At 40.9% G+C, this 57671-nt stretch carries 51 protein-coding genes (1 of these 51 running past the window's edge); 33 read left to right on the top strand and 18 right to left on the bottom strand.

What is annotated here, in order from left to right:
- Both FNH22_RS14950 and FNH22_RS14945 read right to left on the bottom strand, forming a co-directional pair.
- Positions 1–113, bottom strand: the beginning of a protein-coding gene (locus tag FNH22_RS14950) for an ABC-F family ATP-binding cassette domain-containing protein (protein WP_143399217.1). Its footprint begins 1504 nt before the window's first position; 113 of the gene's 1617 nt are visible here — the first part of the coding sequence; the start codon lies at positions 111–113; the stop codon falls past the left edge of the window.
- A gap of 114 nt (positions 114–227) precedes the next feature.
- Positions 228–701: an Lrp/AsnC family transcriptional regulator gene (locus FNH22_RS14945; protein WP_143399216.1), complete on the bottom strand. Its 474-nt coding sequence runs from the start codon at positions 699–701 to the stop codon at positions 228–230.
- Positions 702–866: 165 nt separating this feature from the next.
- Between FNH22_RS14945 and ahcY the strand changes: the two genes are divergently transcribed.
- The 15 genes from ahcY (at position 867) to FNH22_RS14870 (ending at position 17759) form a co-directional block, all read left to right on the top strand.
- On the top strand, positions 867–2168 hold the full coding sequence (gene ahcY, locus FNH22_RS14940; RefSeq protein WP_143399215.1) for an adenosylhomocysteinase: 1302 nt from the start codon (positions 867–869) through the stop codon (positions 2166–2168).
- A gap of 253 nt (positions 2169–2421) precedes the next feature.
- The gene (locus FNH22_RS14935; RefSeq protein ID WP_143399214.1) at positions 2422–3183 is read left to right on the top strand and encodes an NRDE family protein; all 762 of its coding nucleotides are present in this window, start codon (positions 2422–2424) and stop codon (positions 3181–3183) included.
- A 62-nt stretch (positions 3184–3245) separates the two neighbouring features.
- Positions 3246–3851: a TetR/AcrR family transcriptional regulator gene (locus FNH22_RS14930; RefSeq protein ID WP_143399213.1), complete on the top strand. Its 606-nt coding sequence runs from the start codon at positions 3246–3248 to the stop codon at positions 3849–3851.
- A gap of 109 nt (positions 3852–3960) precedes the next feature.
- Complete coding sequence (locus FNH22_RS14925) at positions 3961–4383, top strand: thioesterase family protein (protein WP_143399212.1); 423 nt, start codon at positions 3961–3963, stop codon at positions 4381–4383.
- Between the two features lie 15 nt (positions 4384–4398).
- A complete protein-coding gene (locus FNH22_RS14920) occupies positions 4399–5268 on the top strand; it encodes an alpha/beta fold hydrolase (RefSeq protein ID WP_185154239.1) in 870 nt (289 codons plus the stop codon).
- A 203-nt stretch (positions 5269–5471) separates the two neighbouring features.
- Positions 5472–5834 carry an IPT/TIG domain-containing protein gene (locus tag FNH22_RS14915; protein WP_143399210.1) on the top strand — a complete coding sequence of 121 codons (363 nt, stop codon included), beginning with the start codon at positions 5472–5474 and terminating at the stop codon, positions 5832–5834.
- Positions 5835–6043: 209 nt separating this feature from the next.
- Positions 6044–8329, top strand: a complete 2286-nt coding sequence (locus FNH22_RS14910; protein ID WP_143399209.1) for a BspA family leucine-rich repeat surface protein — start codon at positions 6044–6046, stop codon at positions 8327–8329.
- A gap of 254 nt (positions 8330–8583) precedes the next feature.
- Positions 8584–9306: an ABC transporter ATP-binding protein gene (locus tag FNH22_RS14905; protein ID WP_143399208.1), complete on the top strand. Its 723-nt coding sequence runs from the start codon at positions 8584–8586 to the stop codon at positions 9304–9306.
- Positions 9307–9313: 7 nt separating this feature from the next.
- Entirely contained in the window at positions 9314–9862 is a 549-nt protein-coding gene (locus tag FNH22_RS14900) for a cob(I)yrinic acid a,c-diamide adenosyltransferase (RefSeq protein WP_143399207.1), read from the top strand.
- Between the two features lie 71 nt (positions 9863–9933).
- Complete coding sequence (locus FNH22_RS14895) at positions 9934–10998, top strand: branched-chain amino acid aminotransferase (protein ID WP_143399309.1); 1065 nt, start codon at positions 9934–9936, stop codon at positions 10996–10998.
- Between the two features lie 114 nt (positions 10999–11112).
- Complete coding sequence (locus FNH22_RS14890) at positions 11113–11622, top strand: hypothetical protein (protein WP_143399206.1); 510 nt, start codon at positions 11113–11115, stop codon at positions 11620–11622.
- A 102-nt stretch (positions 11623–11724) separates the two neighbouring features.
- A complete protein-coding gene (locus tag FNH22_RS14885; RefSeq protein WP_143399205.1) occupies positions 11725–13737 on the top strand; it encodes an ATP-binding protein in 2013 nt (670 codons plus the stop codon).
- Positions 13738–13813: 76 nt separating this feature from the next.
- Positions 13814–14909 (top strand): peptide chain release factor 2 gene (prfB, locus tag FNH22_RS14880; RefSeq protein WP_143399204.1). Its coding sequence is split into 2 segments (ribosomal slippage): positions 13814–13873 and positions 13875–14909, totalling 1095 coding nucleotides; the frame shifts between segments, so codons are not numbered across the junction.
- Positions 14910–14956: 47 nt separating this feature from the next.
- Positions 14957–16180 carry an MFS transporter gene (locus FNH22_RS14875; protein ID WP_143399203.1) on the top strand — a complete coding sequence of 408 codons (1224 nt, stop codon included), beginning with the start codon at positions 14957–14959 and terminating at the stop codon, positions 16178–16180.
- A gap of 160 nt (positions 16181–16340) precedes the next feature.
- Entirely contained in the window at positions 16341–17759 is a 1419-nt protein-coding gene (locus FNH22_RS14870; protein WP_143399202.1) for a hypothetical protein, read from the top strand.
- Between the two features lie 109 nt (positions 17760–17868).
- Here FNH22_RS14870 and FNH22_RS14865 read toward each other — a convergent pair whose 3' ends face one another.
- Positions 17869–18561: a head GIN domain-containing protein gene (locus FNH22_RS14865; RefSeq protein ID WP_143399201.1), complete on the bottom strand. Its 693-nt coding sequence runs from the start codon at positions 18559–18561 to the stop codon at positions 17869–17871.
- A 162-nt stretch (positions 18562–18723) separates the two neighbouring features.
- Here FNH22_RS14865 and FNH22_RS14860 point away from each other — a divergent pair, with 162 nt between their 5' ends.
- The 6 genes from FNH22_RS14860 to FNH22_RS14835 all read left to right on the top strand — a co-directional run bounded on the left by FNH22_RS14860 (position 18724) and on the right by FNH22_RS14835 (position 29408).
- Entirely contained in the window at positions 18724–19332 is a 609-nt protein-coding gene (locus FNH22_RS14860) for a YigZ family protein (protein WP_143399200.1), read from the top strand.
- Between the two features lie 113 nt (positions 19333–19445).
- Positions 19446–20198, top strand: a complete 753-nt coding sequence (locus tag FNH22_RS14855) for a hypothetical protein (RefSeq protein ID WP_143399199.1) — start codon at positions 19446–19448, stop codon at positions 20196–20198.
- 315 nt (positions 20199–20513) lie between these two features.
- Positions 20514–22895, top strand: a complete 2382-nt coding sequence (locus tag FNH22_RS14850; protein ID WP_143399198.1) for a TonB-dependent receptor — start codon at positions 20514–20516, stop codon at positions 22893–22895.
- 4 nt (positions 22896–22899) lie between these two features.
- Positions 22900–24054 (top strand): DUF4249 domain-containing protein, encoded by a 1155-nt coding sequence (locus FNH22_RS14845; protein WP_143399197.1) that lies wholly within the window; start codon positions 22900–22902, stop codon positions 24052–24054.
- A gap of 36 nt (positions 24055–24090) precedes the next feature.
- Positions 24091–25275 carry a DUF4249 domain-containing protein gene (locus FNH22_RS14840; protein ID WP_143399196.1) on the top strand — a complete coding sequence of 395 codons (1185 nt, stop codon included), beginning with the start codon at positions 24091–24093 and terminating at the stop codon, positions 25273–25275.
- A gap of 449 nt (positions 25276–25724) precedes the next feature.
- Complete coding sequence (locus tag FNH22_RS14835) at positions 25725–29408, top strand: putative Ig domain-containing protein (protein WP_143399195.1); 3684 nt, start codon at positions 25725–25727, stop codon at positions 29406–29408.
- Between the two features lie 279 nt (positions 29409–29687).
- Here the strand turns inward: FNH22_RS14835 and FNH22_RS14830 are convergent, their stop codons facing one another.
- The 5 genes from FNH22_RS14830 to FNH22_RS14810 all read right to left on the bottom strand — a co-directional run bounded on the left by FNH22_RS14830 (position 29688) and on the right by FNH22_RS14810 (position 33257).
- The gene (locus FNH22_RS14830) at positions 29688–30452 is read right to left on the bottom strand and encodes an arylamine N-acetyltransferase (protein WP_143399194.1); all 765 of its coding nucleotides are present in this window, start codon (positions 30450–30452) and stop codon (positions 29688–29690) included.
- A gap of 119 nt (positions 30453–30571) precedes the next feature.
- Entirely contained in the window at positions 30572–31051 is a 480-nt protein-coding gene (locus tag FNH22_RS14825; RefSeq protein WP_143399193.1) for a ribonuclease HI, read from the bottom strand.
- 63 nt (positions 31052–31114) lie between these two features.
- A complete protein-coding gene (locus FNH22_RS14820; protein ID WP_143399192.1) occupies positions 31115–32350 on the bottom strand; it encodes a multidrug effflux MFS transporter in 1236 nt (411 codons plus the stop codon).
- Positions 32351–32362: 12 nt separating this feature from the next.
- Entirely contained in the window at positions 32363–32596 is a 234-nt protein-coding gene (locus tag FNH22_RS14815; RefSeq protein ID WP_143399191.1) for a hypothetical protein, read from the bottom strand.
- A 67-nt stretch (positions 32597–32663) separates the two neighbouring features.
- Complete coding sequence (locus tag FNH22_RS14810; protein ID WP_143399190.1) at positions 32664–33257, bottom strand: Crp/Fnr family transcriptional regulator; 594 nt, start codon at positions 33255–33257, stop codon at positions 32664–32666.
- A gap of 236 nt (positions 33258–33493) precedes the next feature.
- Here FNH22_RS14810 and FNH22_RS14805 point away from each other — a divergent pair, with 236 nt between their 5' ends.
- Genes FNH22_RS14805 through FNH22_RS14800 form a run of 3 tightly spaced genes read left to right on the top strand, consistent with a single transcriptional unit; the run spans position 33494 to position 34709 of the window.
- Positions 33494–34147, top strand: coding sequence for a pentapeptide repeat-containing protein (locus tag FNH22_RS14805; protein ID WP_143399189.1), 654 nt, complete (start codon positions 33494–33496; stop codon positions 34145–34147).
- Positions 34148–34179: 32 nt separating this feature from the next.
- Positions 34180–34344 (top strand): hypothetical protein, encoded by a 165-nt coding sequence (locus FNH22_RS32055; protein ID WP_185154238.1) that lies wholly within the window; start codon positions 34180–34182, stop codon positions 34342–34344.
- Positions 34341–34709: a hypothetical protein gene (locus FNH22_RS14800; RefSeq protein ID WP_143399188.1), complete on the top strand. Its 369-nt coding sequence runs from the start codon at positions 34341–34343 to the stop codon at positions 34707–34709. Before FNH22_RS32055 ends, FNH22_RS14800 begins: the two co-directional genes overlap by 4 nt.
- A gap of 358 nt (positions 34710–35067) precedes the next feature.
- Here FNH22_RS14800 and FNH22_RS14795 read toward each other — a convergent pair whose 3' ends face one another.
- A complete protein-coding gene (locus FNH22_RS14795; RefSeq protein ID WP_143399187.1) occupies positions 35068–35301 on the bottom strand; it encodes a type II toxin-antitoxin system HicA family toxin in 234 nt (77 codons plus the stop codon).
- Positions 35298–35522: a type II toxin-antitoxin system HicB family antitoxin gene (locus FNH22_RS14790; protein ID WP_143399186.1), complete on the bottom strand. Its 225-nt coding sequence runs from the start codon at positions 35520–35522 to the stop codon at positions 35298–35300. Before FNH22_RS14790 ends, FNH22_RS14795 begins: the two co-directional genes overlap by 4 nt.
- 366 nt (positions 35523–35888) lie before the next feature.
- Here FNH22_RS14790 and FNH22_RS14785 point away from each other — a divergent pair, with 366 nt between their 5' ends.
- The 6 genes from FNH22_RS14785 to FNH22_RS14760 all read left to right on the top strand — a co-directional run bounded on the left by FNH22_RS14785 (position 35889) and on the right by FNH22_RS14760 (position 42818).
- Positions 35889–36497: a hypothetical protein gene (locus FNH22_RS14785; protein ID WP_143399185.1), complete on the top strand. Its 609-nt coding sequence runs from the start codon at positions 35889–35891 to the stop codon at positions 36495–36497.
- Positions 36494–37639 carry a serine hydrolase gene (locus FNH22_RS14780; protein WP_143399184.1) on the top strand — a complete coding sequence of 382 codons (1146 nt, stop codon included), beginning with the start codon at positions 36494–36496 and terminating at the stop codon, positions 37637–37639. The genes FNH22_RS14785 and FNH22_RS14780 overlap by 4 nt, the downstream gene beginning before the upstream one ends.
- Positions 37640–37754: 115 nt before the next feature.
- On the top strand, positions 37755–38711 hold the full coding sequence (locus FNH22_RS14775; RefSeq protein WP_143399183.1) for a GlxA family transcriptional regulator: 957 nt from the start codon (positions 37755–37757) through the stop codon (positions 38709–38711).
- Between the two features lie 64 nt (positions 38712–38775).
- A complete protein-coding gene (locus FNH22_RS14770; protein ID WP_143399182.1) occupies positions 38776–39888 on the top strand; it encodes a DJ-1/PfpI family protein in 1113 nt (370 codons plus the stop codon).
- A 597-nt stretch (positions 39889–40485) separates the two neighbouring features.
- Positions 40486–41922: an MBOAT family protein gene (locus FNH22_RS14765; protein ID WP_143399181.1), complete on the top strand. Its 1437-nt coding sequence runs from the start codon at positions 40486–40488 to the stop codon at positions 41920–41922.
- 2 nt (positions 41923–41924) lie between these two features.
- On the top strand, positions 41925–42818 hold the full coding sequence (locus FNH22_RS14760; protein WP_143399180.1) for a hypothetical protein: 894 nt from the start codon (positions 41925–41927) through the stop codon (positions 42816–42818).
- Between the two features lie 270 nt (positions 42819–43088).
- On the opposite strand, the gene FNH22_RS14755 is transcribed toward FNH22_RS14760, so the two are convergent.
- Together FNH22_RS14755 and FNH22_RS14750 are read right to left on the bottom strand one after the other, a co-directional pair.
- The gene (locus tag FNH22_RS14755) at positions 43089–43772 is read right to left on the bottom strand and encodes a hypothetical protein (RefSeq protein ID WP_143399179.1); all 684 of its coding nucleotides are present in this window, start codon (positions 43770–43772) and stop codon (positions 43089–43091) included.
- Positions 43773–43823: 51 nt separating this feature from the next.
- On the bottom strand, positions 43824–44786 hold the full coding sequence (locus FNH22_RS14750) for an AraC family transcriptional regulator (RefSeq protein WP_143399178.1): 963 nt from the start codon (positions 44784–44786) through the stop codon (positions 43824–43826).
- Between the two features lie 539 nt (positions 44787–45325).
- On the opposite strand from FNH22_RS14750, the gene FNH22_RS14745 reads away from it, so the two are divergent.
- Positions 45326–47113: a BspA family leucine-rich repeat surface protein gene (locus FNH22_RS14745; protein ID WP_143399177.1), complete on the top strand. Its 1788-nt coding sequence runs from the start codon at positions 45326–45328 to the stop codon at positions 47111–47113.
- 163 nt (positions 47114–47276) lie between these two features.
- Here FNH22_RS14745 and thrC read toward each other — a convergent pair whose 3' ends face one another.
- The 6 genes from thrC to FNH22_RS14715 all read right to left on the bottom strand — a co-directional run bounded on the left by thrC (position 47277) and on the right by FNH22_RS14715 (position 56723).
- Complete coding sequence (thrC, locus tag FNH22_RS14740) at positions 47277–48560, bottom strand: threonine synthase (RefSeq protein ID WP_143399176.1); 1284 nt, start codon at positions 48558–48560, stop codon at positions 47277–47279.
- 49 nt (positions 48561–48609) lie between these two features.
- Positions 48610–49539, bottom strand: coding sequence for a homoserine kinase (locus FNH22_RS14735; protein WP_143399175.1), 930 nt, complete (start codon positions 49537–49539; stop codon positions 48610–48612).
- Positions 49532–51973 carry a bifunctional aspartate kinase/homoserine dehydrogenase I gene (thrA, locus tag FNH22_RS14730; RefSeq protein WP_143399174.1) on the bottom strand — a complete coding sequence of 814 codons (2442 nt, stop codon included), beginning with the start codon at positions 51971–51973 and terminating at the stop codon, positions 49532–49534. Before thrA ends, FNH22_RS14735 begins: the two co-directional genes overlap by 8 nt.
- Before the next feature lie 433 nt (positions 51974–52406).
- On the bottom strand, positions 52407–54803 hold the full coding sequence (locus tag FNH22_RS14725; protein WP_143399173.1) for a ribonucleoside-diphosphate reductase subunit alpha: 2397 nt from the start codon (positions 54801–54803) through the stop codon (positions 52407–52409).
- Positions 54804–54847: 44 nt separating this feature from the next.
- Entirely contained in the window at positions 54848–55834 is a 987-nt protein-coding gene (locus tag FNH22_RS14720) for a ribonucleotide-diphosphate reductase subunit beta (protein ID WP_143399172.1), read from the bottom strand.
- Between the two features lie 385 nt (positions 55835–56219).
- Complete coding sequence (locus tag FNH22_RS14715) at positions 56220–56723, bottom strand: hypothetical protein (RefSeq protein ID WP_143399171.1); 504 nt, start codon at positions 56721–56723, stop codon at positions 56220–56222.
- Positions 56724–56940: 217 nt separating this feature from the next.
- Between FNH22_RS14715 and rplU the strand changes: the two genes are divergently transcribed.
- Together rplU and rpmA are read left to right on the top strand one after the other, a co-directional pair.
- Positions 56941–57252: a 50S ribosomal protein L21 gene (gene rplU / locus FNH22_RS14710; RefSeq protein ID WP_143399170.1), complete on the top strand. Its 312-nt coding sequence runs from the start codon at positions 56941–56943 to the stop codon at positions 57250–57252.
- Between the two features lie 9 nt (positions 57253–57261).
- Entirely contained in the window at positions 57262–57519 is a 258-nt protein-coding gene (rpmA, locus tag FNH22_RS14705) for a 50S ribosomal protein L27 (RefSeq protein ID WP_143399169.1), read from the top strand.
- Positions 57520–57671: the final 152 nt, after the last annotated feature.

The following is a 57671-nucleotide window of genomic DNA, read 5'->3' as shown; positions in this document are numbered from 1 at the left end:
GCCCCATTAGCACCAATAACACCGTAGCAATTGCCTTCAGTGAATTTTATATTGACCTGGTCAAAAAGAACCCTTTTGCCGTATTGTAAAGAAACGTTATTCGCTGCTATCATGATGATGAAAAATAAGCCGCAAAGTTAAAACAATTGCCAAAGATAGAACCTATTGCCCCTTAAAGTTTCTTAATTATTCAGTGTTTTATGGCATCACGATACTTCAGAGCCCTGTTATAACAGGGTCATGTTGGGGATAGCGGTAGTTCTTTTGATCTCTTTCAGTACAAAAAGGCTTCGTATTTCCCCTACATGTGGTATGGAGGCGATCTTATTGGAATAAAATTCATGATAAGAGTCCAGGTCCTTGGCGATGATCTTGAGCAGGAAGTCACGATCACCTCCTAGCAGATAGCACTCCAGCACCTGGGGGATGTTCATTACCGCGTCGTAAAACTCTTGAGTCTGCTCAAATTTGTTCACCGTCAATGAGCCAGTCAAAAAAACAATAATGGAAGTAGCGATCTTTTGCCGGTCTATTAAAGCAACGTAACGGTCTATGACACCATCGCGTTCCAGTCGTTTTATTCGTTCGTATATTGGGGTTTTAGTGAGATGTAACTCTTGTGCTATCTCATTTACGTTCAATTTAGCATCTTGCTGAAGAAGCCTGAGTATCTCGTGGTCCGTATTATCCAAATGTGCCATGGGAAAAATTCCTATTATAATATTCTGTTAGAAGTCTAATTAGGAATAAAGTCTGTTTGAAGGTTGAAAAAAGGAAAATTTACTAACATTTAGATAAAGCTAAGAGTTTTAGGATGGTTTTATTAGTTTTGTGTAAACTTTTGAAATTTAAAAACTATCAATAAAATGATCGAAGAAAAGTTAAAGTACAAAGTGAAAGATATCTCACTGGCTGAGTGGGGACGTAAGGAAATTGAGTTGGCTGAAGCCGAAATGCCGGGACTGATGTCCATTCGTGAAGAGTACAAAAACGATCAGCCGCTGAAAGGGGCACGTATTGCAGGATGTCTTCATATGACTATCCAAACAGCGGTTTTAATTGAGACGCTGATTGACCTGGGAGCACAGGTAACCTGGTCGTCATGTAATATTTTTTCTACACAAGACCACGCTGCTGCTGCTATAGCCGCTGCAGGTATTCCTGTTTATGCCTGGAAAGGTATGACGGAAGAAGAGTTTGATTGGTGTATCGAGCAAACCTTGGTATTTGAAGATGGTCAACCACTTAATATGATCCTTGACGATGGTGGTGATTTAACAAATATGGTGTTTGATAAGTACCCTCAATATGTCAGTGGTATCAAAGGACTTTCCGAAGAGACTACTACAGGAGTATTGAGATTGATAGAAAGAGAAAAGAATGGCACCCTGGTAATGCCTGCTATAAACGTTAACGATTCAGTGACCAAGTCAAAATTTGACAATAAATATGGTTGTAAAGAATCTTTAGTAGATGCTATCCGACGTGCTACTGATGTTATGATGGCTGGAAAAGTAGCTGTTGTAGGCGGATACGGTGATGTAGGTAAAGGTTCGGCAGCTTCATTAAGAGGTGCGGGAGCCCGTGTAATCGTAACAGAAATTGATCCTATTTGTGCACTTCAGGCAGCTATGGATGGCTTTGAAGTTAAAAAGATGGATGACGCAGTAAAAGAAGCTGACATAGTAGTAACGGCTACAGGCAATAAAGACATCGTACATGGTCGTCATTTTGAAGCAATGAAGGACAAAACCATTGTATGTAACATTGGTCACTTCGACAATGAAATAGACGTAGCATGGTTAAATGATAATGCTACCAGAGATGAGATCAAGCCACAGGTAGATAAATATACTATGGCTAATGGAAATGATATCATTTTGTTAGCGGAAGGTAGATTAGTGAATTTAGGATGTGCTACCGGACACCCTTCATTCGTAATGTCTAATTCATTCACTAACCAAACCCTGGCCCAGTTAGAGCTTTGGAATAATTCTGAAAACTACGAAAACAAGGTATATACACTACCTAAGCACCTTGATGAGAAAGTAGCAGCGCTTCACCTGAGCAAAATAGGTGTGGAGTTAGACGTCCTCACGAAAGATCAGGCCGATTACATCGGAGTGGAAATACAAGGACCTTTCAAAACAGACGCTTACAGGTATTAATAAAAATATCTAATAAATTGAAAAAGAGCTGCCTTCGGACAAGGCGGCTCTTTTAGTTTTTACTATTACCCCTTTGCGCCTCTCCGCCTCTGCGGTTAATCCCATTCTTCTCATTGTCCTGAATAGTCCATAAAGTGTCCTCTGGCAATCAAAATCTGGTTCCCGCACTGACATAAAGCAGAATAACCTTGCATAACATCATCTGAAGTGCCGGGACGTTCGTAAACTTGCTACAGAAAAAGTAAGTTACCCTATGTGCCTCATCCTATTTTCTTATCAACAACATCCTGATTACAAACTTGTAATAGCTGCCAATCGCGACGAATTTTACGATAGACCTACAGAAGAGGCAGGTTACTGGGAAGATGAACCCAATATACTTGCAGGAAGAGATATAGAAGCCGGTGGTACCTGGATGGGGATGAACCACCATGGAAAAATAGCAATGCTCACCAATTTTCGTGACCCATATAATATTAAAACGGACGCTCCTTCCAGGGGAAAACTAGTGAGTGACTTTTTGAAAAAAGATCTCAAAACGGAAGCTTATCTACAAGCTATAGCTGATGAAGGAATGAAATACAATGGTTTTAACCTCATCTGTGGCAATCCGGACCAACTATATTATTACGGCAATTATCAGCAAGGAGTACATCCTGTGCCGGCCGGTATCCATGGGTTGAGTAATGCGTTATTAGATACTCAGTGGCCGAAAGTAGACAAGGGTAAAGTCAAACTTGAAACAGCCCTTAATGCGAACCGTCTGGATATGGAAGTGTTGTTTGATCTATTATATGACAACCAAATGGCGCCTGAAAATGAATTGCCCGATACAGGGATAGGTCTGGATAAAGAGAAAGTGCTGTCTTCCATATTTATTAAAAGTCCGCGATATGGATCAAGATGCTCTACAGTAATAGCGGTGGACAAGAATAATCACGTCCGTTTTGCTGAACGGACCTATGATCTGAAGGACTTTACATTTACAGAAAAACAATTTGAATTCAGATTTTAAGGAGGACGGGTTTTGACTTGTAAATATTATGTCTTATCTTGAGAGACCAACCGGTCGGTACTATGTCTAAAGGATTAACAACAAGAGAAAAGATCATTGTAAAATCGTCAGAGCTGTTCAATGCTTATGGCTACCGTGGGTGTTCCTTAAATGATATTATGAAAGCCACCAATTTACAGAAAGGGGGCATTTACAATCATTTTAAAAATAAAGATGAAATAGCGGCAGAAGCATTTGATTATAATTATAATCGCGTTTTCAAGCGCTTCCGGGAAAGTTTGAAAGAGGCAAAGACCCCGCTGGAAAAGCTTCATAAAATAATTGACGCCTACGTATCCTTTGCCAAAGACCCTATTGTGAAAGGCGGAGGTTGTCCCATATTTAATGCGGCGATGGATGCCACCAATAGTCATCCCGAATTGAAGAGAAAGGCACGAATGGGAATTGAAGGATTACAAACTTATGTGCAGATCAAATTGAACGAAGGAGTAAAGGCCGGTGTGTTCAAGTCTGATATTAAAGTGGAAGAGATGGCAGGTCTTATTATTATGACGTTGGAAGGTGCATTGATAATGGCCCAGGTTAAGGATAATTATGAATGCCTCGACACGGCTTCAAGGTTTTTGAGAGGATATATTGAAACTAATTTGATAGAAAAGGATTATTAAAAAATAGATGTTGTATAGGGCAAAAGATATACGGGTTACTGATAGAAGTTAACAATATCCTTTAAGGACTTATTTTTTTGCCTCAAAACAGACCGAACGGTCTTTAAATATGAATGAATTTAGAACAAGTTTTGAAGTAAGATGGTCAGATGTAGATCCCAATATGCATTTACGCCATACCGTGTACCTGGACTATGCAGACCAGACACGTATCCGTTTTTTTGAGCAACAAGGTTTGTCTTTCAACAGACTACTTGAATTGAATGTTGGCCCCATCATTTTTGGAACGCAATCCAATTTCCTGAAGGAAGTGCTGCTGAGCGAAGAAGTAACCTACGACTGCCGGTTATTGGAACTTTCATCAGACGGCAGAAAATGGGTAATAAAACATAACGTGTACAAATCAGATGGCCAACTGGCCGCTGAACTTACTTATAAAGGTGCGTGGTTCGATTTAAAGGCCAGGAAACTGACGGTACCACCGGAAGAAGTCAGAAATGTAATGAACCTAATGACACCTGTTGAACAATAGATGACCTTAATCTTCATGAAAAAGAAAAGTAAAATACCCTTTGTACTTGTTTTGACCGCCAGTCTTTTTCCTGTCGTGGAGCGGATCTTACCCTGGCTGGCTTATCGTTGGTTTGTGCAGATCTTTTTCTCTACTGCCCGGTATGAACTTCCTCCTCCCGAAAAAGAGATGATCAGCCAGGCTTCCCAACAACAGATCAACTTTGAAGGTAAACGGATCCAGGTTTATGAATGGGGAGAAGGTAAACCCGTCTTGTTTGTTCATGGTTGGATGGGGAGAGCGGCGCAATTCAGAAAATTCATACCAGTATTTGTTGAGGCGGGCTTCAAAGTCATCAGCTTTGATGCTACCGGTCATGGGCTGTCTGATGGGAAAAGGTCCCACCTCATGGAATTTGCCAATATTGTTTCCATGCTTAAAGAAAAATACGGAAAATTTGAAATGGTCGTTGGGCATTCATTAGGTGGTGTGGCCTCTTTACATGCGGTCAATGATCACAAAGTCACCAATAAACTCACCATGATTGCCAGCCCGGCCATTTCAGAAGAAATAGTTACTGAATTTCGAAAAAAGATAGGCGCAAGTGTGAAATGTGAACCTTACTTCTACCACTATATCAAACGTACCTATGGAAAGGACTTTAATGAGTATTCGGCCGGTTATATTATTGCTGACACCAGGGACGTTCAGCTTCAGCTTATATATGATGAAAATGACAAAGAGGTGGGTATTAATAGCGCTCAACTACTTAAGTCAAAGTACCCCGAAACCCGGCTGATCACAACGCAAGGCCTTGGACATACACGAATTTTAAAAGAAAATGAGGTGATCCAAAGCGTGCTGAGCTTTCTGAAGGCATCCAATAAAGCACAAATAGCAGATTAAAGTATTACAAAACCTTAACCCACAGACTTACTGAGCCATTAAATAAATGCGTTGTTCTCATGTCAAGGTAGTTTGATCAGGAACGAATATCAACTAAGGCTATCCCAATATCAAATGAACCTGGCCGGATCCATGAAGTGGTATTGGCCCAATCATAATTGTCTGTAGTTTCCATTACAAATTTTTATTTACAACAATTTGCGATGGAAAAAGTGCTGGCATCCATTTTTTTAGTGGCGGGTCTTTTCGTCATCAAGGTTTGTACGGATAGTGATGTGTCTCATTCCGTTTTAATTCCGACTATTTCAACGTTCAGCCCCAGGTCAGGGGCCGCCGGCACGGAAGTTAAACTCATAGGGACCAATTTTAGTACAATCGTTTCTGAAAATACGGTTTGCTTTAGTGGTAAATTGGCTATTGTCAGTACGGCTTCATCTACTTTGCTGACGGTTAAAGTTCCTGAGAGTGCTACCAGAGGCAGGATCATGGTTAAAGTGGGAGAGCAATCTGCTACCAGCTCGTCTGACTTTATTATTGCAACTACTTTGGGGAAAGCCAGGGAATAATACGGCTGATTTGGGTGTGTCGTTAGAGAAAGCATCATAAATCTTTCCATTGGTAGTTTGATAACCATTGATCGTAATATTCTGTAAATCAGCAAGTTTTGCGAGAATGCCCGTGTTTGTTCATGAGACGATAAAAATTACCTTTAATTTTCAACCTGGCTATTAAGCTTCGAAGACTATATTTACTTAAACAACATTAATGGGTAAATATGAAACGTATACTAGCTTTAACTCTTTTTGGGGCCTTTCTTTATGGCCTCCAGGCATGTGGTGATGATGATTCTTCTGAACCCGAATCCCCCCCGACGATCACCAATTTCACTCCTGCTTCAGGTTCTGTAGGTACGGATGTGACTATTAACGGGACCAATTTTAGTGCTACTCCAACGGAAAATATCGTTTTATTTAATAACGTAGCGGCTACGGTAAGTACCGCTTCTACAACATCATTGACGGTACAAGTGCCTGTAGCGGCTACCACAGGAAAGATCTCTGTGACTGTAGGAGCACAGCAGGTTACCAGCGCGACTGATTTTACCGTTACAGGTGTGGCCGGTGGTGGAGGCATTACCGCACAAGATTTTAATGTTACCATTCCTGAAAACCCTACTTCTGATCAGGTACTGGGGCAAGTGCAGGCAAGCGCTTCTTCCGGCAATGTGACCTTTATCATTTCCCAGCAAAACCCGGAGGGAGCCATGGCCATTGATGCCAATACAGGAGAACTGACCGTAGCCAATGCATTACTATTCGATTTTGAAACTAACAACGAGTTGACCGCGACAATTCAACTGGCCGCGGGAACAGAAGCGATGACTGTTACAGCTACCGTTACACTAACGGATGTAGCGGAAGGGCCTGTAGCCACTTCCCCCTTTACTACTACCTGGCAGACCACCTCGGCGAATGAGTCGATTACCATTCCGGTCAACACGGAAGATTATACCTATAACTATACGGTAGATTGGGGCGATGGTAGTACTGATGTTAATGTAAAAGGGAATGCAGCGCATACCTATACAACGGCTAATACTTATACAGTAAAGATAACCGGAGAGTTTCCTGCGATACGCTTTTCCGATAGTGAAGTAGACAGAAATCAGATACAAAGTATTGAACAATGGGGGGATATGAAATGGCAATCTATGCGTGGTGCTTTCACCAATTGTCAAAATCTGACCTATAATGCTACCAATGCCCCTGACTTATCTGATGTCACCGATATGTCAGGAATGTTTTCAGGTGCAGCTTCATTTGATGGAGATCTTAACAATTGGAATGTAAGTAATGTGACAAATATGTCTAGTATGTTTGCTCGTACAGCCGTATTTAATGGGAACATCAGTAGTTGGGATGTGAGTAAGGTGACCAGTATGCGTTTTATGTTTACGGAAACCATTTCCTTTAACCAGAATATAGGAAGTTGGAATACTATCTCGGTAACAGATATGGGTAATATGTTTTCAGGAGCTACTTCCTTTAATCAGCCTATCGGGGGTTGGAACACAAGCTCAGTCCTATTTATGGATTCTATGTTTGAGGTGGCGACATCATTTAATCAGCCTATCGGCACTTGGAATGTAAGTTCAGTCACTGGGATGAGTTTTATGTTTTCAGGTGCTAGTGTATTTAATCAGCCCATTGGCACTTGGAATGTGAGTGCTGTGACAGATATGTCAGTGATGTTCGCCAATGCTACCTCATTCAATCAGGCCATAGGAAGTTGGGATGTTGGTAAAGTGACCAATATGAGTTTTATGTTTTTCGATGCTGGTACATTTAATCAGCCTATTGGAGGTTGGAATACGAGTGCCGTGACCAACATGAGCAGTATGTTTTCCGGTGCTAGTGCATTTAATCAACCCATTGGAACTTGGAATGTGAGTAGCGTGATTAATATGAGTTTTATGTTTTCCGAGGCCAGCGTCTTTAATCAAAGCATTGGTACTTGGACGATAGATGAAGTGACGGATATGCGTGGCATGTTTTCAGGAGCGCAGTTTTTTGATCAGCCCATAGGAAATTGGACCGTGAGTAAGGTGACCGATATGAATGGAATGTTTGCCGCTGCCTTTGCGTTTAATCAGGATATAGGAGGTTGGAATGTGAGTTCAGTGACAGATATGGGGCTTATGTTTTCCGGTGCTGTTACATTCAACCAGGATATTTCAGGTTGGAATGTTAGTGAGGTGAAGGACATGAAAATTATGTTCGAAAATGCTGACTCCTTTGACCAGAATCTGGGTGGTTGGAATATATCATCTTTGACTGATGCAACAGATATGTTAGGTTCCTCCGGCCTGTCCCAATCGAACTACGATGCTACCTTAGATGGCTGGTCGAAACTGACTACAGTACCTTCTAATGTTACACTGGGTGCTGCTGAGTTGACCTACTGTGCTTTAGGTGAGACAGCAAGAAACGTATTGGAGGGAACTAAAGGATGGACCATAACAGGCGATACAAGAGGGTCCGCAATAGATTGTGGTGAATAGCACAAAAGAATGATGTTTATTTTTTGATGAACATAGGAGGCTGTCTCAATTTTTGAGACAGCCTTTTTTGTGACGTAACCTTAACAAGTAGGACATCGGGCCTGGTTGGACCATCAAATTACTGCAATAACTATTAGGCACTTAATCCTTCTTTTGACCGTTTAAGGAATAATTGCCACCGCTTTATTATTCAATCACGTAATTAGTGATGCAACCTGGCATTTACTATTTTTGATCCGCTTAACACATCGGCCATGACCAAAATAATCGAAACAACCGATATCTCGAAAATCTACAAAATGGGTAACCAAACCGTGGAGGCGCTTAAGTCGATCACCATGGAAATTAACCAGGGCGAATACGTTGCTTTTATGGGGCCGTCAGGTTCCGGCAAATCTACTTTGATGAACATCATAGGCTGTCTCGATACACCCACTGCAGGAACGTATATTTTGAATAACAATGATGTAAGCGATCTGACGGAAAATGAATTGGCTGAGATCAGGAATAAAGAAATTGGCTTCGTATTCCAGACCTTTAACCTGCTTCCACGTGCTACATCGCTGGAAAATGTGGCACTTCCGCTAATCTATGCCGGCTATGGCAAGTCTGAAAGAGAAGAAATAGCCCTTAAGTCGCTTACAAATGTAGGATTGGGAGATCGCGCTGATCACAGGCCTAATGAATTATCAGGAGGTCAGCGTCAACGGGTGGCGATTGCCAGGGCTTTGGTAAATGATCCTTCTATCATCCTGGCAGATGAACCTACCGGTAACCTGGACAGCAAAACATCATACGACATCATGGAGCTTTTTCAACAGTTGCATGACAAGGGCAATACGATCATTATGGTGACCCATGAAGATGATATAGCCCACTATGCACACCGGATTATCCGGCTTCGGGATGGGCTGGTTGAAACGGATGTTTTGAATGATAATGTGACACGCCGCGAAATACAGGCAACTATTGGATGATGAGATTATGAAGGTATATACAAAGACAGGAGATAAAGGAACAACTTCTTTATTTGGAGGGGCCAGAGTGTCGAAGTCCCATATCCGAATAGAATCGTACGGGACAGTGGACGAGCTAAACTCCTACATTGGTCTGCTCAAAGACCAGCCGGTTAACCAGGATCGAAAAGACCTGCTTGAAAACATCCAGGATAAAATGTTTACCATCGGGGCTATATTGGCTACTGAACCTGGTAATAGCAAAGTGAAAGTGCCTACGTTATCTATGGAACACGTTAGTTCACTGGAAGAAGCTATGGATAAAATGGATGAAAGTCTGCCTGCAATGAAAAACTTTGTACTTCCGGGAGGACATCAGTCGGTTTCTTATTGTCATATCACACGTTGTATTTGCCGTCGTGCAGAGCGGTTGACCATTGCCTTGAATGAAACAGAGCCGGTGGATCCCGTGGTCATCCAATACTTAAACCGGTTATCAGACTATTTTTTCGTATTGGCAAGGAAAGTGGCCCTGGAGCTGGATATTACAGAAACACCCTGGCACCCTAACAAATAATACTTTCCTTTTACGTATTTTTGACCTGTTAAAACAGCCGCTGTGAGGTGGAGGACATAAATTTTAATAGTATGATAGATACGTTGAACATCCAGGTGAACAAGACCAGCCATTCCAACATTGGTAAGTTAGATTTTAATAATATTCAGTTTGGGAAACAATACTCAGACCATCTTTTCGTGGCAAAGTATGAGGGCGGGACCTGGAAAGACGTACTTATCGAGCCTTATGAAGACTTACGTATTAGCCCTGCGAGTCCGGCATTGCATTATGGTATATCCATTTTCGAAGGACTAAAAGCCTATAAAAATGATAAAGGTGAGATTTTAGTCTTCAGGCCTGACAAAAACCTGGAACGCCTTAATATTTCTGCCGAAAGAATGTGTATGCCTCTCATTTCAGAGCAGCTTTATTTTGAAGGCCTTAATACGCTTCTGGACCTGGATAGAGACTGGGTACCTTCTACTCCCGGTACCTCACTTTACATACGTCCTTTTCTTATTTCAGATGATGACTTCATAGGCATAAAACCCTCTGAAGATTTTCGTTTTTTGATTATCACCTGTCCTGTAGGTGCCTATTATTCTAAGCCCGTAAAAGTTAAGATAGAGACACATTACACGCGGGCAGCAGAAGGCGGTAGTGGTTATTGTAAAACAGGCTGTAACTATGGCCCGGCGATATATCCGGCCAAACTAGCCCAGAAAGATGGCTATGACCAACTACTTTGGACTGACGGTAAAGAACATAAGTATGTAGAAGAATCCGGCACCATGAATGTCATGTTTATCATGGACGGTAAGCTGGTAACCCCCTCGTTAGGAGACAGCATTCTTAATGGTATCACACGGGATAGTGTGCTTACACTGGCCCGTGACTGGGGCATGGAAGTAGAAGAACGAAGAGTAGCCGTAGATGAGATAATAGCCGCTGCCAGGGAGGGCAGACTTCAAGAGGTCTTTGGAGCCGGAACAGCAGCCACCATAGCCCAGATAGAATCGATAGGCCATGAAGGTACTGACTACTCTCTACCACCGGTGGAAGGGCGTGAATTCTCTAATAAAGTGCTAAAAACACTGGATGATATAAAATATGGTCGGATCGAAGATAAATTCGATTGGATCCATAAAATTTAGTCGTTGAATGGTATCGTTTATCGTGTCATTTTACGTGATAAGCTATTTACAACTTTATAAATGCAATCACACCGGTTGCATTTTTTATTTTCATAGAAACCAAACTTGCCGTACGTGTTTTTACGATTGATACCTCTTCTTCTTTTTTTTGCTTTTTACCACCCAACACAAGCGCAGCGCTACTTAGTACTGAGTAAAGTAAATAAACCCCGAAAGCAGATCATCTTTAATGAAGGAGAAACCATACGCTTTAGGTTGAAAGGAGAACGCTTTTTTACCTCAGCATCTATCCTCGGATTGGGTAATGATGAAATAAGATTCCATTATTACAGGATAAAGTTAGATGAAATAGAAGAAATTGATATTCGTAATAAAAATTTCACCATATTTAATTTTAAAAACTGGTCGGGGATCTTCCTGGTAGCAGGGCCATTATTCTTAGTAATAGACCAGTTCAATCAGACCGCGATCATGAATGAATCCTTTAGGGTGAGTAGTGAAACGGCAACAATAAGCGGTGCATTCGTTGCGACTGGGCTATTGCTTAGAGTGATAGGTAAAAAAAGATGGAAGTGTAATAAAAAGAAGCATCGGATGCAAATTTTAGATTTTAGGGTTAAGTAGATCATTTAGATAATATGACATTAACCATTACCTGTTGTAGGTATTAAAGCATTTATAAGATGTAGTTGAAAAGTACTTTTGCAAGTCAGAGATAGAATACGGATGCCGGCAAAACGACTTATTATTTTATGGATTTTTTTTATCCTGGGATGTACGATATCATCCGCACAGACTCCATATGTTCTGAATGTTGATGTCGTTGATCCCGTATCATTGAATGATCATTGCCTTGTTTATCCTGATTCGACTGGTGAGCTTAGCCTGGAAAGTATCCTTTCAAAAACCATAAAAGGCTATCCTCTTAATGAAGTGGGGGATCTAAAGGAGAATGTCACTTACTGGGGAGTATTCCGGATCAAAAGTAATGCAGGAGCTGATCAGGACCTCTTGTTGGATCTGGGGGAGAATAATTTTGCCGAACTGTATATTTTCAAAGATAGCCTGCTGGCTCATTATGAAACCGGTGAATTGGTAGCAGGGTCGAAGAAACAACTGCCGAACGGTAGGAAAATGAGCACTTTTCCTATTAAGACTTATACAGGAGAAACGGTCACTTTTTATGTTCGTGTGTCTAATTCTCTTCATTTTTCACCGGTTTTAGACCCAATGATCTGTGCCCCTCAGCAATGGTGGCAGGGAAGAAGATTGGAAACAATGCTCCAGGCAATTTTTCATGGTATACTAGGCCTGCTCATCATTTATAGCATCATATTCTTCTTCATGTATCCGCACAGGATCTATGTTTATTTTGCGTTATATGCCGCTACTATAGCACTCTATTTTTTATGGTTTAAAGGAATTTTACATGAATTTATACTTCCTGAATATCCTGGCATAAATATTTATCTATGGTTGTCTGAGGGGCTGGTACAGGTATTCTATATACAGTTTGCCCGGCACTTTCTGGAAACCTGGCACTTGACACCAAAGTGGGATAAGCTGTTTAAATGGATGGTAAGGCTGGGGTATGGTTTTTTTGTGTTCGAAGTAATTCTTTTTATAGTTACTCACAATCGGCCCCTGGTATCCGCTATAACGAATAATTTTGCTTTATTAAACATTCTCATTGGCCTGGTATTCCTGTTTTATCTATACAAAACGAAGAACCGGCTGGCCATTTTTTTTATCTACGGGTCCGCATTATTTGTGTTTTTCTCTTTGTTGGGAGTGGTTTTGTTCCAGTATTTTGATTTTGAACAAGCCATCTATTTTATTCAGGTTGGGAATATATTAGAGCTATTATGTTTCTCCCTGGGTTTAGGCTACAGGGTAGGGCTGTTGCAAAGAGATAAAAGGATTGCAGATCAGCGACTTATTGAGGAATTACGCAAAAATGACATTCTTCAAAAGAAAATAAATGCGCAATTAGGAAAGGCCATAGACACTAAAGATCTGGAGCTAGAGCATAAAAATGAAGAGTTGGAACAATTGGTTGCTGATCTGCAATCGGCTAATTCAGACCTGAAAGCATTTGCCTATTCTATTTCACATGATTTGAAAACACCATTGAGAGGTATTTCATCCATGGCCACGTTCATCGATCAGGATTTTGGCAATGACATGGCCCCCAAGGCCAAAGAATATCTCACTATTTTGCAGGCACGTGTCAAAAAAATGGAAACCCTTTTTAATGGCATATTGGAATATTCTAAATCTACCACTACTGAACAGGTTAAATCTTACATTAACTTGAATACATTGCTCCGCACGGTGGATGAAGTGATTGATCGCCCGGAGGGCATTCAAATTGCTATTGAAAGAAACCTGCCTGGCGTTTATGGTTATCCAACTAAAATGTACCAGGTATTCCAGAACCTCATTGGCAATGCCGTCAAGTTTGTTGATAAGGCAAATGGCAAAATAGAAGTGGGGTATATGGATGAAGAAGACCATTGGAAATTTTTTGTAAAAGATAATGGCTGTGGCATTCATCCGCGAGAAATTGAGCGAATATTCGTGATCTTTAAGACTTCCATGTCCAATGGTAATGAAGGTACAGGTGTAGGGCTATCCATTGTTAAAAGGATTATTGAACAACATGGTGGAAATATCTGGGCCGAATCCAAATTAGGCCAGGGATCTTACTTCTATTTTACCCTTCCAAAACAGGAGTAATTATAATTTTAGTAAAAGCTCAATTCCATTGAATGGGATCGGGTGGTTACTTACCTTAGCGAAAATTTTAATTGATATGACAACAGACGAGTTGAAAGACTTGAAAGCCCGTGTAGAGGCTTTGAGGAGGTATCTTTGACTACGATAAAAAAGTAGAAGAGGTAAAAGAAGAAGAACTGGTAACGGCACAACCTGGTTTTTGGGATGACCCTAAAGAGGCAGAGAAGGTGCTGAAAGCAATACGAATTAAAAAAGTGTGGACGGATAGCTTTAGTACGGTGAAAGCCTTATTAGAAGACCTGGAAACACTACAGGAGTTTTATGAAGCGGGAGACGTGGAGGCAGAAGAGATGGATTCGGAGTATGCCAAAACGATCAAAAGCGTAGAAGACCTTGAGTTCAAAAAGATGCTCAGTGGAGAAGAAGATCAGTATGGCGCTATCCTGGAGATCAACCCTGGTGCAGGAGGTACGGAAAGCCAGGACTGGTCTGACATGCTTAATCGCATGTACATCATGTGGGCTGAAAGCCATGGATACTCAGTAAAGCAAATAAATTACCAGGCTGGAGAAACGGCGGGTATCAAGTCTGCAACACTGGAAATTGACGGGCCATTCGCCTATGGTAATTTGAAATCGGAGATAGGAGTGCATCGCCTGGTAAGGATCTCTCCTTTTGACTCTGGCGGCAGGAGACATACTTCCTTTTCCTCTGTTTATGTATCCCCCATAGTAGATGACGACATAGAGATCGACATTAATCCTGCCGATGTGGAATTGCAGACCTCACGTTCCGGAGGTGCAGGGGGACAGAATGTGAATAAAGTGGAGACGAAAGTCCAGCTTACACATAAACCCAGCGGTATAGTAGTGGTATGCCAGGTGGAAAGGTCGCAGCTGGCGAACAGGGAAAGGGCCATGAAAATGTTGAAGTCACGTTTATACCAGTTAGAGCTGGAAAAGAGAAATGCCGAACGTGACAAAGTAGAAGCGGGCAAAATGAGGATCGACTTTGGCTCTCAGATAAGAAATTATGTGCTACACCCTTATAAACTCATTAAAGATGCCCGGACAGGTGTGGAGCGTACAGATGTTCAGAACGTGCTGGACGGTGATCTTGACGATTATATTAAGGCATTTTTACTGGGATACCAGAACGAATCCGAAGAGTAGTTGGACGGTACCAAAGGCAGGCACAGTAATAGTAGGAGTATAATAACATTAACCCAACAACTTTACATGGTTGTTGGGTAAACTTTTTTATAACGGTGGAAAAACAAAAAACCTACACCCTTCAGTTTTGGTTGCTATGCTTTAGTTCATACCTGTTTTTTGCCAGCTTTAATATGATCATTCCTGAGTTGCCCGGGTATCTTACCCGTCTGGGAGGGGAGGAATACAAAGGTCTTATTATCTCTCTTTTCACATTGACGGCAGGCTTGTCCCGTCCGTTCAGCGGCAAACTAACGGATAAGGTCGGCAGAATACCGGTCATGGTGTTCGGTTCCGGAGTTTGCTTCATCATAGGTTTTCTATATCCTATGATATCTTCTATTACCGGTTTTTTTCTGCTTCGCTTATTTCATGGTTTTTCAACAGGGTTCAAGCCCACTGGAACGGTAGCTTATATTGCAGACATTGTACCTGCAAACCGGCGAGGAGAGGCGATGGGATATTCCGGTGTATTTGGTACCATTGGTATGGCGAGCGGGCCCGCTTTGGGTGGACAAATTGCCATATCCTATTCGCTGGATGCCATGTTCTACACGTCGTCAGCATTTGCTATACTTTCGGTTCTTATCCTCATTGGAATGAAAGAAACGCTACCAAAACCGGAAAGATTTAGCCTTGAACATGTGAAGATCAAGCGAAATGAGATATTCGATCCCTCCGCCATACCACCCTCCATAGTTATGTTACTTACCTTGTTTCCTTTTGGCGTTATACTCACAGTTATGCCTGATTATAGTGAATACATGGGTTTGGAGAATAAGGGCATTATATTTACCGTGTTTACGCTTACCTCCTTGTGCATGCGGGTCTTTGCGGGGAGAGCTTCAGATAGATATGGCAGGGAAAAGATACTTCTGGCAGCGGCTGTATTGAATGCCACCTCTATGTTGATCATTGGGTTTTCTACGTCCGTCGCCATGCTGGTAGTTGGCAGTGTTTTTTACGGTGCCGGTGTTGGTATGAACTCCCCTACATTGTTTGCCTGGACTACTGATCTGAGCGATGAGAAAACACGAGGAAGGGCCTTTGCCACCGTTTTTATTGCACTGGAGCTGGGGATTATGGCTGGTGCATTGTTTTCAGGATGGATATACGATAATAATGCAGAGAATTTTCCTGTTACATTTGTTTCAGGTGCTTTCCTTACCATCGTTGCGATCATTTACCTTGTAGGTAGGATAAGAAAGAAACGCTTGATGATGGCCAAGTAAAATGAGATCATCTTGTTGCTTTTCAGGTATCTTAATACTTGTGCTTTTAGTGCATTTTTGATCTAATCTTTTGAGAAGAAGATTTTTAAGTTTTATAGGTTTGAAACATTAAGAACATTATGGTTTAATTTTTCGGAAATCAAATGAAAATACTTTCGTGATGAGAAGCTCTGTTATCTTTTTAGTTGTTTTTTGGCTGTTATTTGGTTCACTTTATGGTCAGTCTTTGGTGAAGGAAATACCCATTGGGCAGGCTACCAATGGCTCAGGCTTTTTCTTGGGCGCTAGTCTTAAAGGTGTAGAAATTATACCTTTTTATTATAATGGTTTTGATAACGGCTTGTTAGCCATAAAAGACAAAAAAAGGATTGTTGTTAAAGAAATGACTCCTGACTTTTCGATATCAAATAGTGTAGAGGCTCAGGTACCGGAATTAAGTCGTTTGTTAGGTGGGACCAGACACCATAATATGGTTTCTTTGTTCTATTTAGCTCAATCAACTCAATTTGATCAGACGATTATTATCCAAGAGATCGTTTTTGGAAATAAAGTGCACAAACAATACAAAGTTCGTTTAGGAAAAGATGAAAAATTCTTTACTTCCATATCTGACAATAATAAATGCTACATTTTAACTAGAATTAGGAATAGCTCAGATGTATGTATCTACCCCCTGAAACCAGGTGATTACCCCAGGAAAATGAAGTTCACGTTAGGGCCGGTTGTGCGTAGCGGAAGGAAAGTGCCATTTTACAGGGCCTTTAATGAAAGTCCTGTTTTTATATCTGAAAATGCTCCGAGCAGTTTTTTGGCTACTTCCAAAGACCATAAAATATACATGAAAGACGACGTTGTTTGGCTGACCATGGACAACTATGAGCATTATACATTGCTCATTAAGCTGGATATTAAAAATGAGTTCGCTCGAATGGAGAGGGTAGAACATATTGTATCAAAACGTGAATATAACAGAACCAATTCGCTCATATTTCAAAATGTTATATACAGTCTTTCAACGTGTGACGCACAATTGTATTTAACGTTGCGCGATATTAATACAAAAAGAGAAATACAGTCTTTCTCGGTAAGCAAATATCAGCAGATAAATTTTAAAAACTCTCCCATTTTTCAAGAGGGCGGCGGCGGTGTTAGAGAAATGCAAATTAATGAAACAAAAACATTCCTAAGAAAAATGTCCAGACTTTCAGTGGCATTGGCCATAGAGGAGATAGATGATAAATACAAACTTTCAATAGGAGGTTTTAAGGAAATAACAACAGGTTATGGTGGTTTTGTACCAGGAGGAGCAGGAGCCTTTGTTTCTTCACCAGTTTTCACAGCTTATTCACTCAATTCATGGGGTAACAAGTACGTTTACTTTAACACTATATTAGAAGCTGAGACACTAGATTATTTGGAAAATGAGCCGGTAAAAACGGGTCATTTCGAAAAAATCAAAGCTTTTGAATCAGAAGTCACACCAAAACCTATGATCTCTACAGTTTTTAAATTTAAAGGACACTACTACTACTGTTACTATCATAAAAAAGATGATATGCTCAGGTTTGTTAAGTTTTGATTCTACAAAGAGAAAGATAGTCTGTATTTGTCCAATAGCTTTACAAACAACAGAGGCTGTCCTTTCAAGACAACCTCTGCTTCTTTGTGATTGAGTTTTTAACCTGACATTACATCTTCCTCACTTTACCACTTCCAGAAGAACTGGCATTGACATTACGTGGATCGCCTTTGTAACGAACGCTTCCACTTCCGCTAATCCTTGAATCAATAGATTCCACAGCATGGATTTCACAGCTTCCTGAACCCGATATTCTGATTTTAAATGAATTAGCTTTAAAATTCTCTGCTCTTACACTTCCCGATCCACTGATGGCCACATGAGACCTGTCACCTTCACCGCTCAGGTAGACTTTTCCTGATCCTGAAATCGTGATATCAGTTTCTTTTGCATCGGCCTTCAGATCCATACTTCCGGATCCGCTTACTTTTAGCTCCAGGTAGTCCGTAGTGAATTTATTCTCTCCATATGCTTTACCGGACCCTGAAAGATTAAGACTTTCCAACTCCCTGACCGTAACGTAAATTTCTAATCCCCGGGTACTTGACCCGCCAAACCAGCTGTTAGATTTATTCCTGATGACAAGCTTTCCGCTGCGTACTTCTGTTAGTATTTCTTCAATGTTGTCTCTGTCACCTTTGAGTTCCAGTTTCTGAACATCCCCCTGCCGGATATATAATTTGCCCGAAGTGCCAAAAGAGATCTTCTCAAATTTGGCTACATCACGTACTTCAGAAGATTGAGCTATTGCCAAGGAGCTGACAATAACAAAGGATAGGAGGGTAAAGACTGACTTCATCATGATTTTTTTGTTTTAAAGACTGATACATAGCATTGAAAGTTGCACCAATTAGACTGATTTTATCAAAAAAAGTTACATTTAATTCATAGATATTGTTCCATAAAGTGAGGAAGTGATCTTACCTATTATGGTATAGTTGATCTATCCAGTTAGACTGAATACATGCAAAGTCATTATAAGACGATAACCACTTCTGCCGAAAGCATTTATAAAGAAAAGGGGAGCAAGTTCATAGGCTTTGCTTATCCTGTAAATGGTGAGGGAGAGGTCAAAGAAAGACTGGAAGCTCTGAAAAAAGCGTATCACGATGCGAGACATCATTGCTACGCCTACGTATTGGGTACTGATGGAAAACAACATCGTGCTAATGATGATGGAGAACCTAACCATTCTGCAGGAGACCCTATTTTAGGGCAGATTGTGTCGCGACAGCTTACTAATGTACTGGTGGTAGTAGTACGCTATTTTGGAGGAACCAAACTGGGTGTAAGTGGACTGATCCAGGCCTATAAGACAGCGGCAGATGAAGCGCTGTCAGGTGCGGAGATCGTGGAAAGAAAAATTACCATACCCATACAACTTATCTACACATACCAGGATACTAACGACGTGATGCGTTTGATTAATGATTTTGACCTGAAGATCATTCGCCAGGAATTTCTGGAAAACTGTAAGACAGAAGCCGAAATAGGGGTCACGTTATTACCTGCGATGAAAGCAAAGGTCCGATTACTGAATCAACTCGGAAAACAAATCGGAATATCCGATTGAAAGGCTTAAAAGTCTTTTTAAGCATTTTGACTTATAAAAGTCTGCTTTTAAAGAATCCCCTTTCTGACTGCCTTGTGAGATTTATAATTTTATTGAAATCAACCCGTGAAATCATGAAACACTATCTTTTAATGCTATTTGTTTCGGCTTTTGCCACTTTAGTAGGCTGTGTACCTAAACAAGAAAGTGCTCAATTACAATCTAAAGTAGATTCCCTTCAATATGAACTGGAAACGGCCCGGAAGGCGGTGACTGTTTTACAGGAAGTAGGAGCACTGATGGATTCTGTAGATGCTGCCCGTAACGACCTGTCCATGGATATGGAAGTGGGCACCAATTATGAAGATTACAAAACCAGGATGGAAAACATCCAATCTTACATCCGTCAGACTGAACAGAAGCTGGATGCTTTACAGGGAGAACTGGAAAAATCTGATGCTAATCGTAACGCTTATACCGGTACGGTTAAAAAACTGAGAAGAGACCTGGCTGCTAGAAATAAAGAAGTTCAATCCCTTCAGGACCAGGTGGTTGGATACAAGAGTGAAAACCAAGACCTGATCACCACGCTTAACCTGAAGTCGGATGAATTGGAGAAAAAAGAACAGGAAATAGCGCTTAGAAAGGAAGAATTAGCTTTGATCGAAGCACGGATAGAAGAGCTAAGAAAGACTTCCAAAACTACGGAAGCGGATGCCTATTATGCCCGGGCCGAAGCAATGGAGGAAGTAGCCAACCGTACAAAACTGGCACCAAAAAAGAAGAAAGAATCGTATAAGGAAGCGCTTACACTTTACCAGGAATCATTGGTACTTGGCCGTATTGATGCCCAGGATAAAATAGACGCTCTTACCAAAAAGATCTAGTTTTTTAAAGCCACCTGCGATTTTGAAAGGGCCGTAGCACTCATAATAATATGGCCCTTTACCATTTAATGCTAATCTGATGCACCTCTGATTTTATGATTGGAAATTTCAGACGGTTGTATCGCCGTTCGTATAAAATACCCCTCGTATTTAGGGATATAATTTGATTTTTTAATCCCTACATCTGTAGAAAATACTCTTTTTTTGTATCTTCCCTGACAGGCCAAATCCTAATTACTCTTTTATTGGTATGAGTGGCTAGTCATAATTGTGAATAGCATCATACTTGTTTAACCTGAACCGAACCCGACTAAAATGCGAAACATAGTTTTTGGCATGCTTCTCTTGTATTGTTCTCCCCTCATTGCGCAGCGCAGTATTCTTATTGGTTATGGTAAAAAGGCGGATCCCCCATATAACGTTACCGGAACTGTTTTTAACAGTGCTACCGGCGAAAGGATCAGTGGGGCCAATGTTTTTATTGAGCGTCAAAACATAGGGATGAGTAGCGATGAGGAAGGCAAGTTTAACTTTAGCCTTTATGAAGGGTTGTACATCATACAGGTCAGTATCATAGGTTACGAGACCCAGGTAAAAAAAATAGACCTCAAAGGACCAGGTAATGTCAATTTTCGTATGAAGGAAAATATCCTGGAGTTGGATGAGGTGGTTTTTCAATCAGAAGGAGCGGATAAAAATGTAGCCAGTAAAACTATCGGTAAAGAAGTTCTTAAGATTGAATCCATTAAAACTTTGCCACCGCTCGGAGGTGAAGTGAACGTCCTGAGAAGTCTGACATTACTACCCGGAGTCTCCACTCAGGGAGAGGCTTCCAGTGGTTTCAATGTGCGTGGCGGTGGAATAGATCAGAATTTGGTAATGTTGGGAGGCGCCACTTTGTACAACCCCTATCATTTGTTTGGCTTCTTTTCCGGTTTTAATGCAAGTGTGGTACGTGACGTGACCCTTCACAAAGGAGCCATTCCTGCTAACTATGGCGGCAGGGCTTCATCGGTAGTAGATGTAACGTATAAAAAAGGTAATTTCCGACAGTGGGGCGGGGATGTTACGGCAGGTACTACGGCTTCCAAATTTTCAATACGCGGGCCTGTAGTGAATGAAAAGCTTTCCGTGATGGTGGCTGGCAGGATCGCCTACCCAAACTGGCTTTTAAGGCAAACCAAAGATGCTAATATTGCTAACAGTACAGCGTCGTTTTTTGATGCCAATGCTGTGGTGAATTATATTATTAATAAGAAAAACAACCTGGAATATTCATTTTATATCAGTGGTGATCAATTTCAATTTGCCGACAATGTAGAGAACCGGTGGCAGAATACAGCCCAGGTATTTCGTTGGAATTCTACTATAAATGAGCAATTATCGTTTGATGTCAGTGGAGTCAGAAGCACCTATACTTCCAATCTTATCGATGATACCCCGTTGAATGATTTTGACCTGGAAACTCAGATCATACATAATGAGTTAAACCTGAATTTTAATTTCAGCCCTTCACAGAAGCAGACCATCAAAGTAGGTGTACAGACCAAGTTTCTCGAAAACAAACTGGGTAAGCTCATGCCTGCACCCGGATCAAGTGTATTACCTGCTACTATTGATGCCGAGAATGCTATAGAATCGGGTGTTTATTTTCAACATGATATTGACTTGATAGGTCCGCTTGGACTTTCTTATGGTCTCAGGTATTCCGATTTTAAAAACCGGGGACCTGGTACGGTCAATGAATATGACCCTAACCGAACCAAAAGTGTAAATACCATCATCTCTACCAGGGAGTTTGATGGGGAAGATATACAAAGTTATAATGGCTTTGAACCACGTGCGGCTTTGAAATACCAACTAAATAAAAGTACTTCCATTAAAGGTGGATACAGTCGGGTGTATCAATATATTCACCTGATCACCAACACCACAAGTGTATCCCCTACCGATGTATGGAAGCTAAGTGACCCTTTCCTGGAGCCACAGATTGTATCTCAGTATTCGCTGGGCTTGTTTAAAAACTTTAAGAATAATCGAATAGAAACCTCTATCCAGGGCTTTTATAAGGACCTGGAAAACCTTGTGGATTTTAAGGATGGAGCAGACCTCTTTGTTAACCCTAATTTGGAAACGGAGTTGATCTCCGGAACAGGTCAAGCATATGGTGTAGAACTTTTTATCAATAAAAATTATGGCAGATTAAATGGGTGGGTCAGTTATACCTACTCAAGGAGTCTGAGAGAAGTTAACGGGCCATTTGACGAAGAAAAGATAAATGATGGAGAAACGTTTTCATCCAATTTTGATACTCCCCATGTGCTTAATCTGATTGCCAATTACCGGCTGGGAAAGAATGTTACTTTTTCCAGTGTATTTAACTATAGCACAGGCCGTCCTTTCACCATTCCGGAAGGTAAATTTCAGTACCGCAGAAGAGAACTGGCTTTCTATGGCGAAAGGAATAATCTCAGAGGACCTGCCAACCATCGCCTGGATGTGTCTTTGCAATTTAACTTTCCCAGCAAACGGAAAGTCTTTGGAGGTAAATGGACGCTGGCAGTGTATAACCTGTATGGTAGAAAAAACCCCTTTTCTGTATTCTTCCAGGACTTTCCCGGACAGCAACCAGGTGCATTTAAGCTTTCAGTAGTAGGGGCACCGTTTCCTTCTATCAGTTATGAAGTAGAGTTTTGATGTGATGAAAAGAATACCTCTAAAAAATAAAGTGATGATCTTATCAGTGGCCATAGCGCTACTGTTATCCTTAGCCGCCTGTATCACTTCTTTAGATCAGGAACCTTCAGATTTTGAAGATTACCTGGTAGTGGAAGGGTTCATTAATGATGATTTTGGACCACATTCTTTTCGTGTTTCAAGAGTGAGCCGGTTTGCCGGTATACGTGACGGAGGTGCCACACCACTTATTGATGCTGACGTAAGTATAGAAGATCAGAACGGTCAGGTGACTGTATTAAGGCGAGAAACGGTGAGGAGAAAAGACCTTTTCAATGAACCTCCAGGGTGTAATATCATGATAAACTTTGTTGATGTTCAGACATCGTATAGAACCCCTGGAAGTTTTAAAGGGGAGGTGGGTAATACCTACACGCTTGAGATCAGGACACTAGATGGTAAAGTTTATCGTTCGGAACCCCAGACTATGCAACCCACCCCTCCATTAGAGGCCCTGGACCTGGCTTTTAAAGAACTTCCCAGCCTGGACGATATCGTAAAGCCATCAGGAGTGGAGGTGCTGGCCATATGGCAGGACCCGCCTGAAGAAGCTAACTATTACTTCTGGCGGATCAACGGGACCTACCGGATCTCTACTTCTGAGGAAGGACTTCCCGGTGGTACATGTTGCTTTTTTGATCCTACCGATAATAAAGAACGGAACTGTTGGATCATAGAACGGGACTTGGAGGGAAATGAAATCGCCTTTTCTGATGACCGGGTGAATGGAGAGCGGATATCCACCAAGGTAGCCTTTATTGAAGATAACGGCCTTAGGTTTGCCAGCCTGACGCTGCCGGAAGAAAAGCTGTATCATGTGGAAGTGGAACACTATCAGGTCCCTGAAGGTGCGTTTAATTTCTATCAAAACCTTAACATACTGGATGAGATCGATGGAGAAATATTCGACCCTCCTCCGTTAAGTATACGAGGTAACATATTCAATATAAATGATGTCAGAGAGCCGGTGATTGGTTTTTTCGGGGCCTATTCAGTTCAGAAAAAAGATATTTTTATTTCGAAAGAATTACTGAAGTTCCGGCAGCGGTTTACAAACCCATGTGGTGACTGCCGTATACGTGCAGGTGCACAAGTAGAAGTGCCTGAGCCTTATCAATAGTAAAACAGATCCAGATAATGTAGCACGTTCAGTCTTATGAAAACAGCTTCGAAGCTTCCGGGAAGGAATTTTAAAACGATCTGTCCTGTCACTACAGCTATTTCAGCGATGGCTGTTGCCAGCTTGGTATTACTATCGGCCTGTGTTACTCCACTAGATGTAAAACCTTCGGCTTTTGAAAATACGCTGGTAGTCGAAGGGTTTATTGATGATGATTTTGGCCCGCATGTTTTTCGTGTTTCCAGGTTGGCGAAATTTTCCGGTATACGAGATGATGGAGCTACCCCTAATATTGATGCCGAGGTACGGATAATTGATCAAAACGGTCAGGTGACGCCTGTAAGAAGGGAATCGGTGAGGCGAAAAGATGTGTTCATCATCCCCCCCGGATGTGGAATAGGTCTGAACTTCGTAGAGGTATTGACCAATTACTGGACACCCGCCACTTTTAAGGGAGAGATAGGCAATACCTACATTCTTGAGATCTGTACGGATGATAACAAAGTATACCGCTCCTTACCACAGACGATAAGGCCCACACCTCCATTAGATTCTTTACACCTTTTGTTCAAGGAATTACCCAGCCTGGACCCTGTTATTAAGCCCTCAGGAGTGGAAGTAATCGCTTCCTGGCAAGACCCTCCCGGTGAAGACAATTACTATTTTTGGCGGATCAATGGAATATACCGTATCTCTACCGCAGAAGATAATCTTTCGTCACAAACATGTTGTCCTTTTGACCCGACAGATAACGGCGCACGCGATTGCTGGATATTGGAAGATAACCGGGCCGAAATTGAGACAGCATTTTCAACTAATTTGAATGATGGCCAGCGGATATCATTACCCGTCGGTTTTATTGAAGACAACGGGCTGCGATTTACCGGTGAGGGGGTGCCTTCAGAGAAGTTGTATCATGTAGAGGTGGAACAATATGCCGTACCGGAAGAAGCTTTCGATTTCAACAGCAGGTTGAAAGTTCTGGATGAAATAGATGGAGAGCTTTTCGATCCTCCTCCCATCAGTATTCGAGGAAATATTTTCAATGTAGCAGATGAAGGTGAACCCGTCATAGGTTTTTTCGGAGCCTATTCTGTTCAGAAAAACAGTATTTTTATTCCTGAATCACTGCTAAAATTCAAACAGCGAGACCCCCGGCCATGTGGGGATTGCCGTGTAAGGGCAGGGGCACGGACTGAGACACCGGAACCTTATCAGTGAGGAGCGGCGAATATACCATTTTAAAGATCACCCTATGCCTGCGTCACGGTGATTAAACTCTAAAGCAAACCACTTTCTAAAGCCGATCTATACACGAACACCTTGTTAGGATCGTGTTGGTATTCCGAAAAGAGGTGTTCCAGCATCCTTATTACTGTGTGGTCCAACTCATCGCTTATTTTCTTAAAACGGCGGGTTTATTATATATAGATTGGTCTGCTTTCTTGGGTATAACAATTATTTGTTCTGAGATCCCTTTCTTTTTCTATTATCCGATAGCCTTGAGATGATCTGTACCAAGCTACCAGGGCCTGATTTCCTGACATCAGAAGAATGAAAAATGACCAACCTTGGTCATTGATAATAATAGCTGGAAGTGGGTTATTCACAACCACACTAAGATCAGGTTCACCAGGATCATTTTTCAGAAGTACAAAAAGTAATCGTCTATGCGACATTTTTTATGGATAGTTCTATTTGTTTCACCTTTAATAAGTTGGTCACAAGAAAGCTACGTTGCAAATACTTCGGGGTTTTCTTACGAGGATCTGGCATTTCCTGAATTTGTCCGTTTGAAAAGTCAAGAATCTAGATCAGCAGATATTGGTTTTCCCTTCAAGTTTTTTGGACAAGCCTATACCAGTGTATATATAGGCTCCAACGGTTATATTTCCTTTTTAAGGCCCGGGCGTTTTTGTTGTGGGGGACAGGAAATCCCCGATAGCAGGACTCCCAATGCTGTTATTGCAGGAAGTTGGCAAAACCTGGACCCCGAAAGGGGAGGAACAATCTCCTATCAAACCATAGGTATTGCTCCTTTTCGAAAATTTGTAGTTCAATTCGACCGCGTCCGCTTTTTTAATTCGTTTAGTGAGTCTGTCAGCTTTCAAATAAAACTTTCCGAACGTTTGAATACGGTAGAGATTCAATGTAAAGATTGTAAAGGACCGGCATGGACACAAGGCCTTGAAAATACTTCCGGTACAGAAGGGATCACTTTTCAGGAAAGAAATAATACGAATATTGGGCTCTCTGATGATGCCGTTATTTTTGAACCTTTTATAAATGATATAGCCAGTGCTAACAGCATATCACTGTCATGGTTAGAGGTCAGTAATGAAACAGGTTTCACGCTTCAGAGGTCTGATAATGGGACAGATTATACAGATATTGCTACACTTTCTGATGATGCCAGGTCATACAAAGATTCCGCCGTGGACCCGGATACCAAATACTATTATCGACTCATCACAAGGTTTTCAGGTGGTGACAGCCAAATTGATCTGACATCGGGAACACTTCCTAATACACCGGCTGATTTAGCAGCTACTCCCAATAGCGCTGTAGGCATTGAACTTACCTGGACGGAAAATTCTAATACAAGGACGGGCTACATCATTGAGCGATCTTTAAACGCTGATGATGGTTTCGAAATAATACATCACATTCGTAGAGGTACAGTAAGATATATTGATAACTCACTTAAACCTGAAACTACGTATTATTATCGCATTTCGGCAGAAAATGATCAGGGTATATCTGCTGCATCCAATGTGGTTTTTGCCGCTACTCCGGCCAGATCAACATTGTATTTTGTAGATGCCGATGCTGAAGGAACAAATGATGGAAGTTCATGGGCCAATGCTTTTAACGATTTGACCGATGCCTTAACAGCAGCCGAAGATGGATCTGATATTTGGATCGCAGAAGGCATTTATAAGCCGGGAGGAGAGACTCCTTCAGAAAGCTCAAAATTCAGTGTATTCAGGCCCGGGTTACGTATTTACGGTGGTTTTGATGGAACGGAAACCTCGTTGGAGGACCGGGATGTAAGTCTGCACACCACTATTTTAAGTGGGGACATAGGCGTCATTGATGACCCGTCAGATAATGTAGACGTCATTGTTCAGTATACGAATAGATTTAATGATAATGATCTGCAACTGTATAATATGACCATCAGAGGCGCACATTCAAGCAATGCCAGAGGCGGAGGGCTCAGTTGTATTGGAAAAGTGAGATTGATAGAAATAGTATTTGAAGACAATCAGGCGCAACTGGGTGGCGGGCTTTATAGTACCCACGATGTTATACTATTTCGTTGTACGTTTCGAAATAATATCGCCACACAATCAGGCGGGGCCCTTTTTCTCGGAGCAAACAATAGGAGACGTTGGTCAATTACCAGGTCCGGGTTTTACAATAACTCATCAGATAGTTGGGGAGGTGCCATATTTGTGAATTCAGACAATGCCCGTCTTGCACTCGATACACTGTATATCAATGATGTGAATATTTCTGATAATACCGCAGATGGCCTTGGTGGAGGTCTGTTTGTTGGTAGGGATACTGAGATGCACATGTCCAATACGGCTATTGTTAATAACAATGCTCTGGGGTCATCCGGATCAGGGGGAGGTTTACATATTTTAAGCAGTGCTCCTATTGATATAAATAACACTACCATATCCGGAAATCGTTCGACTAGCTCAGCTGGTGGAATATTATTGAATCGTAACAGTTTAGCTGTAAAACTAGACCATGTTACCATTTTCAATAATGAGTCGGTAACTGGTGGAGGGTTGTATTTTGATGCAAGTCTTCCGAGTGAACGAGTACAGATCCAGAACACGATCATCGCAGGTAACCGGGCGGATGATGGTTTTGATGATATAAGAGGTGGCATCACCAGTCTTGGCCATAACCTTATTGGTAACATAGGTTCCCAGTCATTTAATACCAACACAGAAGGGGACCTATATGGCGATACGCAAGAAAGAAGTGAAGCGAATGACGGGGCGACACGAGTTACTGAAGGTCCGGTAGATCCTTTATTGGAAGACTTAGCAGATAATGGCGGCAACACTCCTACGCATGCCTTGAAGAGTGATAGTCCTGCCTTGAACGCCGGCTTTTTTTTAACACAGGCGTTTGACCAAAGGGGGTTTTGGCGTATTGGTATCCCTGATATGGGAGCTTATGAATTTAATGTACCTCCCTTCAGGAAGGAGGGTATTCCAGATGTAGTCATGGCACGACAGCGTACCTTCTCTTTTGACATACCGGAAACTGCTTTTGATACCGGAGATGAACTGGGAGATATTTTTAGTTTCGCAGCAAAGCTGGCAGATGATACCATGCTTCCCGAATGGCTTACGTTTGATGGTCGTCGGTTTACAGGAACTCCATTAAGTGATGATGTTTCCATAATGGTGAAAGTGACGGCTACGGACCTGCATGGACAGAGTGTGCCGGATGAATTCATGATCACCCTGGTTGATGCTCCGGCCGTGGCCAATCCCTTAGAAGACCAGGAAGCATTCGAGCTCCGTCCGTTTACGTTTACAGTACCCGAAAATACCTTTAGTCCGGGGAATGCCGGGGATGAGATAACGTATAGTGCAACACTCAGTAATGATAATCAACTGCCTGTATGGCTTACTTTCAATGAGACTTCACGTGAGTTTTCAGGGACGCCTGCTGTTGATGATCAGCCGGTTACGGTAAAAGTAACCGTTACAGACCAGCGTGGATTTTTTGTATCAGATGATTTTGAAATTGGCGTTACGAATGGCCCCAAGGTGAATAATGGAATAGGCGATCAGGTAGCTTTTCAACTGCAGGAGTTTTCATTTGTTATACCTGAAAATGCTTTTGCACTTGGAAATACAGGAAGTCCCTTAACCTACAGCGTCACACTCAGTGATGGTAATGTGTTACCGTCCTGGCTGAACTTTGAAGCTGCCACGCGTAGTTTCTCCGGTACTCCTACCCGTGAGGCCGGACCCGTAACGATAAAGGTATTAGTGACGGATGAAAATGAATTTACCGCATCGGATGACTTTGAGATCACTATGAATATCATAACAGGTGTAGGTCGGTCAAGCAACAATGAGCTGCACGTGCATCCGAACCCTATGCAGGACAGACTCCACATCTATCTACCCTCTAATGACAGTGAAACAGTGGAGGTGACCATTACAACAGTTAGCGGCGTGCTACAATTGAAGCAAATTGTGGCCTATGAGGCAACCGGGATAAACCTGGATACTTCAAGTCTGAAAAAAGGGATGTATGTTTTACGTTTGGTCACGAAAAGGACCAATTATGAACAAAAAATAATAAAGCAATAATGAGAAAGATGAGTTGCATGGACGACTTTTTCATCTCATCCGATATTTCTAATGATTACTTACAGCTTATTGAGCCTATAAGATAGTCATAGTAGAATAAGATTTTAGCTAGTAGGACGTGTAGTAACCCCAAATTGGCATTAAAGCCTTTTTGGGGTTCTATTTACACGAAATCGATTTATTGTTTTGACAGAAACAAACCACGTTCTTTTTTATGCCATGATACCTGGACTGTGTATGAAGCCATGGGATATTCAATGAATACTCATTTATATGCATTTAAGACAGTTTACTATTAATATTGATTTTGAACCTTTCATGAAGTATTCCAAATAATTCTTCTTCACCATCAATGATGGACTCTTTTTTTACTCCCTCCCTTTTCTCTATGAACCTGTTATTAATAATGGTAATCCTACCCTTGTCATTGGGCAATGTACAGATCATGTTTTTTACAAAATGTGATTCACTGGAATATTGCTTGAATTTACACTGTGGCTGAAAGTCTGCTATACTTCTTGGTTGGATATTAAATTGGTATCTCCTGGTAAAAACACTTTCATCGATTGACTCGGACAATGTATAATCATGCTCATTTAACTTATTGATTTTGTAGCTTTTGAACCAATCCCTGGAAATGACATTTTCCTCCATTTTGATGGGTGAAATGAACAAGTCTCCAAAGCCCACATCCACCAACCATTTGTCTTTGAGATCAACTACGATCGACATGTGATCGAATTCGGGGCCTAGTATTTGATCTTGATCGTAAATTCTCGACGATATCATCGATGCCTTGAAACCTAATTCATTCAGTAATTGCCAGAACAGGTAATTCAATTCGTAACAAAACCCACCTCTCATTTTCCTGATCACTTTGTCATAGATGGCCTCTGGCTCTAGTTGGATTGGAATGCCATAATGGATATCCAGGTCCTCGAAAGGGATATTCAATACATGTTGCCTGTGCAGCTCCTGTAAGGTCTCCTCGTTAACCTGGATCTTCTTTTTGAACCCAATCCTGTTTAAATAATCTGAATACATATTTTCTATGTGTCGCGTGATTCCTTATCTGCTCTCAATAGTCCCTCTTAGCCAAACTATTAATATTCCGGAGGTCTCTTGCCGGTTGATCATGCAAATTGAAATTTTTTATCAATAACTCATACATATGCTGCCCTAAGCGCCTGCCTGGAAGCTCTGTCCACCAAACTAAATAATTGACCCATGACATCCCGTTGCCCTGAAGGCTGGTGTCCCGGCACTTTCATCAAATGGGGATCCAGCATATCCACTATATCATAAAACTGGCGGTAGAGTTCATGGTTATTCAGTAACTTATTTTTCCCGGAGCGATAGCCGGTTCGTTCTAAGTCACTTCTCCTTCCAGGTAATCCAATAATATTTTGCGAATCCGTGTAAACCACCAGCTTTTTATTCGTTTCGCAAACCTCTGTCAGGGCCCATAACAAGGTCTGCAACTCAAGCTTTGTAGATGAGGTATCTTCGAAGCGCTTTACCTGAACTCTTGACTTTAGGGAATCTATGGAAAGTTCATGTTCAGAAACCGATAAATAGGCTCCATATCCAATGTTGCGTATTGTATTCACACTTCCATCAACGAACATCAATTGTTTATCCATACAATTAAAAAACGGATTGCTGCCATCTACCCATAACTAATGTCTGTTTCAAAGATGTTCATTTTACACAGTTTGTTTGTCTTTGGTGACCCAATAATAAACGCCAAGCGCCAATGACCCGAATAGGGCAAACCCTAATACCAGGGGAAGAACGGATCCGGAATAACTATTTCCGACAACAATAGAAAAAGGCACTGAGATCATAGTGGATATGGATCCTATGATAGCAGCTCCTATTCCGGCGATATGTCCCAATGGTTTCAGTGCCATAGCATTTAAGTTGCCCACCAGGATGCCAAAGCAGAATAAAACCAGCATCATGAAGACCATCAATGCCCAAAATGGTGGAGACCCGTTGGTCACAATGGTCACAATAGCAAAAACCGAAGCGCTGATACTGGTTGCCCATAAGGCTGATTTCGATAGATAATTCATCCCAAACCGCATCACAAGTTGACTATTGACTAATAATGCACAGCCTAACGAAAGCGATAAAATGGCGAAATACATTGGATACAATGGTCCCAGGCCATATTGTAGCTGGAATATTTGTTGTGATAAATTTAAGTAGCTGATAAAAGCGGTTGAAGATAAGCCTAATACGATGGTGTATCCCAGCGCATATTTATTCTTAATGACTTCCAGAAACCGGTTTTTAAGTTGAATAAAAGAAATAGGTTTTCGTTTGTTCTTTTCCAATGTTTCCGGTAACCTCAGGTATACCCACAGCAGCATAACACTTGTCAGTATGATAAATACAATAAAAATGAAACGCCAGCCTGCTACAAAAAGAACGCCTTGTCCTAAAGCTGGTGAGATAGTTGGGACCACTATAAAAACGAGCATCACAAAAGACATTACCTTCCCCATATGGTCCCCTTCAAAATTATCACGGACTATCGCCAGGGTAACAATGCGCGGGGCGCCTAAACCAATTCCCTGGATGATTTGCCCTGTGATCAACACAGATAATGTTGGTGCAAAAAAGGAGATCATACAGCCTGCTATAAATACGATAAGACCAAGGTAGAGCGATGACTTTCGACCCATTGAGTCCGAAGCAGGCCCATAGATTATCTGTCCCAAAGCCAGCCCAAGGTATAAAAGAGACACCATTAATTGAACGCGGTTCTCGTTTGAAAGCGCTAGTTCTTCTGTAATGTCTTTAAAGGCGGGGAGGATCATATTGATTGAAAAGCCTACCAAAGCCATCAGCATGGCTATAATGGATATAAACTCAGCAGTAGGTATGGATTTTTGAGTTGTTGATTTATTTATAACCGGAGTTTGGACTTTCATATTCTTACAAATTCAAACTTCAGAAACTGATAAGTGTCTACCTGCTTCTGCGGACAGCTGGAACAGGCTTTTTATGGGCTTCCGAATGCCCTTTCCTGTAATGTAAGGGTTATATAGCACTGCATAATCTGTTGGTTGTAACAGATCAGTTTCTTCATTTGCGATATTATGGATGACCGGGACAGACAGCTGCTGATGGATCGGATTAGAGGTGTTGTTCCTAGGGAATACGGTTTTCTTTCTCATGTATACTGCCTTTTTCGATTGGCAGTACAAACTAAAACCTATGCGGAAACAAAAAACTTAAGCTACCTTAAGAACGACCTGACGTCAACGCATTTTTTCTCATAGCGCTTAAAAATTCCGGAGTTATACCCAAATATGAGGCAATCATATATTGTGGTACACGCTGTTCGATATCCCTGTATTTTGATCGAAATTCCATATACCGGTTTTCTGCTGTTTTACTCATGGTATTCATCGTTCGATCCTGTAGAGCCACATAGGCTTTTTCAAATTTGAGCCTGAAGAAACGTTCTATAGGAGGTGCCTGATCGTATAGTTTGTTCAAGGTGTCCCGCTGAATTTGCAGGACAGTGGTGTTTTCAATCGCTTGAATGAACTGTTGCGCCGGAGTCCGGGTGAGATAGCTGTACAGATCGTTTACCCACCAGCCTTCTATGCCAAACTGAACAATATGTTCCTTCGCTTCGTCATCTATGAAATAGCTTCTGAGGCATCCTTCGGCAATAAAACGCATATGTGAAGATACCTCACCTTTGAACAGCAGCATTTCTTTCTTTTTCAACGTAACCGCTTTAAAAGATTCCCTGACCTTATTATGCTCCTGATCGGTGAGTTGAACACGTTCTTCGAAATGAAGTATAAGTTTATCATGTATATTCATATCATTGTCATTGATGCTAGTCTATTTATCCGCTTCTCAACCCTGCTGTTTAAAGTTAGAGATTCACTTGAAAACCTTAAGGCAGTCGAGAAATAACGCGGGTTTGGCTTACCCTGATTACTTTCCTATCTTAGAGAACGATGGAAGCGTTGATGAAAAATGAGTTACAGAGATAAAAATCTGGCGTATCAAATGCCTGTTGAAATGCGCTGACCAATGTCCATACACATAAAAGAATGAAAATAATCGGTAGAATTCTGACCTTGATCGGCATTGCTTTGCTGTTTGGATGTAGTAACCCTGCCTCTAATGATCAGCCAAATTCTGATCAACAGACCGCAGTTCCTGGTAAAGAGGGATCCGAAACGAAAAAGAGCTTTAATGAAACCGTGAAGGTGTTAAAAGAACTGGGAGTTATTAGTAAAAGTGAACACCCTGAAAAGCCTGATACCATGCCACAATACGACGATGAAAACCCAACGGGCATCAGTATCTTTCGGACAGGGCTGGAAAATAAAGATATGAGTAACCTTGATATGCAGCGGACTTTTTTCCTCCGCTCTGAGATTAAAGATTGTAGTTTTAAGTATACATACCTCAGTGGATCCAATCTTTGCTGGAATGATTTTATTAAAGTGGATTTTTCAGGAGCTGATCTTTCCAATGCCGACTTACGTGCCTCAATTTACGACAGTGTTTATTTCACAGGCACTAATCTGGCCGGGGCAGACCTGAGGAGGTCTTCTTTTGAAGAGTGCGATTTCACCCTGGCCAATATGTCAGGAACAAAATTAACCCATGATATCGCTGAGGGGCTTAACCTATCTGCTGAACAAATAAGACAAATTGATTGGCAAAAAAATGATGGTGAAGAACCATTGGGGGGGTAAGTGGCTGTTTCCAGTCACAACTTAGTTCTTATATGGAATCATTTGCACTACAATCGGGAGAATTACCAAGGCAATTAAAGGAAAAGTACGGAAGGGAATTGACCATCAATGAGTGTATAGCTAACACTGCCTATGGAATTGGGTTTTTAAACCAACGGCTGAACCTGTCAACGCATTTAGTAAGTGGTTTGACGTGAGTAATAATGTAATTCAGCCACACCTTGATCAATTGACTAAAGGGTTAATCTTTCGATTTATAGGAGGCAGAAAGATCAATGCACTAGCCATCAGCATGGATGAAATTATTTCCATAACGATTAACAAAAAAGCCGATAAGGTAAGCCCAATAGCATTCACCCCATTTTGGTTTTTCACTAAACTTGTTGCAAGTCCAAGGACAGTAAGATGGCTTACATGGGGATCAACAACAGAGTTTGAATTTGGTGCATTAACGGTCAGTCTTCGGCTTAAGGAAGGTGAGATAAGCCTTGAATGGTACGGGAAACAGTATTTAGAAATACAATGTTTTTTTACAAACCAATTATTGACGTCTAAGATTTAGTGTGATTGTATGAGGAAGAAAGCATCGGTTAACGTTGTTTTGGATCTGTTTAATATGGTAAGGGCTAAGTAATGGGATGTCGTTCTGCTTCCACAATCACACCTAATCAGATTCTTGGGTTTACTAACACGTTGTGACTGTTCGGGTGTAGACCAATATGTTGTGCATGCATTAAATTATAACAGGATATCTATCAATTTTCAATGAGATCCTCATGGTGGCCATCAAAGGATTACCTTCAAAGTTAGCATGTTACTGCAGATAGAGTGAATGCTTTTAGCAGTAATAGGAAGTAATAGGATGGCATTATCGGGATAGCAGCGTTATAAATCAATGTAATATTTTCTAGATCTATGTATTAAACCTGTTTCAATAATTCTATGAACTCTTCAGGAGTAATATTGATTTGTCTTAGTATCTCTCTGATCAACGAGCGACCAAGATCTTTTCCTTTATGGTGAGGTAAAGTTGTATATCTACCATCAGAGTGACGATAAAAGACATGACTCCCTTTTTGACGTTTTATTTCAAAACCTAATAGCAAAAGTATCTTTTCGAAAGTTTTTGCTTCTATTAAAGGAAGTTTACTCATACTCCCACTAATACCTGTTGGAAGCCTATGAATTCCGGTAGGTTATCAAGTTCTTCCTTTGTGCATTCTTCTAAACATAGCTCTGCCACTTCTCGAAGGTTAACATATAGCTCATCTAATGTTGATGCTTGGGTATGTGCGCCAGGCAAGTTGGGAATAAAACCTAGATAATCTCCAGTCTCCTTATCCCGCTCTATTCTAGCCGTAAATTGATGTTTCATAATAATTCTCTCCTTTTGTAAAGATAACGATTTAACTATTTCTTTAGATTCATTCCATTAGATGATATTTTAACACTATTTCTTTTGGACCACCTTCATCACTTAACTGTGTGAAAGGAGAGAATAATTCACCTGAATGGGCAGTTGGTTAAACATGGCATTCCTAGGTTCGAGCATCCACTTTTATATAGTAAAAGGTACGTCTTTTAATTCCTTTTCAGCTTTGGTTTTTTGTAATAATATATAGTAAACCAAATACTTTGCCTGTCTTACTATGAGCTGAGCTAAGTAATTAATAGAAGGTACTGCTCTGGGTATAACCTGCAGCAATAGCAACCTTGTCTCAGCGCTCTTGTCCATAAGCACATGAAAGCCGTCTTGCTCATCTTTTTTAGCCTCGTCGTATCTGCACTATACGGGCAGGGTATTGAAACAAAAAAACGCATCGACTTTATTCAGGGAGGGGTGTTCATTCATTCTGTTAGTCTGCCTTTTAAAGCAAGTAATCAGTTGGTTGGGCTAAACAGGTTGCCTGGGCTCCGGATCGGGGCAGGTATAAATATTTGGAAACAACGGAAAAGGCTATGCACTAAATACCTGGTCTCTTTTTCAGCCTATCATCAAAAAGAGCTTCATTATGGGTATGAATTAAGCAATTCATTGTTAGCTCAGTATCGATTATTTTCAAAAATCTATTTAGAAGGAGGACTAGGGTTAGGTTATTTACACACGTTTGAAGATGCTGCATTGTATAAAACTGAAAATGGGCAGTATCAGCAACACAGAGATTGGGGAAGGGCACAATGCACCGTAAATGTATTCATGGGGTTTTTGGTACCGGTTTCTGATCGTTTGGGCCTGTTTACGAATTACAACTCCGTTCTTCAACAGCCTTTTGCCAGGAAGGCGGGTGTTCTTTTTATATCTCACACCCGAATAGCTTTAGGGGCCAGGGTAAATCTTCATAGACTATGAAAAATAACATCCTTATCCCGATGAGCATAATCTGCCTGGCCATAGCCTGTAAAAAAGAACCGGAAGCGTTAACCAATGTCAATACCTGTGAGCCCGTAGGGGTAATGGTTACCAACCATTCACAACAGATGGAACTACAAAATTTGCTGGACCAATATGTTGCCCATGGAATACCCGGCGTTACTGCGGTGGTCCATTCCACTGCAGATGGCTTTTTCTTTGGCACTTCAGGAGTGGCGGACCTGGCTTCCTATACCCCTCTTTCCTCTTGCCATACCTTTAGAGTGGCGAGTTTGACTAAGACGTTTATGGCAACCGCTTTCATGCAATTGGCCGAATCAGGAAAGATCAACCTGGAAGCTCAGATTTCTACTGTATTGAGTGCAGGAATACTGGATGGGTTGGAGAAAGCCAATGAAACCACTATTTCAGAGTTGCTTAACCACACCAGTGGAATACCTAACTATGATGACAACGGCCGTTTTGTAGCAAGTGTGCTCAATGAGCCAGGCAAAACACTGACGGTGGAAGATCGGCTTGATTTCGCAAAAAAACTGGAAGGTACTCCTGACCGGGTAATAGAAAAATATGGACAAGCTTATTCAAATACCAATTATGTGCTGTTAGAGTTGATCCTGGAAAAAGTGATCGGAGTTCCATATGAAAGCTATTTAAAGGAAAATATTATTCAGCCACTGGGATTAACCAGTACCACTTTTAGTACGATCAAGGCATTTCCAGATGGGTTGTGCTCAGGGTATTGCGATCTATACGACAACGGTAAGTTAAGAGAAGTCAATCTTTTTGATGCGCGTCGCTGGTCCGGAGAAGCAAGTGCCATTGCTAACGGAATGGATATTTATACTTTTTTTAATGCGTTAATGTCAGGCCACTTAACTTCTTCCTTTATGGTTGACAGTATGATCCACAACCGTTACGGAGTACTTCATGAGACCTTTGAAGGGGTTAAGGGCATTGGCCACGATGGAGAAGCCATCGGGTATTCAAGTGAAATGTGGCATTTTCCTGAAAAAGAGCTGATGATTGTACTTATGGCTACTAAAGGCCGGATAGACAGTGATCAATCCTCTATTCAGGATTTTGAAAAGCTATTTGTCGACATTTTAAAGCTTCATTTATAAATGTATTTTAGCTTTATCTCATTAGTCTCTTGTCAGTCAGCCGCTTTACTCCGGCATTTGAAAAATGTAATACAGTTATATTTATGGGAATAATAAGCGCATAAACCCATCAAAAATGCCAACCACTAAAGTAATATTCTATACGCCTCCTGAAGTCCACCTGCTGGACATATGCGGCCCGGCCCATATCTTCTATGAAGCCAGGGAATACGGTGCCGACCTCACTTTACATTACATCGCTACAGACCATCATACCAATCTTAACAGCAGTGGAGGGTTAGCCTTTACCGGTCTAACCCCCTATCAGGATCTGGCGCTGTCCAAAGACGACATTCTTTTTATTCCCGGGCTTCAGTGGGAGTTGCTTTCCAGGAATGATTTTCAGGACGGACTTCAGCCGTTTTTTCAATGGATGATCACTCAGCATGCTAAAGGAGTAACGATATGTTCGGTATGTACGGGAGCGTTTTTAGTGGCAGGGTCCGGTTTGCTGGACGAAGCACAGTGTACTACGCACTGGAGGTACGTAGATCGGTTTCGGGCAAAGTTTCCCAGGGTGCAACTGCTGGATAACCGCCTTTTTGTTGAGGACAAAGGAATATACACCAGTGCAGGAGTTTCTTCAGGCATTGACCTGGCCTTGTACTTGTTGGAGCTGCGGTATGGTAGTCGCTTTGCTTCAGATATTGCACGTGAAGTGGTGGTGTACTTACGACGGGGAGAAGATGACCCGCAACTGAGCGTATTTCTTAAATATCGCAACCACCAGGAGAGCCGGGTCCATGAAGTACAAAACTGGTTGTCGCAGCACCTGGCAAATGTGCCTAAAATAGATGAGCTGGCGGATAAAGTGTGCACCAGTCCCAGGAACCTAACACGACTATTTAAAAAAGTAACCGGGATCACCGTGGGTGAGTACATTGAGAACCTGAGAATAGAAACGGCCATACACTTATTGAGTGAAGGAAATAAAGTAGAGGCGGTGGCCCGTGAGACAGGGCTGAAAAGCGCCAACCGTCTTCGGGAGATATTGAAAAGACATACCGGTAAGCTTCCCCGGGCCTTTCAATAATGTCCTTATCCTGCGGTACATTGTCCTCGTGGGTGAGATACATTTCACCTAACTTCACCAGAAAATGAAAACGAATATTATTCTGTTATTGCTTTTAGGATACAACTTCCTATTTTCCCAGCCAAGGATCGAAACTTCAACCACTGCTCATTTTTACTGCCCTCCTTGCAATTTAGAATGTGACGATAAAATATTCAATGCAGCCGGAACTTGTGATGTTTGTGGCATGAAGCTTACCGAAATGACCCCTGATCAACGGGTAAAACAAATGAAAGAACAAATGACGATCGCTTTTTACCTTCAGGACAGGGTGGAAATACTGGACTTTGCCGGTCCACTGGAAGTATTGTCCTATTCCGGGTTTGAGATATTTACCGTATCAAAAACCAAAGATCCTATACGTTCGCAAGGAATATTGACGGTAATACCGGACTACAGTATTGAAGATGCTCCTCATGCCGAAATACTTGCGTTTTTTGGAGGAAACTCGGGAGCAGCTTCCGGTGATCCCGAAGTAATTAAATGGATCAGGTCTCGTACGGAGGTAGACTATCACTTTTCAGTATGTACAGGTGCTTTTGTACTGGCAGAATCCGGCCAACTCACTGGTAAAACGGCAACTACCTTTCACAGCGCATTGAGCAGGTTAAGGGATGACTATCCGGAAATCAACGTTCGAGACAATGTACGCTTTGTGGATAATGGTAAGGTGATCACCACTGCTGGTATTTCAGCAGGAATTGATGGAGCGTTGCACCTGGTAGCCAAATTAAAAGGACTGGCAGTAGCAAGATTAGTAGCCTATAATATGGAATACGACAAATGGAAGCCCGGCGAAGGCCTTATCCTGTCGGAAGATAATCCCTACGATATCCCAATCCTGAGCCGGGAAACATTGACCATGTACGAAGGTACTTACGAAGTGGAAGGTGGTAAAAAAGCCATAGTAGTAGCCGGTGAAGAAGGGAACACGCTTTATGCCATAATAGAAAACAGGGTTTCCCCATTATTCTACATTTCGAAAGATCACTATTTAAATGAACGAGGGGATGAGTTAGTATTTCTATGGGAAGGCAATAAGGTGGCTGCTTACACACGGGATGATGAAAAGAGGTTTAAAAAATTGAACGATCAGATTAAAAATGCCCGGAACCGGATCATAAACATTGGTTTTTAGCCTGCGCTATATTCAGGCTGTACTCCTCTTATTAAAGTCGTCTGGCTCCAGTCAGACGACTTTTTTAATGGCCTTGGATTAACCTCAAACCGTGAAATTTATCGGCTTCCGGTATTATCTGGTAAATGACTCTCAGCAAAATCACCTAAATCAAATTATGTTTTTCTGCTCTTTATATGGGAACAGGTTGCATTTAACTTTGTATTGTTGATTTGAGAGGAACCTCTACTTTATACGTGTCCGTTGTTTTGGAAAAGGGGCAATGATGAATTACAATTTCATTGTTGAAGATTATAAATTGAGATTTGATGAATTAGAAAAGAATTAAGACTTTATGCAACTTCGTGGAATATGCTCATATTATGGAATATCCCTATGGTGTCAAGAATGGATAGAACTGACTTTACTAGCTTGATTAAGAGAGTTTAACATTAAAACCTACTTGATAGCCCTATAAAGAGACATACAGTTTGAAATGAAAAATATTAGTCCCATGCCAGAAAGTTTGAAATACGGGTAATTATAAAGGACTGAATTACACACCTTGTTAAAATGTCACTACATAACTTATAAAATGTAAAAATCAACACAGGCAATATGCTCTTTAATTCGATTGATTTTATGATATTCCTACCAATTGTGTTTTTACTCCATTGGTTTGTGGTGTATAAAGACTTAACATTTCAGAACCTTTTAATTGTTACTTCAAGTTATGTGTTTTATGGTTGGTGGGATTGGAGATTTTTATCTTTGATATTATTTAGCACTATAGTTGACTATTCAGTAGGCCTTAAACTTGCAAAAGAGGAAAGCCAGGCCAACCGAAAAATACTCCTTTGGATAAGTATTTTGATCAACCTCGGATTTTTGGGGGTTTTTAAATATTACAACTTTTTCCTTGACAATTTTATCACTGCATTTTCATTCTTTGGACGAGATATAAAGGCAAATTCCCTGGATATTATATTGCCTGTTGGAATAAGCTTCTATACTTTTCAGACCTTGAGCTACACCATTGATATTTATAAACGAAAACTGCAACCCACTAAAAATTTCATTGAGTTCTTAGCATTCGTGAGTTTCTTCCCTCAATTGGTTGCAGGACCGATTGAAAGAGCAACTAATCTACTTCCTCAATTCAGCAAAAAAAGATTGTTTGATCCTTTAAAAGCTGCTGACGGTTTGAGGCAGATTTTGTGGGGACTATTCAAAAAAGTTGTAATCGCGGATAATTGTGCAGAATTTGCTAATAAAATCTTCAATAATTCAGAGGATATGAATGGTAGTACCTTAGTTTTAGGTGCATTATTTTTTACATTTCAGATTTATGGTGACTTCTCCGGATACTCTGATATAGCGATTGGCACTTCAAGATTGTTTGGTTTTAACTTAACACGGAATTTCGCTTTTCCCTACTTTTCAAGAGATATTGCTGAGTTTTGGAGGCGCTGGCATATTTCACTTTCAACATGGTTCAGGGATTATCTTTACATTCCATTGGGAGGTAGTCATGGAGGAACTTGGATTAAAATCAGGAATACATTTATCATTTTTGTTGTCAGCGGGTTTTGGCATGGTGCGAATTGGACTTACATTGTGTGGGGAGGACTAAATGCTGTTTACTTTTTACCATTGTTATTGACCAATAGTAACAGGAATAATTTAGATATTGCTGCACAAGGAAAGGAGATTCCTACCTTAAAAGATACTTTTTCAATACTTTTAACCTTTAGCCTGACCGTTTTTGCCTGGATATTTTTTAGAGCAGAAAGTATCGGGCATGCCTGGAACTATATTTTGAAAATCTTTTCAAGTTCTCTTTTTACCATTCCTGAAATTATTCCTAAAACAACCATTTTATTGGTGACGCTTTTTTTAATCATTGAATGGTTAGGTAGAGAAGGAGAATATGCCATTGCTCATTTGGGTTTGAAGTGGAAAAGACCGCTCAGATACGCTATGTACTACGCATTTATCTTTGCGATTTTTTGGTTTGGAGGTAAAGAACAGCAGTTTATTTATTTTCAATTTTGACTATGAAGGAATTTGGTTTAAAATTTATCATTTTTAATGTTGGTATAGTTTTATTTATATCAATAGTTAGCCTTGTTTATAAGCATAATATTAATAGCCTCACTATTGATGATTCGGTTAATACCCTGGTTCTGGGTGATTCTCACACACAGGCTGGTATAAATGATAGCCTTATTAATCATACCTTAAATATATCCCAGTCATCTGAACATTTCCTCTATTCATATAACGTGCTGAGACTTCTATTAAAAAACAATCCACAAATAGAAAAAATAATTCTGGGAGTATCTTTTCACTCTTTAAGCAAATCGTATGATAAATACCTTCATTCGGAAGATAAGACAGAGTTTATGTTTCTGAGATACTTTTCAATTCTTGAAATTGAATCGATCATTGATATCAACAGAATTCCAATAAAACAAGGATTTGATATTTTTAAAGGCATGGTTGAATCTGTATTTAGTAGTTCAACCATCTACGGATATTCATTTGTTGGATATTTTTATAATAGTAAAAAAAGCAGTTTAAACGATAGTACCGTTAATGCGGCTATACAAAGACACTATTATGCCGAATCCGGAGGCGAACAAGATTTTTCAACTTACCAAATTAAATACTTAAAAAAGATAGCCGAATTATGTCAGAAAAGAAATATTAAACTGTTTATTTTAAACACACCTGTGCATGACAGATATTATAGAAAAATTCCTCAAAAATTCATTTCGAATTATTATTCGACGATTCAACAATTCGAAGAACAAATAGATTTCATTGATCTGCATTCAATGAAATTCGAAAAAGAATGTTACGGCGACGGAGATCACTTAAATGCGATAGGGGCCAAAGAGTTTTCGAATGTATTGAATGAAAAAATCAATGACAAGGTACAATTGTAGATTGATGTCTAATTTACCTCTAAACTATCGGCTATGAGGGTATTATCTGAAAACAGTGTCGCATTGATGCGAGTGTAGCTTCAATAACCATTGGAATAGTAAGGCTCCACTTTCAAATTTCAACAGGGCGAAAAACATGCTTAACAGTCGTTTGAATTAAATCAAACGACTGTTTTTATATGGAGGCCATAGGGCCAATTATTGAGGTCAGTGTGAAGCCTTTTTTTTATTTGTGTAGTTTTTAGGCAGAGCCTATATAATTTCAAGTCATCATTTTTTCCTTTTCAATTGTCTGATAGAGACAACATGATAAAAAACAGCATAAGGTAGTAGCATAGCTGGAAGGAGGATATAGGGTAACTCAAAAAATTTACAAAATGCGATGTCAGGGGTATGCGTGCTGAAGTAGAAAGCGGTGATGAATGTTACCACAGTAACGGTAAGTATACAAAGAGATAGAATATTCCAGAAAAACACACCTCTATCGGATAGCCGGTTTTTGTGATGCAAAAAAGCAATAACAGGGGCAGATATACCTGCCAAAATATCAAAATTGGTTCCTTCAAAAGTAACAGCTTTCGGAAAAACACCTTCCATAAAAGCACCATAGATCAATAGCTCCACTATCACACGGAAAGATTGAATGTATACCGGAAATGATTTCGGAGTGGAATGAATCATTTTTTTCATTTGAGCACGGGATGTGGAAAAAAAGATAATCACAAAGGCCGGTATCACTACCAGTAATGGCATTCGTGGTGGTAGGCCAAAATCGTTCAATACTCCCGTGGTAGAAAGAGCAACAATGTACACGGACCATATCGATATTCCTGTCAGGAAGTTTCTTATACTCCGTTGTCGTTCTTGTCCAGTAGCCTTTGAAACCTTTGAAAACATCAGGACCACACTACCGGTCATAAGCGCGGAGAGTAAGTAGAATCCAATCTTTACCATATCTTTTGGATGAAATTTCAGGTAAAGTTAAAAGATGAATATACGATGTAACTATCCAATATTGCTAATTCTGGTTTTACGGAATGCGCCTGGGGAGTTGCCCTTATTTTTGCTGAAAAATTTTATAAAAGAATTAACTTCTGTGAAACCTACGGCTATGGCAACCTCAGCAATTGAAGCGGTGCTGTTTTCTAACATATTGATAGCCTTTTGTAACCTCACCCATTGCCAATATTGAGCAGGAGTGCAGCCAAAAGCTTCTTTGAATGTCCGGAGGTAGTGGAATTTAGAAAGACAACTCACGGCGCTGAGCATATCAATGGTAATAGGACGGGAATAGTTGTCATGGATGTATTCAATGGATAGTAGAAGCCTTTTAAGCAGCTCTTCACGTGTTGTTTTTCGTAAGGAAGAAATTTGATTCAGACCATCAAGGTGTTTTTGTGTAAGTAGTTTTAAATGTACAAGTAGCTCGGCCAATAATGTTTCTTCTACCAGGTCAGCGTATTCACCTGGTTGTTGATACGTATGATACAGGCTTAGGATACTGGTTCTGATAGAAGGGACTTGAAAATAAGTTCTAACCGTTGTATGATATTCAATATTCCTGACGTATTTCCCATTATCAAGGTGTGTTTGGTGAGATTGAATACACGATCCGGACACATCAAGGTAAAGCTGTTCTCCGAAATGAATATTAAACGTGGTAGTCTTTTCTCCCTCAGGTATGATCAGATCATAATACTGACCGGGGTTGGTAATGCCAAAAGTATCCTGTCCTATGGTAATCTTATTTCCGCCTGCCTTTACCAGGCTGGTCCCGTTTAAGTTGTAAAATAAACTGAAGGGCCCTTTGATCCCATTACGTTCTATAGCATCTGCCCGGGTATTTAATATGACGTTAGGCCACCCCTGACGGGGCAATGGTCGGTTATGCACATCGTGTTGATGGCTGAAGTTATTTTCAGCCGTAGGTCTTAACCATTCGATATCCGGAAACTGTGTAAGACGCATATTCCTTTAAATTACGATCTTCTATAGATATAGTTTATCCGGGTTCGGGTGTTTCTGAGCGTATCATTTCAATAACAGGCTTTAAACGCGATGTATGTATTTGTTGGGTTGACCTATTTACTTGTTTTACATGGCATAGAAGTATAAGTGCATGACCACTAAAGTCAAAAAAACATGTGTTTTTTTACAAAACCTTACATGGAGTTATGGCTCTGAACGACAATTAGTTAACTGCATAGTCAAGAAATTGTCTGTTGACATGTCTACCATTTGCCTACCACAGGTACTATGATAACTCCATAAATTCTCTTAAAATTGGCAGAATTGCGATAGTTAAAGTTGCCTGTAACTATGCAAAAGATTGATTTATGGATTTCAATGTTCATCCTGTTGTTTCCTTATAGTAGAGAGAAGGTACATGTATTTTTTGTTTAACTCCCTGACTAGCAATGTCATTTCGTCATGTAGAGATCTCTGACACCCAAAAGTTCAATAAGTAAATAGATTATTTTTTAAACCATAGTTAAGCTTCATTAGAAATGAAACAGATCATTTATCCTATTTTATTCTGTCTTTTAGGCCCCGGACTTTTTGCTCAACAGGGCACTCCGTTCATTACTACCTGGAAAACAGATCATCCAGGTAAGACTTTGAACAATCAGATCAGAATACCGACTGAGGGAATGGGGTATAATTATTCAGTAAGTTGGGTCAATATACATGATGCTTCCCTGACGGGAAAGGTTGGTCCTTTTAGGGGGGATGCAGTGCTCACCTTTCCTGTTGCCGGTACTTACCGGGTAAGTATTCAGGGTAATTTTCCACGCCTCTACTTTAACAATGAAAATGACAAGGAAAAACTCCTGAGCGTGGATCAATGGGGGACCAATCCCTGGCAATCTATGGAAGCTGCGTTTTCAGGCTGTACAAACCTTACAATACTGGCTTCTGATGCTCCGGACCTCTCAAATGTAAGCAGTATGAATGCTATGTTTCGTTGGGCCACGGCACTTAACCAGTACATTGGACATTGGGATGTGAGTACTGTAACGGACATGGGTTCTTTGTTCGATGATGCCTCTGCCTTTAATCAGGATATCAGTTCATGGAACGTCAGTAACGTCACCGACATGAGCTATATGTTTCGCAGGGCAACTTCATTTAACCAGGCCATCGGAAATTGGGATGTGAGCAGGGTAACGGATATGAGCTTTTTATTTGATGATGCCACTACCTTTGATCAGGATATCAGTGCATGGGATGTTGGTAACGTCACCGATATGAGTTATATGTTTTGGGTAGCTTCCTCTTTCAATCAGAGCATTGGGAACTGGGATGTAGGTAAGGTTACCAATATGACCGGTATGTTCATAAATGCAACCGCATTCAATCAGCCTATTGGGGATTGGGAGGTAAGTAACGTAACGGATATGAGTAATATGTTCAGTTTAGCTTCTGCTTTCGATCAGCCCATTGGGAGTTGGGAGGTAAGTAATGTAACAGATATGCTTGGCATGTTCTTTAAGGCCTCTTCTTTTAACCAGGACATAGGAAATTGGGATGTAAGCAACGTCACGGATATGTGGGGAATGTTTTTTGAAGCTTCTGCTTTTGACCAGGACATCAGCTCGTGGGAGGTAAGCAATGTAACGAGTATGGGTGATATGTTTCATTCGGCTTTTTCGTTCAACCAGAATATAGAGAACTGGGATGTGTCGCGTGTTACCAATATGAGCTTTATGTTCGCAGAGGCCACATCATTTGATCAGGACATCGGTTCCTGGGATATCGATGAGGTTTCGGAGATGAAGGAGATGCTATCCTCATCAGGCCTTTCTGTAGATAACTATGAAGCTACATTGACAGGGTGGGCCGCGTTACCTTCTTTAAATGACAAGATGGAACTGGGGGCTCATGGTCTTCAATATTGCCATGGTGAAACCGGCAGGAACCGCTTGGTCAACACGAACGGTTGGAGAATAGTAGGAGATGAAAAAAACTGTAATCCATCATTAGCGCGTATTGAAGAAGCATCGAAGAACGCCAAAACCTTAACACTATCAGAAGAGGATATCCATCCATTTATAGCGGTTTACCCTAATCCCGCCACAGGTAAGTTCACTATAAAATTTAGAGAGGCTTTGTCCAAACAGATGGATTGGTCTCTAATGGATAAAACAGGCAAGGAAGTATTAAAAGGGGGCTTAGAGAAAGGGACTAAAAGCAACGTCATCATAACCAAAGCGTTGATTCCGGGAATGTATTTCTATCAATTGAGAGCAAGTGGAGAGGTCGTCGATGCTAAAAAGATGATCTTCATAAAATAAGTGAATGTTGGCAACAGAGCACAAAGTAAACGGGGTCTTGGGTTGGTTGCAATTGTTACTTTGTGCTCTTTAAGAAGAACCGATGGGGTGCCACAAATTTTTGGTGCCCTTTCTTCGGGTCATCTATCTCAGCTGATAGATCAAACACCAATGATCAGCAGAACTAATGTTGCCCTAGTAGACAGGCTCTAAGCGCCCCATAAGAATTACTTATAAGCGTACTCTTTTTTTCCTTTTCCAGGTAAACGCTTAGCCGCTCGGGTATTTCTATTTCTCCAATTACTTCGGTGACTGTATCAATGAATTTAGCCGGATGAGCGGTTTCCAGGAAGACACCAGTACCATTGTTATTTTTGAGGTACTCTGTCAATCCGAGGTAACCTACGGCTCCATGCGGATCCAATACATAATTGTATTGTTCATAGACCTCTTTCATGGCTGTTTTGGTTTCATGATCATTATAGCTGAAACCTGTAATGTTATCCGTCAGCTTCTCCCAGGACTGTCCATAGAGTTCTGTCATCCTTCCGAAGTTACTTGGGTTACCAACATCCATAGCATTGGAAATGGTTTGTTTGGAAGGTTTTGATTCGAAAGAACCTGTCTTGATGTATTTAGGTACGATATCGTTGATATTTGATGAAGCCACAAAACCATGAATGTTGAGTCCCATTGATTTGGCCAGTAGTCCCGCGGTCAGGTTCCCGTAGTTCCCGCTAGGTACGGAAAATGTCACTTTTTCGTGGTCTTTCATCTGTGCCATGGCCCAGAAGTAGTAAAACGATTGTGGCAACAGGCGGGCTATATTAATGGAATTGGCGGAAGTAAGTTTGATGGCTTTGTTCAATTCTTTATCGAGGAAGGCATGTTTGACCATGCTTTGGCAATCATCGAATGTGCCTTCGACTTCCAGTGCCGTAATGTTTTGCCCCAACGTAGTCAATTGCTGTTCCTGTAAGTGACTTACCTTACCTTTTGGATACAGTATGATGACATCCACATTTTCTACTCCGAGAAAGCCATTTGCTACTGCACTGCCGGTATCCCCTGAAGTAGCTACAAGTACGGTCACCTTTTCATCTGAAAAATGACTCAGACACCGGGCTAAAAAACGAGCGCCGACATCTTTAAAAGCACAGGTAGGGCCGTGAAAAAGTTCGAGACTAAAGATGTTGTCATGAACGTTTACCACAGGTAGCGCAAAAGCCAGTGTTTCTTCTACAATGGTTTGTAATACCCCACTGGGTATCTCACCATCTACAAAGGGTAGCGCCACCGTATGGGCAATTTCCGGTAAACTTAGATTCGCCAGGTTATTCAAGAACGCTTGATCAAGCGCAGGAATGGATTCCGGCATAAAAAGACCGTTATCCGCTGGTAGACCTTTGATGACTGCTTCACGAAAAGAAGTCATTTCAACTGCTCTATGAGTACTATAAAATTTCATTTTTAATGAGTTGTTTTTTTTAGTTTTGACAGGAACCTGGCATGTGTGCTTAGCCTTTTATAATCTGGGCGCCCTCCGTATTGATTTTTGAAATATGGACCTGTTGCTCAATGGCAAGGTCGTCATAAATCTGTTGAAAGTCGTTGCCAATTTGACTAGCCTGTTCCATAGTATTACAAAGTGCGAATACAGAAGGGCCGGAACCTGAAATACTACACCCAAGTGCTTCACCCGCTTTGGCGGCTATTTTGAGTTGGTCAAACGCCGGAATTAACATGGATCGTACAGGTTCTACGATAAGGTCTTGTAATGACCTGCTGATCAATGAGTGATCTGATGAGGCAAGCCCGGAAACCAATCCGGCAAGGTTTCCCCATTGTGCAATAGCCGTTTCCAGCGGTACATCTTTTCTTAATATTTTTTTGGAGTCAGATGTTTTTACTTCGATCTGGGGGTGTACTACTACCACAATAAGGTCATCCGGATAGGCAAGACTGATTACATCCAGCGGGTCATAACTTCTTACCAGTGTAAAACCCCCTAAAAGGGAAGGAGCTACATTATCAGCATGTGCTTTTCCAGAGGAGGCAGCCTCACCAGCCATGGCAAATTTAACAAGTTCTTGTTTCGAAAAAGGCCTGCCTAGTAACTCATTAACGGCAAAGACAGCGCCTGCAGAACTGGAGGCGCTGGAACCTAGCCCACTGCCAGGGAGTACTTTTTTATAGATGGTCATATCCACCCCCTGTGATGAATTCAGGTCATCTAACAGCGCTTGTATTGCAACACCGGCTACATTCACCTTTGGATCAGTAGGCAAGTCCGATTCAGGTATGGCTATTTTTATACCTTGTTCAGAAGTAAGTGACATGGCTATTTCGTCACCAATTCCTTCTAATGCCAGCCCCAATACATCAAATCCAGGGCCCACATTGGCCACTGTAGCAGGGGCAAATATCCTGATTGATCTACTACTCATGAGCGATACGCATTATGTCACCAAAAATCCCCATCGCTGTAACAGCAGCTCCGGCACCGGCACCTTTGATGACCAATGGCTGGTCTTCATAGCGTTTCGTGGTAAACAATACAATATTGTCTTTGCCTTCCAGGTTATAGAAAGGGTGGTCGGGGCTAATGAACTTCACGCCGGTTTCTGCCTTACCCTGGTTAAATGTGGCGACATACTTGATCTGTTTGTTCTCAGTACGTGCCTTTTCCAACATCTTCCGGAATACTTCTTCCTGGCCGGCCAGCTCAGTGAAAAAATCATCTATACTTGGAGCATCCATACATACCTCAGGAATAAATTGCTCACTTTTTATATTATGCAGTTCCATTTCATGTCCACTTTCGCGGATCAGGATCAGGATCTTTCTCATAACATCCACACCACTTAAGTCTATTCTTGGATCGGGCTCTGTGTACCCTTCTACCTGGGCTTGTTTAACGATGTCAACAAATTTGACATTATCATTGAAATTGTTGAATATGAAATTGAGGCTACCGGAAAGTACAGCTTCTATCTTTAGTACTTCATCACCACTTTTGATAAGATCATTCAAGGTGTTGATGACAGGCAGGCCGGCACCCACATTAGTTTCGAACAGGAACTTTGCCCCATAACGTCGGGCTGTTTGTTTTAGTGAACGATATCTTTCAATGTTTTGTGTACAGGCTATTTTGTTTGGAGTAACTACCGAAATACTTTCTCCTAGTACTTGTTCATAGACATTGGCAATTTCTTCATGAGCAGTATTGTCTACAAAAATGCTGTTACGCATATTCAACTCAGCCATGGTTTTCACAAATTCATCGGTTGACATTTTGGTGCCCTCGCTGTCCAGATCATCTTTCCAACGGTCCAGGTCTATGCCGGTAGGTTCAAAGTAGGCTTTCTTACTATTGGCAAGCGCTACGACTCGCAAATTCACGCGGTGATGTTCTGACAGGTAAGCTTTTTGTTGGTTCAATTGATCGATCAACGTACCACCGACATTTCCTACTCCTATCATGAACAGGTTAAGGGTTTTTTGCTCAGAGAGAAAGAAGCTTTCATGGAGGCTGTTAAGCGCTTTTTTAGTTTCATTTGCGTTAACCACCACGGAGATGTTCTTTTCGGAAGAGCCTTGTGCAATGGCTTTGATATTGACCCCATTTTGACCTAATACACTAAACATACGTCCACTTACGCCTACTTGCTCTTTCATTTTTGAACCCACCAGAGCAATGATAGACAGGTCTTTTTCAATTTCCAGTGGATTGATCTTATGTGTGCTTAGTTCGTATTCAAACTCCTGTTCTATAGACTTTCCGGCCACTTCGCTGTTGCCCGCGTCGATAGCTATGCAAATAGAGTGTTCGGAAGATGCCTGTGTAATCAGAATTACACTGACCTTTGCAGATGATAGCGCACGGAATAAGCGATGTGAGAAATTAGGAATACCCACCATTCCACTACCTGCAAAGTTGAACAGAGCTACATTATGAACACAGGAAAGCCCTTTGATCAACGGACCATTTTCGTGGATGCGACTTGAGATAACAGTGCCTTTATCTTCTTTTTGGAATGTGTTTTTGATGTAAATCGGAATATTAGCTTCCAGTACCGGCTGTATGGTTGGGGGATAGATCACTTTTGCTCCAAAATGTGACAACTCCATGGCCTCTTCGTAGGAAATGTGTTCTATGGCATATGCCGCACGTACCCAACGCGGGTCGGCAGTCATCATACCACTTACATCCGTCCAGACCTCTAGCTTTTCACTTTTTAAACTGGCTGCCAGTATTGCTGCTGTATAATCAGAGCCCCCCCTTCCCAAGGTAGTTGTTTCTCCATTTTTATCGGAGGCTATAAAGCCAGGACATATCCATAAGCCTGTGCTTCCCCGGAAGTAGGCGGCTATTTCTTTGCGTGTATCAGAGAAATCTACATTGGCACGCCCGTGATTACTGTCTGTTTTAATGAAGGTTTCAGGTGACGCCAATTCAGTTTTTATACCCTGATCAGCAAAATAATCACTAATAATGGTGGCAGATAACCGTTCTCCAAAACTAAGCACCTTATCTTTTGTCTTTGCGCTTAGCTCATGGATCAGGAATACACCGCGGCAGATATCTTCCAGTTCATTTAATATGATCTTTATTTTACTGAGTGTTTTGCCCTGATTTTTGACTGATATTAGCTCCTTGATAGTTTCCAGATGCTTCTGATCAATCTGGCTGAATAGTTTGAGATATTCTTCGTCTCCGTTGGAAGCCAGTGTGCTACATTCTACCAGCTTATTGGTAATACCTCCCAGTGCAGAAACTACTACGATGAGTGGCGTGTCTTTTTCCTGGATAATGTCTTTTACTAAAGCAATATTTTTAGCGGAGGCTACTGAAGTCCCTCCAAATTTAATGACCAACATAATTAAGATCTTGGTGGTGAATAATACGTGTTATGAGAACAACTGAGTCGGCTTATGCCTTTGGCGATATGTAGTAATTAACCCCGTAAAGGGGTGATAATAGTAGTTGTAATAATAGTAGTGCAAGCAGATCGGCTGATCATCTGATGTGAGATAGGATATTTTGCTATATTCTTCACTTGCAGAACATTATTTCTTTTGATAAGGCGAAGCTAAACGATAATATTAAAATGTCAAAGAGTAACGTTTTTTAATTTAATTATATCCGGATATGGTGAGGTCTTTTGGTGAGATTGAAAGGATAAGGTTCTGGTCATTAGATAGGCAGACGGCTGCTAAAATTTTTTGTGAAAAGGTTGATATATAAACAGTATACAATAAAAAAGTCCCGAACAATATCCGGGACTTTCACAATTATTTTATTCACTTAGTATCAGCTTCCACAAGCTTCACATTCATCAGGGTTATCCAATGAACAAACCATATCAGCTTGCTTTTGGGCCAATGCAGCTTCTTCTCTTTCTGCTATAGTGCCTTTGACTTTTGGCTGTTCCTGTGCTGCTGTTTTTTCCACAGTAAACTGAATAGCACTGGTAGCTGCTTTTGATCTCAGGTAGTACATGCCCGTTTTCAGGCCCTTTTTCCATGCATAAAAATGCATAGACGTTAGTTTACCGAAGTTCGGATCTTGTATGTGAATGTTCATACTCTGACTTTGGCAAATGTATGCGCCACGGTCAGCAGCCATGTCAATGATGGCTTTCTGTGAGATCTCCCAAACAGTTTTATAGATGTCTTTAATGTGCTGAGGTATTTCAGGGATGTTTTGAATAGAACCATTGGCTTCTATCAATCGGTTTTTCATGGATTCATCCCACATTCCCAGTGCTATGAGATCTTTCATCAAGTGTTTATTTACTACAATAAACTCACCGGATAATGTTCTTCTCGTATAAATGTTAGAAGTATAAGGCTCAAAACACTCGTTATTGCCTAATATCTGTGAAGTAGAAGCTGTAGGCATTGGTGCTAATAAAAGGGAGTTACGTACACCATTTTTCTTCACTTCTTTTTTCAGGCTGTCCCAGTCCCATCGACCGGAGTCAGGAGTAACACCCCACATGTCAAATTGAAAGATACCTTTAGAAACAGGAGAGCCTTTAAAGGTCTCATAAGAGCCATCTTTTTTGGCCAGTTCCATAGAAGCACTCATTGCTGCAAAATAGATGGTTTCATGGATATCTTTATTTAAGCCATGTGCCTCATCTGATTCAAACGGCATTTTAAGGCTTATAAAAGTATCGGCAAGGCCTTGTACCCCTATTCCAATAGGACGATGACGCATGTTAGAGTTACGTGCCTCTTCCACCGGGTAGTAATTGATATCAATAACCTTATTAAGGTTTTTAGTGATGACCTTAGTAATTTCAAAAAGTTTTTGATGGTCAAATTTACCGTCTTCAGTAACAAATTTGGGTAATGCAATAGACGCCAGGTTACATACGGCTACTTCATCAGGTGCCGTATATTCCAGGATTTCTGTACAAAGGTTACTGGATTTGATGGTGCCCAGGTTTTTCTGATTTGATTTCTTATTAGCGGCATCTTTATACAACATATAAGGAGTACCTGTTTCTATTTGTGCTTCTAATACCTCAAACCATAGATCTTGTGCTTTTACCTGCTTTCTGTAACGTCCTTCCTTCTCGTATTTTAAATAGAGTCTTTCAAAATCCTCTCCATAGCTATCGGCTAACCCGGGCGCTTCGTTAGGGCAAAATAACGACCAAGTGTCATTGTTCTCCACCCTTTTCATGAACAGGTCAGAGATCCAAAGTGCGTAGAATAAATCCCGGGCACGAAGTTCTTCTTTACCATGGTTCTTTTTAAGGTCCAGGAATTCGAAGATATCCGCATGCCATGGCTCCAGGTATATGGCGAAACTACCTTTACGCTTACCACCTCCCTGGTCTACGTAGCGTGCTGTCATATCGAAATTCCTTAACATAGGAACAATCCCGTTAGATACTCCTCCGGTCCCTTTTATATAGGATCCGGTAGCGCGTACATTATGGATACTTAATCCTATTCCACCGGCAGATTGTGAGATTTTGGCACATTGCTTCAGTGTATCATAGATCCCATCGATACTGTCATCTTTCATTGTAAGCAGAAAGCAAGACGAAAGTTGAGGTTTAGGCGTACCTGCGTTAAAAAGGGTAGGAGTAGCGTGCGTAAACCACTTTTCAGAAAGTAAGTTATACGTTTCGATAACTGCATCCATGTCTTCCATATGTATACCCACAGCCACCCGCATGAGCATATGTTGAGGACGTTCAACGATCATACCGTCTATCTTCATCAGGTATGATTTTTCTAATGTTTTAAAGCCAAAGTAGTCATAACCGAAATCGCGATCATAAATGATCGAAGAGTCCAGGAGCGCCGCGCTTTTCTTTATAACCCCATATGCTTCTTTTGAAATAAGCGGTGCGTTTTCCCCGGTTTTTGGATCTACATAAGTGTAAAGTCTTTTCATAGTATTGGAAAAAGACTTACTGGTTACTTTATGCAGGTTGGATATAGCTACCCTGGCAGCCAATTTGGCAAAATCCGGGTGTTTAACGGTCATGGAAGCAGCCGTTTCAGCTGCAAGGTTATCCAGTTCTACCGTTGTTACGCCATCATAAATCCCATTAATTACTTTTTTGGCTATGTCTACTGGCTCGATGTAATTCCGGTCCAACCCATAACATAGCTTTTCAATGCGGGCTGTTACTTTATCAAATTTAACAGACTCCCGTCTTCCGTCTCTTTTAACTACTAGCATTACTTATATGGTGGTTTTGGGGTTATGAAAAAAAGTCTAAAAAATTAAAAATCTTCGTCCAGTGAAAATCGAGGTGTATCATCATTTCCTTTCATCACTCCGGCTTTCTGATAGTCACCTACCCTCTTTTCGAAGAAATTTGTTTTACCCTGTAAAGAGATCATCTCCATGAAATCAAAGGGATTAGCGGTATTGTAAATTTTCTTACCCACTAGCTCATTTAGTAAACGATCTGCCACAAACTCAATGTACTGACACATTAATTCAGCATTCATTCCGATCAAACTTACCGGGAGAGCATCTGTAACGAAATCTTTCTCAATTTCCACTGCATCTTTAATAATATCGATAACAGTATCTTCAGGAAGTTTATTCACTACATGATTCTCGTATAGTAAACACGCAAAATCACAATGTAATCCTTCATCCCTTGAGATCAATTCATTCGAAAAGGTGAGTCCGGGCATTAGCCCTCTTTTCTTTAACCAGAAAATAGAACAAAAACTACCGGAAAAAAATATACCTTCCACAGCAGCGAAGGCGATCAACCTTTCCTGAAATGAACCATGATCAATCCAACGCAATGCCCAGTCCGCTTTTCTCTTAACGCACTCCATGGTTTCAATAGCATTGAATAACTTATCTTTTTCTACAGGGTCTTTAACGTACGTATCGATTAATAAAGAATAAGTTTCGGAATGGATGTTCTCTATGGCTATTTGAAAACCATAAAAGAACTTGGCCTCAGTATATTGTACTTCAGCTACAAAATGCTCTGCTAAATTTTCATTCACGATGCCATCGCTGGCAGCAAAAAAAGCAAGAACGTGAGTAATGAAGTGCCTTTCACCATCATTTAAGGCTGACCAATCCCTCAGGTCCTGGCTTAAATCAATCTCTTCGGCAGTCCAGAAGCTGGCTTCAGCTTTTTTATAAAACTCCCATATGTCGTTATGCTGAATAGGAAATAATACAAACCGTTTGTTATTTTCTTGTAAGATCAATTCTGTTTCGGTGGCTGTTTCACTCATCTTCTCTTCTTTTTAAAATTTACTCACTAATACCACAGCACTTAACCTTTATAAAAAGTACAAGGCTGTAAAAAGTTTAAAAATTGCTCTAGAATATTACGGATGTACTAAGAGCGGCTATGTAACCTTTCATTGAGGCCTATAGGTCACACAAAGATTGCTAATACATGATAAAAATCAAAGTCATATATGATCGGACTCAGTAGTAGATGGAATCGTATTTAAATAATTGATTTTCAGTTATTTAAATATTATTTCACAATGATTACTTATGCCGTTATTACGTGTTTTGAGGGGTGAAAAAAAATCAAAAAGTTTTCCACAAAAGCAAGCGCTATTCACAGCATATGTGTTGATAAAAAAGGAAGAAATTCTTACATCTGCTTTACCTTTTCAATAGTCTGTTTTTTAACTCTTCCGGTATGAAATCAATTTGCGGCCTGCCATCTTGTAAAAACCAATCCGTAGGTCCGTAATAAGAATTGCCCGATAAAGGATCTTTAAATTTCAAATACCGCTTACTCCTCACCCAATTAGACAGGGCGGCAGATACGGAACTTCGTACTTTGCCTTTATCCAGGCCGGGTTCTTTATCTAAAATGAAAACTACCACTTCCGTTGCAATGATTAATTTTCCTTTCAAAGACTCAAAATGCGCGATTTTTTTAGTCCAGGACCATTCAGAAGCATATTTATCACCCGGCAGAGGGGTGGGAGATATTTGCGAATTTTCTTCGAATATAGGCATACTCGTCAGGCTTCTTATATGATTATCTATTTCACGGATCTCCTGTTTAAAATCCTCTATTTTGGCTTCTAATGTTTGTTTTTTTTCTGTAAGCGCTTTGAGGTAAAGATCAGCGTATTTTTCCGGAAGATTGATTTTCATAAGATCGGATAAAGTGGCTTAAAACGATGTTAGCGCTTTTTTTTTCAAAAACCAAGCAAGTCAAGCGTATTAACCAAGCGAATCAAGCAAGATATTGAAACTGCTTGATAATGCCTGGCCTTTAAGCGCTCTCACGTGTGATTAAAATTACCTTTTGGAAATCCATGCAAAAAACCTAAATTTGCACTCCATTTTGATAAAAATAATTTAATCATCAATGTACGCAATAGTTGACATATCCGGTAAGCAGTTCAAAGTAACGCAAGACCAGTTCGTATACGCTCCGAAGATGGACGGCGAAGAAGGCGCTTCCGTAGAGTTCGACAAAGTACTCTTATTAGATAATGAGGGGAAAGTTGAAGTAGGTGCACCATTGGTAAAAGGTGCTAAAGTTTCAGGGAAGATCCTTGGGCATGTAAAAGGTGACAAAGTAGTCGTTTTCAAGAAAAAACGAAGAAAAGGCTACAAGGTGAAAAACGGGCATCGCCAGGAATTCACAAAGGTTTTAATTGAAGGTATTTCTAAATAAGTAGATAAAATGGCACACAAAAAAGGAGCTGGTAGTTCAAGGAACGGAAGAGAATCAGAAAGTAAACGTTTGGGTGTAAAAATATATGGTGGTCAAAAAGCGATCGCTGGTAATATTATTGTCAGACAAAGAGGAACTAAACACCATCCTGGTAATAATGTGGGAATGGGTAAGGACCACACTTTATTTGCGCTTACTGACGGGACCGTAATATTTAAAAAGGGACGAAATAATCGGTCTTTCGTTTCTGTGGAGACCACAGCGTAAAAGATCTGAAGATAGTATTGAAAAGAAGGAGGCCGTCTCAAAAGTGATTGAGGCGGTCTTTTTACTTTTACAAGGATTGAGTTTTTGATTTAACGATTAGCAAGCTTCTTTTTCAAAAAGGCAAGAGTTGTCCTAAGCCTATGCCGCCTTTT

It is taken from the genome of Fulvivirga sp. M361, assembly GCF_007097395.1.
Lineage (GTDB): Bacteria > Bacteroidota > Bacteroidia > Cytophagales > Cyclobacteriaceae > Fulvivirga.
This window is presented reverse-complemented; position numbering and strand designations above follow the sequence as displayed.

Coding starts and splice junctions, on each gene's coding strand:
- FNH22_RS14715 (WP_143399171.1), bottom strand. CDS start 56,723: ATGAAAATCAATCTTCCGGAAAAATACGCTGATCTTTACCTCAAAGCG.
- FNH22_RS14860 (WP_143399200.1), top strand. CDS start 18,724: ATGCAAAGTCATTATAAGACGATAACCACTTCTGCCGAAAGCATTTAT.
- thrC (WP_143399176.1), bottom strand. CDS start 48,560: ATGAAATTTTATAGTACTCATAGAGCAGTTGAAATGACTTCTTTTCGT.
- FNH22_RS14935 (WP_143399214.1), top strand. CDS start 2,422: ATGTGCCTCATCCTATTTTCTTATCAACAACATCCTGATTACAAACTT.
- FNH22_RS14820 (WP_143399192.1), bottom strand. CDS start 32,350: ATGAAAGTCCAAACTCCGGTTATAAATAAATCAACAACTCAAAAATCC.
- FNH22_RS14840 (WP_143399196.1), top strand. CDS start 24,091: ATGAAAACAGCTTCGAAGCTTCCGGGAAGGAATTTTAAAACGATCTGT.
- FNH22_RS14770 (WP_143399182.1), top strand. CDS start 38,776: ATGAAAACGAATATTATTCTGTTATTGCTTTTAGGATACAACTTCCTA.
- FNH22_RS14945 (WP_143399216.1), bottom strand. CDS start 701: ATGGCACATTTGGATAATACGGACCACGAGATACTCAGGCTTCTTCAG.
- FNH22_RS14735 (WP_143399175.1), bottom strand. CDS start 49,539: ATGAGTAGTAGATCAATCAGGATATTTGCCCCTGCTACAGTGGCCAAT.
- FNH22_RS14815 (WP_143399191.1), bottom strand. CDS start 32,596: ATGAGAAAGAAAACCGTATTCCCTAGGAACAACACCTCTAATCCGATC.
- FNH22_RS14850 (WP_143399198.1), top strand. CDS start 20,514: ATGCGAAACATAGTTTTTGGCATGCTTCTCTTGTATTGTTCTCCCCTC.
- FNH22_RS14830 (WP_143399194.1), bottom strand. CDS start 30,452: ATGTATTCAGATTATTTAAACAGGATTGGGTTCAAAAAGAAGATCCAG.
- FNH22_RS14760 (WP_143399180.1), top strand. CDS start 41,925: ATGAAGGAATTTGGTTTAAAATTTATCATTTTTAATGTTGGTATAGTT.
- FNH22_RS14855 (WP_143399199.1), top strand. CDS start 19,446: ATGAAACACTATCTTTTAATGCTATTTGTTTCGGCTTTTGCCACTTTA.
- FNH22_RS14905 (WP_143399208.1), top strand. CDS start 8,584: ATGACCAAAATAATCGAAACAACCGATATCTCGAAAATCTACAAAATG.
- FNH22_RS14910 (WP_143399209.1), top strand. CDS start 6,044: ATGAAACGTATACTAGCTTTAACTCTTTTTGGGGCCTTTCTTTATGGC.
- FNH22_RS14835 (WP_143399195.1), top strand. CDS start 25,725: ATGCGACATTTTTTATGGATAGTTCTATTTGTTTCACCTTTAATAAGT.
- FNH22_RS14720 (WP_143399172.1), bottom strand. CDS start 55,834: ATGAGTGAAACAGCCACCGAAACAGAATTGATCTTACAAGAAAATAAC.
- FNH22_RS14775 (WP_143399183.1), top strand. CDS start 37,755: ATGCCAACCACTAAAGTAATATTCTATACGCCTCCTGAAGTCCACCTG.
- FNH22_RS14755 (WP_143399179.1), bottom strand. CDS start 43,772: ATGGTAAAGATTGGATTCTACTTACTCTCCGCGCTTATGACCGGTAGT.
- FNH22_RS14920 (WP_185154239.1), top strand. CDS start 4,399: ATGAAAAAGAAAAGTAAAATACCCTTTGTACTTGTTTTGACCGCCAGT.
- FNH22_RS14785 (WP_143399185.1), top strand. CDS start 35,889: ATGAAAGCCGTCTTGCTCATCTTTTTTAGCCTCGTCGTATCTGCACTA.
- FNH22_RS14825 (WP_143399193.1), bottom strand. CDS start 31,051: ATGGATAAACAATTGATGTTCGTTGATGGAAGTGTGAATACAATACGC.
- FNH22_RS14795 (WP_143399187.1), bottom strand. CDS start 35,301: ATGAGTAAACTTCCTTTAATAGAAGCAAAAACTTTCGAAAAGATACTT.
- FNH22_RS14865 (WP_143399201.1), bottom strand. CDS start 18,561: ATGATGAAGTCAGTCTTTACCCTCCTATCCTTTGTTATTGTCAGCTCC.
- FNH22_RS14810 (WP_143399190.1), bottom strand. CDS start 33,257: ATGAATATACATGATAAACTTATACTTCATTTCGAAGAACGTGTTCAA.
- FNH22_RS14900 (WP_143399207.1), top strand. CDS start 9,314: ATGAAGGTATATACAAAGACAGGAGATAAAGGAACAACTTCTTTATTT.
- FNH22_RS14845 (WP_143399197.1), top strand. CDS start 22,900: ATGAAAAGAATACCTCTAAAAAATAAAGTGATGATCTTATCAGTGGCC.
- FNH22_RS14790 (WP_143399186.1), bottom strand. CDS start 35,522: ATGAAACATCAATTTACGGCTAGAATAGAGCGGGATAAGGAGACTGGA.
- FNH22_RS14780 (WP_143399184.1), top strand. CDS start 36,494: ATGAAAAATAACATCCTTATCCCGATGAGCATAATCTGCCTGGCCATA.
- FNH22_RS14895 (WP_143399309.1), top strand. CDS start 9,934: ATGATAGATACGTTGAACATCCAGGTGAACAAGACCAGCCATTCCAAC.
- FNH22_RS14745 (WP_143399177.1), top strand. CDS start 45,326: ATGAAACAGATCATTTATCCTATTTTATTCTGTCTTTTAGGCCCCGGA.
- FNH22_RS32055 (WP_185154238.1), top strand. CDS start 34,180: ATGGAATCATTTGCACTACAATCGGGAGAATTACCAAGGCAATTAAAG.
- FNH22_RS14805 (WP_143399189.1), top strand. CDS start 33,494: ATGAAAATAATCGGTAGAATTCTGACCTTGATCGGCATTGCTTTGCTG.
- thrA (WP_143399174.1), bottom strand. CDS start 51,973: ATGTTGGTCATTAAATTTGGAGGGACTTCAGTAGCCTCCGCTAAAAAT.
- FNH22_RS14725 (WP_143399173.1), bottom strand. CDS start 54,803: ATGCTAGTAGTTAAAAGAGACGGAAGACGGGAGTCTGTTAAATTTGAT.
- FNH22_RS14870 (WP_143399202.1), top strand. CDS start 16,341: ATGAGAAGCTCTGTTATCTTTTTAGTTGTTTTTTGGCTGTTATTTGGT.
- ahcY (WP_143399215.1), top strand. CDS start 867: ATGATCGAAGAAAAGTTAAAGTACAAAGTGAAAGATATCTCACTGGCT.
- FNH22_RS14765 (WP_143399181.1), top strand. CDS start 40,486: ATGCTCTTTAATTCGATTGATTTTATGATATTCCTACCAATTGTGTTT.
- rpmA (WP_143399169.1), top strand. CDS start 57,262: ATGGCACACAAAAAAGGAGCTGGTAGTTCAAGGAACGGAAGAGAATCA.
- FNH22_RS14925 (WP_143399212.1), top strand. CDS start 3,961: ATGAATGAATTTAGAACAAGTTTTGAAGTAAGATGGTCAGATGTAGAT.
- FNH22_RS14930 (WP_143399213.1), top strand. CDS start 3,246: ATGTCTAAAGGATTAACAACAAGAGAAAAGATCATTGTAAAATCGTCA.
- FNH22_RS14915 (WP_143399210.1), top strand. CDS start 5,472: ATGGAAAAAGTGCTGGCATCCATTTTTTTAGTGGCGGGTCTTTTCGTC.
- FNH22_RS14885 (WP_143399205.1), top strand. CDS start 11,725: ATGCCGGCAAAACGACTTATTATTTTATGGATTTTTTTTATCCTGGGA.
- FNH22_RS14750 (WP_143399178.1), bottom strand. CDS start 44,786: ATGCGTCTTACACAGTTTCCGGATATCGAATGGTTAAGACCTACGGCT.
- rplU (WP_143399170.1), top strand. CDS start 56,941: ATGTACGCAATAGTTGACATATCCGGTAAGCAGTTCAAAGTAACGCAA.